This is a genomic window from Bacillus cereus group sp. MYBK108-1, from assembly GCF_051917185.1.
Classification (GTDB): Bacteria; Bacillota; Bacilli; order Bacillales; family Bacillaceae_G; genus Bacillus_A; species Bacillus_A cereus.
Genome location: NZ_JBQAHZ010000005.1, coordinates 173014 through 230320, shown reverse-complemented (window position 1 = coordinate 230320; position 57307 = coordinate 173014). Strand labels below are relative to the sequence as shown.

Sequence of the window (57307 nt, the reverse complement as noted above, 5' to 3'; positions counted from 1 at the left end):
CATATCGACTCCATTTCTATACGCTTCTTCAATAGTTTCTAACGTTAAATTTGTTGTGTAACCGATTTTGTGAAATTCATCTTTACTTATATGAGTAAAACCATATTCATCATCGCCGTATTTATGAAGATGCTCTCCAAATAGTGATGTTATATGTTCGTTAAACTTCTTTATATTCATTTTATTTCTCCTTTCATTTACTTTTATATTTCAAAAATAAGGAAATACTAAATAAAAACGTTACATACATATAGGAGGACACCATGAAACCTGAATTTTTAAAAGCTGTACATGATGCCATTGGAAACGTCGAACATATTCATATAGAAGAAAGCGGTGCTGACAGCTTACTTATCCATCATGATGATGCACAGCAATTACAACAAGTCGCTAAAACGCTAGAAAATAACAATTTTCGCTCTGCTTTAAGAACAACCGGAGATGCTTCGTATATTGAAGTGTTGAACAGATAATGAAAGTCCGGATGTATGCCGGGCTTTCTTTTTTATATTAAAACTTCAAACTCTTTCACATACACCGCTGTTCCAGCAATATCTATTTGTAACTTTTCGTTTTCTATCCCTTTCGTTACATAAACAGTGACACGGCCATCTTTATTTATTTCCTGTCCTTGCTCAACGATTAAACCCAATTCATGTTCAAAATCTTTCTCTAAATACTCCGCATAATACGCTCCCATTACACCTGAAGCTGTTCCTGTCACTGGATCTTCAATCGTCCCAGCATAAGCTGACGAGAAATGACGGCCATGCATTTGTGCTAGTTCATCATAAGTTTCTAGACAAATTGGGTGAATAGAAGCATTAGGTATTTCTTTTAATACCGATGGAAATGCAGCATTATTAGGTTTCATTCTCTCACACGCATCTAGATTTTTAATCGGCACAATTACAGTCCAGTTTCCTGTACTTCCATATACTATCGGTAAACTTACATCTAAATCATTTACTTCTAAACCAATACTATGAGCTAATTCTTCTTTTGAACCTGCAAAATCTTTAAACTGAGGTGCTGTCTGCCTCATTTTAATAAAGGTTTCTCCATTTTCATTTACACCTATTTGTATCGGTAAAATCCCTGCCTTCGTTTCAATCCTAAGGTTACTTTTCTCTTCTAATAAACCTTTTTCGCGCAAGGCATATATCGTCCCTACTGTCCCATGACCACATAAATCCATTTCAAAACCAGGTGTAAAATAGCGCATTCTTATATCTCCTACTTCTGAGGAAAGAACAAAAGTTGTTTCGTTATATCCAACTTTTTCAGCAATAATTTGCATTTCCTCTTCCGTTAATCCATCTGCTTCTAATACAATACCTGCTGGATTTCCCTTATTTGGTTTATTCGTAAATGCGTCGTAATGAAATACGTTTATAGTCTTCATTTTCTTTCCCCTTATTTGTCCATTTCTTTATTTTTATAATCAATAAGAAAATTGATCTAACCAACTTTCATAATCATCATTTTGGAACGGACGGATCATCAGTCTCTCTGTCTCTACCTGTAATAGCGGTAGCTTCATTTATATCTCTTCCCTCAATTATTTTTCGAATATTCTTTATTATCTTACACAAAATACAAAATCTAGTAAATCATTATGTTTTTGATACATAAAAACCCAGTCATGCCTTATACATAACTGGGTTCTCCATCGTTTTATAATTTTCTATTTCACAAGAACCGCATCTCGTAATTCCCTCTTCAACACTTTTCCTAAAGCGTTTTTCGGTAACTCGTCTATGAATAATACTTCTGGTATTTTATAACTTGCTAACTTCTCCTTACAATACTGAATAATACTTTCTTCTGTTAATGTTGTTTCGCCATCCTTCACAATGTAAGCTCTCGGAACCTCTCCCCAAAAGTCATCTGGAACTCCAACTACTGCAACTTCTAAAACACCATGTATTTCATGAATAACATCTTCTACTTGATCTGGATATACGTTGTCACCACCGCGTATAATAACGTCTTTATATCTTCCCATAATATGCAGGAATCCATCATCATCTATCATGCCAGCATCGCCCATGTTAAACCAGTTATCTTTTACTACCTTCTTTGTCGCCTTTTCATTATTCCAATACCCTTTAAACATGTATGGACTTTTCACATGAATCTCTCCAACTTCATTTGTTGTTAGTTCATGTCCTGTTTCCGGATGAACAATTTTCACCTCTACATTTTTCAAGGTCTTTCCTACAGAAGACATCTTTTCTTTTCCCATCATTGGATGCCATGAGGTTACAACCCAACCTTCTGTACTACCATAACCTTGCACCATATATATTCCTTTTTCCATATATTTTTGAATGAGTGTTTCTGGCACTTTTGTACCACCGCTTTGTGCTACTTTAAAGGTTGAAATATTACGTTCTTTTTTATTTAATTCATCAAGCATGTAACTATAAACAGCAGGGAACGCAAGCATCGTAGTAATTTTCTCTTCTTCAATCTTATCCCAAATAAGAGTAGGATTCGAATCAGCTAAGAAAATCATCGTAACGCCATGATAAATACAATTTAAAATAGAAAGCACGCCACTCATATGGAACAATGGATGCACAGATAAAAAGCGTTCACCTGCTGGGATTTCTCTTTGTCCCGCAATTTCAGCAAAATAGTGATGTAAGTTTTTATGTCCAATTACACATGCTTTCGCCTGTCCAGTCGTTCCTGAAGTAAATAAGTAAATGGCGTCGTCTTCTTCATGAACTTCTACGTTCGGTTCTGTCGTTGGCTGTTTTTGCAGCTCTAATTCAAATGAACCAAAACCTTCTTTTGTCGTTTGAATTACATAAGTAATTTCTTTAACAGCATCAACATTTAATAACACTTCACTAAATTCTTCATCAATAACTAACACTTTTAATTTCGCTTCTTTTACAATCGTTTCTAATTCATATACAGTAAGCTGATGATTTAGCGGAATAAATACCGCTCCAATTTTTAAACTTGCCATCATAACGCTTGGAAATGGGTGATTATTTTTGCATAGTATTCCTATACGATCTCCTCTTTGCACACCATTATGTAACAAATAATGTGCAAGCTGATTTACTCGTTCATTATATTGCTGAAACGAATATCTTTTCTTCCCTCCTACAAGCGCTTCCAAATTTGGTGACTGCATTGCTCTCTTTTGTAATAATTGTCGCATCGTTCTCAAGTAAAACTCCCCTTTATATATGTTAGGTTTTTTATTTTACCAGATTAACTATTAATTTACTAAAGATTACACTTAGTGAATATAAGAAGAATATAAAATAGCCATTTACTTCACAAGTAAATGGCTATTTTTCATTATATATTAGAATACTTCTTGTTCATTACATATTGCACATACTCAGGTGCACTTTTATCAATCTCTTCATCACTTAGTTTATATTCTGCACCATATAAATAAAAGGAAGGTATAAATTCCATACCTGTATATAGGCATGTAGCTTGGAATGGTTTCGTCAACTCATCCATTGTAATCCCACTATTTTCATAGTCTTTTTCTAATCCACCTATAGAAATAGCTACACCAAATTCTTTCCCCTTCACTTTATCTCCTTGTGATCCGTACGCAAATCCATATGTTAATACATCATCGAACCATTTTTTTAATAATGGTGGTGTGCTGTACCAGTAAAGCGGAAATTGAAATATATATCTGTCATGTTCTACTAATAACTTTTGCTCTTCTTCAATATTAAACTCCCAATTAGGTGCCACCTTATATAATTCATGCACCGTAATTTCATCTGAATGTTTCTCAAGTTCTTCTATCCATCTTTTATTAATTTTTGATTTTTCAATATGAGGGTGTGCTACAATTACAAGTGTTCTCATCATTTTCCAGCCCCTTTATAAATTAATCAATCCTTTACGTATTAGTATGAATGAGTTACATATAATTGAAAAGTACGTACTTTCAGGTACTATAGGAACCTTGAAGTACCTTTGGAGGTGTTATATGAATCAAAATGATAATTGCCCAATTGCAACAACACTCGATGTAATCGGTGGAAAATGGAAAGTTCATATTTTATGTATTTTGTCGGATGGAAAAATGCGAACAAATGAAATTAAACGAGAAATCCCAAACATTACACAAAAGGTTCTTACACAACAACTTCGGCAACTTGAAGCTGATGGGATTATCTATCGTACCGTATATCAAGAAGTACCACCAAAGGTTGAGTACACCATAAGTGAATACGGAAAATCTTTAATGCAAATAATGAATGATCTGTTTGAATGGGGAAAAGATCATCAGATTAAAAGATTACATGACTAAAAAAGCACTATATACTTTGTTTAATCCTCAACGTTCATATTTTTTATTTCTATAAAGTTTATTTTCATCATTTTTTAGCTAACTTGTTTTCTTAGATTGATGGACGTGACCCCACATCCATCAATCTAAAAAGATACAATTAGAAAAATGAGATTTCTATAAAATTTCGCATATAAACACTACTTCCGCCTCGTTAAGCGCTCGCTCTACTTTTTCTAATCTCAATTGTACGTAAGCTATAAAGAAGCACCCCTAAACCGAGAATTTTTTCATTATTAGATGCATTAGAACCTAAGGTAATAGTAGGTACATTTAAACCCATAAACCTTCCACTCCATTCTATAGGCATATAAAAAGATACTCCTTAAAAATAAAAAACGCTATTCTCTCTGTAAAATCATAGAAAAGAATAGCGTTTTTTATTTTGAAATAGAAGTCATTATTTAAACTAAACATGCTAATATTGATTTTGTACGATTGTCAGTTACCTCATAATAAATTTCTAATCCTTTCCGAGTACCTGTAACCATTTTAGCAGCTTTTAGTTTAGATAAATGTTGACTAATTGTACTTTGAGGCATTTGTAAATCCCCATACATTGTTGTTACATTAGTAGGACCTTTTGCAAGCATTATTTTTACTAAAGATAGACGAACTGGATGCGCCAATACCTTTAACACCTCAGCGATTTCTTGAAACATTTCTTTTTTTTCTTTCATCTTATTTCTCCCCTTTTATATACATATTTATGTTATCCATATATATAATTCGAAGGTATATGCGTTTTTGTGTCCGTCATTTTAAAAAAATATAAAAAAACTTTAATCCGAAACTAAAGGATTAGCTTAACATACTGTCTCACTATTCATAATGAATAGGAATCTCGTTATAGAAGGAGCAGTTTTTATGCTACAACTCTACATTCAACTAACTAAAACTAATGAAAAAAAGAGCAGATAGTCCGCTCTTTTATGATGCCTCCTTATGTTCCGTGGAATGTTTAACACTCCCCAGTCTCTTTAGCTTATTCCACCCTACCGCTACTCCTCGAAGCGATGAGAATATAGATTTAATGACAACATAAGTCATAAATTGACGATAAATAAAACGTTGTAAAATTAACCATACTAATGGTTTCGGATTTTCTTCCTCTAATTTAAATGCGAACAGAGAAGCGAAAAGATCCATTAAAAAGAATACAAAATAAAATCCTAAAACTTTTAGCGGATTACTACTAAATAGTCCTATAATCATTAATATATCTGCAAAAGGAGCAATGAATTGCAGAACATATTGGAATAACCACATGTTAGGCAGTGCAATAAACCCTAACGTTTTATGTTTTGAATTACACAACGCTTTTCGATGTTTCCAAAGACATTGAAGTGTACCATATGACCAACGATATCGCTGTTTAATGAGACTTTTCACATCCTCAGGTGATTCCGTAAAAGCATGCGCTTTTTCTTCATATACAATTCTATGCCCTTGACGTAAAAATGTAATAGTAAGATCGGTATCTTCTGCTAATGTATCTTCGCTTAAATATCCAGATTCAACTACATTCTTCTTGCGCCACGCCCCAATAGCTCCTGGAACGACTGTAATACAATTTAACTCATCAAAAGCTCTACGTTCTAAATTAAACCCTGTAATATACTCAACATGTTGCCAAGTAGTTAACAAATTCCGTCTATTCCCCACTTTGACATTACCTGAAACTGCAGCTACATTCTGATCTTCAAAGTGTCTAACCATTAAAGAAATAGCGTCTTGCGCAATAATAGTATCCGCATCTAAAGTGACAATGATTTCTCCTCGCGATTGTTGAAACCCTAGGTTCATTGCCGATGATTTCCCGCCATTTTCTTTCTGAATGAAACGAACTTTAGGGTGTTTATAAAATGTTTCTTTCATTACTTTTGACGTACCATCTGTCGATCCGTCATCCACAACAATAACTTCAAATTCTCTATAATTACTATTCAAAATTGAGTGAATCGTCTTGGCTATCACCTTTTCTTCATTATATGCCGCTATGACAACACTAACAAAAGGTTGATAAGACGAATTAATATAGCGAGATAACGTTTTTCTTTTCTGCTTCCATGCAAAATAAATTAAGAATAAAAATCGAAAAATCCCTAATCCAATAGCAATATAAAAAATAGTAGTTAATATATGCTTAAAATATCCAGCTCCTGAAAAGACAGCTTTATTGTAAAGTAAATATTGCTTCCCCTCAGAAGAAACAGGAGGCATAATTTCATCTCGTTCTTTATTCATTAAATCTGAAATTGTTACAAAACTATATCCATGCTTTTTTAGGTCTTTAATAATGATTGGGAGCGCCTCTACTGTATGTGTACGATTCCCTCCCGCATCATGGAGAAGAATAATATTTCCCTCTCCCTTATAAATGGGATTAAGAGCACGCTTTACTAATTCATTTGTTGATGGTGTTGCCCAGTCTTCGGGATCAACTTTTTCCGCTACCATTGTATAGTTCATATTTTGTGCACGTAAAATAGGCAATATTTCATTTGATGAATCTGGGTTAGCATCCGCTTCATATGGCGGTCTAAATAAAACCGTAGAATGTCCAGTTACTTCCTGAATTAAACGTTGCGTCGTATTAAGTTCTACTTTCGTTCGTAGTAAAGACGTATCAGCTATGTTAGGATGCTTGAAAGTATGATTGCCAATTTCATGCCCTTCATCGTATATTCTTTTTACAATACTAGTATTTAGTTGTGCGTTTTCACCAAGTACAAAAAAAGCAGCTTTTATTTGATTCTCTTTTAATATATCTAAAATTTCTGGCGTATATTTCGGGTCTGGTCCATCATCAAATGTTAATACTACTTGTTTCCCATTTGGTTTTCCATATCGTTGCACTTCATATGCAGATGGTAAGGATTGATATACTTCATCTGTAAGGTAACCATCTTTGCCTACTTTAAAATCTCTCAATCCATTTTTTCTTTCATTCTCAATCTGTAAAATTTCACCTTGTCCAGAATAATTTACTTCATCTAAACTATTGATTTTATGTAATACATTAGGATTTTTTTGTGCCTCAATCGGATTTTTTAAAACTTTCCATATTGTAGGGTCTTCTGCTCCTAGTCTCCATAACGCAAATCCCTTTGCATTATTGTCCATTGCGATTTTCACTTGATTATAAAGAGTTACACCGTCTAAGAACCAAGCAGTATGTTCTTTCCCTTCTGTTTTATACCTAAAATAAGGGTTTCCACTCATTTTATCCCATTGAATTTTCATATTTGAATCATGAGCCATTGCCATAACTTCTGAGAAAGTTAAAGACTTAGCAGCTTCTTTACTATTTACTTGCCAATCATATCCATAGTTACCGAAAGCAACTACAAGCTTATTAGACGGAATATTCAGTTCTTTCAATGTATGTTGGAACCACTTATTTGAAGCAATTGGTCCTGGTTCCCCGGCTCCATAGTGCTCATCGTACATCATTACAATCATTCGATCTATTATTTTTGCTAACGCACTATAATCAAAAGCCTTATCATTAGCTGGAACATCTTGTGTAACGAGCAAATCATGTTGATGAAATTCCGTAGTAAGTTCTTTCATAAAATTTGTTAAGTTTTCTCTATCACTTTCAGGTACGGCCTCAAAGTCAATATTAATTCCTGAAAAATGATTCTTTTTAACTTGGCTTACTAAATCATTAATAAACTTTGTCTTTACATCATTTGAGGAATTCAGTAACTTATGAATTAGCCCACTATCAGGACCAAAAGCTTCCTCAGTATAGTTAGTAAGCAAAGGCATAATCTTCACTTGATTTTTTTCTGCCAACTTTACTATCTCAGGTTTGATCTCACTTCTAATCGTTAAATCTGCTTTTAAATGATACCACTCTGGTACTAACGTAGTTAAGGAATCGATATTTTCTTTTAAAGAAGCGGTACTATTTTCATCCCAGTTTACATAAAAACCATACACTTCTTTAGGTTGTTTACTATCCTTCGGCGGATTCACCAAATTTTTATTATCCTTCGTTTCGGTATTTGGTTTAAATTCTTCCTTCTTTAACTGCTGATCACTAAGTTTTTGATTAATTGGTACAAGTTTAGTATCTTGTTGTACAGCGGTATTCATATTTGGAATTTCTGGTGTTGAAAAAATACTTTGAAAGAAAAAATAAAATACAACACCTACACTAACTATTGAGATACATAGAAACCAAATAAAGGCTATGTTTCTCCTTCCTTTCGGATCATAAAAAACAGGTTTTTCTTTATCTTTCTCTTGTTGAATGTTTTTCTCCATTATATTTTTCACATACTCCTTCTTAATAGAACTATAAAATAATAAAGTGCAACTCTAATCAGCCCTCACCAATTGGGCATTTACAAGCAGCCCAACTCCCACCTAACTTCTTTGCTCCAGCCAAATTTTGAGATGGGAGTTTTACTGCCCACAATAGCGAGAGAAATCCTTTTAGCTTTGAAATGAATCTCTCACTTCCATATTCTATTGATTCTTCTTTTCATTCCCTTGCTGGTGGCCTCTATTTTCTTGTTGAGACCCCCTACCATTATTCCCTTGCTCGTTTCCACCATTTTCTTTCTGGGATCCTCTTCCATTGTTCCCTTGCTGATTCCCATTATTTCCTTGTTGAGGATCTCTTCCATTGTTCTCTTGCTGATTCCCATTATTCCCTTGTTGAGACCCTCTTCCGTTGTTACCTTGCTCGTTCCCATTATTTCCCTGTTGTGATCCTCTTCCGTTGTTCCCTTGACCATTTCCATTATTCCCTTGTTGTGATCCTCTTCCGTTGTTCCCTTGCCCATTTCCATTATTCCCTTGTTGTGATCCTCTTCCGTTGTTCCCTTGCCCATTTCCATTATTTCCTTGTTGTGATTCTCTTCCGTTGTTCCCTTGCTGATTCCCATTATTTCCTTGTTGAGATTCTCTACTGTTATTCTCCTGTTGATTCCCTCTATTTTCTTGCTGAGATCCTCTTCCATTGTTTTCTTTTATTTGCTTCGATGGCTGTCCCTCTGTTTTCTTTTGTTCTTTCTGCTCTTGCTTTTCATATTTTTTTTCTTTTACAGGAGATAAATCCATTGATGCATCAGGAGATGACTCCGGCTGTGATTGCACCTCTTCTTCATTTTCCACCGGATTAGGCGGCGTGGCAGGAGGAGTAAGCGATTTGTTTTTCTCATTCTCTTGCTTTATATAGACACCTGTGCCAATTCCAGCTTTTCTAGCATTCTCTCGTACTTGCATCGTGCTACTTTGATATTCAACTGTAATATGTTTTAACTCATATTCTTTCTTCAATTCTTTCATTGCCTTTTCTAACTGTGGTTCTAGCGCCTTGTCCTTTGCAACTGCTGTTAGCATAACTTGCTTATCATTCGTTAAATACTTATCCTCTTGACTTTGCTTTATAATAGTACGTATTACTTCTTGTAATTGTTTATTTTCCCATTGCTTCAATTCTTTTAAAATACGCCTTCCATCATCATTACAAGCCTGTAAATCTATAACACGAAAATCCTTCGTTACGCTCACCTCTAAACTTGGATTTATATCAACTGAGACGTAAGCAAATACTTTTTCTTCTGGTTGGTTGTAGAAAAACAGCACTGCAAATAGAAAACAAGCAACAAGTATTAATGCAGGTTTTAAAAAGGAAGGGATCGAAAAATGCGATGCTTTTTGTTCTTGCTCATCAAATGAGATTTCCTCCCCAATCATGCAAGAATCCCCTTTTCTTTTACACGTAATAAACTCTCCATTTGGTGTTAAAACAACTACGCTATGCTTTTTTATATCCATCACAATTCCTTTATTCATCATGCTTTTCCCCTCTTATGTAATCCAGAATATATGTATAGTTGTTTGCAAAAATAATACACATTGCAATAATGTATTTTCTATGTCGTTCCAACGTTTTACGACTTACCCTAACACGCGGTTCAATATGTTTAAGCGGTAACTTTTTCTTTCGGAACAGCTCTTCCATCATTTCCTCTTCTTTTATAATAATTTTTACAATTTCTATTAAGTGCTCACGCGTATCACGATGCTTAGGAGATTCTTTAGCAAGCTCTGAGAATGTGATTTTAAACTCAGCTAGCACACTTTGAAAATGAAGAATTTCCTCCTTACGGTTACTATTTTCCATCTCTTTCATATACTCTGTAAGCGACACTTGCATTTCTAACATTTCCTCTTGCTCATCTTCTTTTAAAAAGACAAAGTTATGTTTAGACTCCTTACGTATATAGTCAATTACATCTCTTTTTATAAGAAGATCAGCAAACGCTAAAAAGGATTTTCCTTTTGTATAGGAATACTGTTCAATTGCTTCGTTAAACGCAAACAATCCAATGCTATATTCATCATCCTGTTCTGTAATATACCGGCGGCAGACAGATGAGATTGATTTTCTAATAAAAGGCTGATACTGTACGATAAACGCTTCTTTATCTTCTTCGTTGTTTTGTATGTTACATACGATATCTTCTATTTTCGGTTTTCTTAAGATCTTCATTACTAAACTCAACACTTGTAATCTCCCAGCCTCCTTCAAATAGCAAAATGGCCACTACAAAAGTGACCATTTAACCAGATTTTCTTGGTACTTTTCTTCGGTCTTGTTTTCTTGCTGTTAGTTATATTTTTCAAGCCTAACTTTTTCCAACGTTTTCTTAATGATTTTCCTTTTCTCTCGGCACTACAGTTAGGTTTGTATTTTTATCTACTTTCTTATTTTCTACCGTTCGTTTTGCTTATTCTTTTTCTATTTTATCTGCAATCCTTGAATAACTCTCCTCTATACCATTGGTAATTTCATCCTTTTATTTCGGATGCCCACCTAATCTAGTAATTTTATTAATGCTTCTATATTCTTTCATAGTCATTTTTCTTCTATTTATTTTCTTCACTATACATATTCGGAGGAATACATAGTTTTATGGGGGTCAAAAAATATTTTTATAAAAAAATACATATTTATTTCAAAAATAAAAACCACCAATTTGAAAAAGGATAATCAAATTGGTGGTTTTCTTATAATATCTATTAAATTAAGTTGGATTCTCATTATATCTAAAAAAGTACTAGCTATCCTCTGCCGCTTTTCTCCATTTTTATCTTTCTTGGTTATCATAATATGTCTTATCTGCGTATTTTCTATCATTTCCTTTTAGATAAGCTAAAATTACTTTTGGATTTTTAAGTAAAGTCCAGTCTCCATATGTATCAAATCTTCTGCATGAAGTTATCATTCCATTTTTAATAGTACCGAATTTCTTATTATTTTTCTTTCCCCACTCTTTTAAACGTTTAGCGAAATCTGCATCTTCTGCCATAAGCATGTTTTCATTAAATCCGTTGATTGCCATAAAGTCTTTTCTATAGCACCAAAAAATCCCTACAGATATAGCTCCGTACTTAAAAAGTAAGGGGATTATGATTAACATTGCGGAGAGAAATATTCCTAAAGATATTCTTTCAAACTTACCATTCACCCCACCACCAATGTATGTACCTGAAGCTAAATATTTATCCACATTAAACAACATAGACTCTGTCATTATGGTATCAGCGTCTATAGTAACGATTATTTCTCCACTAGCTATTTTAGCCCCTGCATTTCGAATTTTAGATAAGTTTTTATCGTTATTTTTCAATGTAATACAATTATAAGATTTTGCTATTTCCTCTGTTTTATCTGTACAACGATTTAAAACAACTATAACTTCCGTTTGCTCTTTATATGCCTCTGATGCCTTTGCAATTGAATCTAAACATTTTCTAATGTACTTTTCTTCATTATGCGCAGGAATTATAATAGAAAACTTCACATCTTTTTTCAAATTAACTCCTGAAGATTCGTTTGTCTCAGTCATAATATTCCCCCCTTATTTTATAAGGTAAATATCTACTATACATAAATTATATTAATATTTATTAGGTTATATTATAGAAACTGACGGTAAAGAAGCTCTTACTGTCGACGTTCAAAAGCAAGACGTACAGCAAGCCCCGTTAAAACACTTGCCATCATAAGAAATAAAACAAAGAAAGGCAGCGAGGTATAGGTCCATTTTTATCTTCATGGCTGGAATTATACCCCTTACCAAACTTCTAAATAAAATGTATAGCTAAGTAGTTACCTTATTTTTCAAAAAAATTCTGATTATTTCTTTTTCACTTCTTCTACAAATTCCCATGTCTCTCCGTTATCTTTTGATTGATAAAGTGCACTACTATCGCCATTGTAGTCTCCATCTGCCCCTTGTCCAACTAACATATTAAAAACCCCATCTTTCTCATATGGCATACTAGGTGAATCAAAAGGACTTATTGTGGACTGTGTATGATCTAATTTCACTTGATGCGGCGGATATTCTACCTTTTTAAAAGATACTCCCCCATCATCTGTGCGATATAACTCTCCTTCATTACCAGAAGGCCTAATTGCTCCTAAAAACCCAAGTTTATCATTTATAAAAGTGATTCCTGATACACTACCAATCCCCCCATTAAATGGGTCTGGATTGATAACCTCCCATGTTTTCCCTTCATCACTAGTCTTGCTTAATGAATAAAAGGCGCTCCCTAATGCTTTATCTGTCATATTTAGTTTATAACCAACTTCTTTCGATAGGAAAAACTGTTCTTTTTCATTCTTTAAATCTTGTTGTTTCTTCTCTTTAAGCATATCTTCTTTTGGAGGCGTCTTTGATTTACTCCAACTTGCGTCACTTATTAAATTATATCTAGCAGGGACTAGCTCTTGCTCTTTTCCAGGGACAAATATAGATACAGTATATCCAATGATATCAGAAGCTGCTTTTTTAAGACTCTGTCCCTTACCATCCTCAGTAATATTAATAATTCCCTCTGTATTGGATCCCCAATTTCTTTTTCCATAATAAATCAACCCATACTTACTTTCATTCCATTTTCTAACCGTTTGCTTAACTGGAATCGCCTTAACCGTTTCAATTAAAGGTTCTACTAATTTATCATCATTATAATCAGGCTTTGCGTATCCGTCTCGTATTATAGTAATATCTTCTGACTTCTTCTTATTATAAGAGATTAAATAAGTTTCTTCTTTCCCATCATCATTTTTCCCATAAACAAATGTATCAAACGCTGTGATTGTTCCATCTGAATGAAATGTAAGATCAAAATCAGTTGCCATATACAATTTCTTTGGCAAAGGATATTTTTTATTTATATCTTCAAAAATACCTTCTACTCCAGACTTATATATATTATTATGTTTAAGTTTAACTGACCTTTCATGTTTTAACTTTTCTATAAACCATGCCAATTTACCATTGTAATTTATTGCACTTTTATAAATCTGCATCCCATAAAATGATGTAATTGCAACAATAATGATAATAGAAATGGATCTCCATGCTATTGAATTTGTTAATTTTTTAGATTCATATTCTCTATTTTTTATCACCCGCATTGTAGTAAATGTAGTTATGGATATAAAAAGTACTATACATAATAACAAAATGTAAATATTATAATTCATTCTTCCGTACTTACAGTATAAGGCCAACTCATAACAAAAAATTCCGTATACAATTATTAGTATTGGATTTGTTACTAATGACAGAAGTATCCTTTTTGTATTTTCTCTAAATATAGAAACCACCCCTAATTACATGAATTACTGATATTAAGTATACTTTATTGTAAAGTAACAAAAAAGCTATTTAATCTTGCCGCAAAAAATACAATAGACATCTTTCTATTAAAGCCGTTTACAAATCTAGTTGTTTCATAGACAATGGATTTTTGAGTGAATACTAAAGTTGCTTCATTTATATGAATTACAAATCCAAGCATGATGCTCAATAAAAAAAATAAATCCTGCCATACGCCCCTACGTAATGGAATGAGAAATAAGATAAATTAAAATAGGCTCACCATAAACCTTCCTTCTTTATGTTACATAAAATTTCCTATTGTACATTTTATCCTGATTGGGGAGAGAAAAAATTAATATAAACCGATGCAACTAAGTAATATTATCGAATGTAGTGTAATCACATATTTCTCATTCTCTTAGGTAAGGACTAAAAATAACCTATCCATAGAGCTACTAAAACCACTACGAATAAAGCAAAGCAACATGTAATATTTCGAATCCACTTTTGTATATCACCAAAATACCTTTCTATAAATATAGCGTTGATAGTAAGCATAAGAAATAAAACAATGTAAGTAAAAGATCCCAATTTATCGTTAAATTTTTCATTAGTAAATGTACTTACATGAAGGAATAGAAAAACAAACGTTACTATGAATAGCTCAAATAATCTTTTTTTATTCAATCTGCCACCACCTTACAAAAATTCCCTTTTATTCCATTTTATCAGAACATACTGTGTAGCAGTATATGAATATTATATTCATTTCAAAAAGGCCAACAATACAAGATCGTTAGCCTCTACTTTCCATATTCGCACCTTTTATCACTTTACTTCCTAACAACCGGAATCCACATTTCACCAAATACTAAGCCATTTCTCTGTCCCATCTCAACCGTTGTATTCGGTCCACCAACATAGGCAAAATCCTTTGCTTCTGGTAAAGCTTGACCGAAGGCGATGCCAGTAAGCTTATTACTTAGCTCTTCAGCCGTTTTGTCTTCCCCTTTCACTACTAAGTATTCTCCCCTCGGAAACTGAATCACTCTAGATTCTTCTATTTGTGCTTCTGTCATGACACCCGCATAATACATCATTTTGTTATTCACCGCTTCGCTCACGGAAAAAATGTATTCATTTGTAGCTAAAGCTTTTAAAGTGTCCAGCCTTCCATCTTCTTTAACAGCCGACCAAAAGTCTTCCTTTTCTTTATTTATTCCAGCAAAGTCTGTGTATTCACTCTTAATTTCAGTTCCAATACCTAACACAATAAAGCTATCTTTTTCTTCTATAGTATAATTTTTCATGTTCAAAACCTGCCTCTTTTTTTATTAATCAAACGATTTATCTTTTCATCTGATACGTTTATAATACCTTTAAACCATGTCAAAAAATGATACTGTTTAGGAGACTAAAATGAAAAAAGTTGAACGGATTAATACAATGATGCGGTATATCAACAACCGCTCTCACTTTACAATTTCTGAAATTATACAAGAATTTAACATATCACGGTCGACAGCTATTAGAGACATTAGAGAAATTGAAGCTATGGGAATGCCACTTGTCACTGAAGTTGGGAGGACTGGGGGATATTTTGTTATGCACAACTCTATCCTGCCCGTTGTTCGCTTTACTGATAATGAAGTGAAAGCTCTTTTTATTGCCTTTATGGCTACGAGGAATCAACAACTTCCCTACCTAAAGAGTCGTCAATCTTTAGCCGAAAAACTACTAGGACTCATCTCAGAAACCCAGCAAGATGATCTCGTTCTTTTAAATCAACTCTTACTTTTCCAAGGGACTAACCCTCATAATCCCGATCTACTTGAGCTTTCTGATCTCCCCCATCCTATGTTAGAAAAACTCATTCAAATCCTTCTTTTGGATAACCATTTATTGATTACTATGAAAGAAGATGAAGAAATCAAGTCTTATCCAATTTATCTATTGCACCTTTATCAAGAAAAAAGCCATTGGATCATTGAAGGGTTTGACTTAAAAAAAGAAAAGAAGATGATGTTTCCTGTCGATGATCTCATTAATATCGAACCATACACGACGAACAAAAGGCTAAATAAGAAAAAGATTTTAGAAAAACTAAGTAAGAAGGACGAAATAATCAACTTGGTACTTGAACTTGGACCAAAAGCAATTGCCCAGTTCAAAAAATACCATCCTTTAAAAATTTCAATATCTTATACTAATCCTTACCAATCTACAGCCATTTTAAAAACTTTTATCAATGTTAACAATCCCGATGAAGTGACGGAAATAATAAATTGGCTGCTTTTTCTAGGGAAGGATATTAAAATCAAAGAAATACCCGATGAAGTATTAGCAGATTTACAAAAACGAGTGTGCTTATACATTCCATAAGCAGTGAGCCTCAAATATTAAGCTTTATCACTGGATAATTATCCTATTTTTAAATACCATTTCATTTACTACAATGAGAGCATGATAAATAATAAAAGCACGGAAAATCTCCCGTGCTTTTCTAAATATATATTATTCCTGAAGGTTTCGTTTATCACGTTTCTTACCCTAACTGACGTTTAAATGCTTTACTGGCGAAAAAGTAAGAGATGACCATTATACCTACGCACCAAGCGAGCGCAATCCAAATATCGTTTCCAACAGTTCCTTCATATAAAAGAGCACGAATCGCATTCACGATTGAAGTTACAGGCTGATTCTCTGCAAACGCACGAACAATTTTTGGCATCGTTTCGGTAGGCACAAAGGCCGAACTAATAAATGGAAGAAAAACTAGCGGGTACGAGTAAGCAGTCGCCCCTTCCATAGACCTCGCTTTCAATCCTGGAATGATAGCTAGCCATGTTAGCGCCAGCGTAAACATCCCAAGTATCCCAGCTACCGCGAGCCAATCTAGAATATTAGCACTGGAACGGAAACCCATTAAGAGTGCAACAAGAATAACCACCACGATAGTAAGTACATTAGCAACCAGAGAGGTTAGAACGTGAGCCCACAATATCGATGAGCGCTTAATAGGCATCGTAATGAAACGTGCCATCAGCCCACTCTTTACATCCGTAAAGAGTCGCACGGAAGTGTAAGCTACACCGGATGCGATAGCCATTAGCAAAATTCCCGGCAATAAATAATTAACGTAGTTTTCCGTTCCAGTTTTTATTGCGCCGCCAAACACGTAGACAAATAATAGCATCATCATAATCGGTGTAATCGCTACTGTAATAATTGTATCCGGACTGCGCATAATGTTACGCATTAAACGACCTAGTAATACACCTGTTTTACTTTTCATTTACATCTCCTCCTTTTTGCCAATGATCGAAAGGAATATTTCTTCCAATGTCGGTTGCTTCTCGATATACTCCACTTTTGCTGGCGGGAACATCTCTTTTAGTTCAGCAAGAGTACCTGTCGTAATAATTTTTCCGCCATGCAAAATAGCGATACGGTCTGCCAGTTGTTCTGCTTCCTCCAAGTACTGAGTCGTAAGCAAAATAGTTGTACCGCTACCAGCAAGTTCCTTGACTGTATCCCACACTTCGATTCGCGCTTCAGGATCAAGTCCAGTCGTTGGTTCGTCAAGAAAAATAACTGCTGGCGCCCCAATCAAACTCATCGCGATATCAAGCCGGCGCTTCATCCCGCCTGAATACTGATCTGCCCTTTGGTTTGCCGCATCAGTCAGGCTAAATCTTGCAAGTAGATTGTCAGCAACTTGAGCGGGATTGGAAACACCACGTAATTTGGCGATCATTATCAAGTTTTCCCTCCCAGTCAGCATACCGTCTAAAGCTGCAAACTGCCCTGTCAAACTGATACTTTGACGAACATGATCTGGTTGACTCTGTACATCAAATCCACAAATACTTACTTCACCGCTATCTTGCTTCATTAGTGTCGAAAGGATGTTGACCGTTGTCGTCTTTCCCGCTCCATTTGAGCCTAGCAGCGCGAAAATTTCTCCACGCTGCACCTCAAAATCTACCCCTTTTAAAACTTCCTTGTCTTTAAAGGATTTTTTCAAGCCTTTTACAGAAATCACTGCATGACTCATACTTTTTTCCTCCCTATAAAAATGTTTTGCGAAGACTATTTATTTACCTCTATCTATTTAGTATCACTGATATTCTGTATTACTTAGTACCGAGTTAAAAATATAACTGAATAGCTATGATGGCAATTCATATGTGTAACCAGCTAATCAGTCGGTACTACTTATTCCATTTATTTTTTTCTCAATTTCTTCATAATACTTTCATTCAAATCTTCACGATACTTGGAGACGTAAGTTTTAGCATTTGCCACTAGTTCGTCAGCAAAAGAAGCCACGTCATCCCCAGTAATGTCAAGCACTTGTCTTCCTTCCGCTGCACCCGCTTCGAACAAATCGATTAATTCATACTGTATGTGTAACATATCCATCCCGTTACCCGCTGAAAAATTCCACATGTAGTTTTGAATTTTCTTAAATACAAATTGGTAGTCCTCTGGCAGAGCCTCAACTCGTGCCATCATCATTTTGTACTCTTTTTTATCACCAATTAACTTTTTGAACATTTCTAACATCTTATTTTCCTCCTTTTTTATAAAACCGAACAAGAAATTTCCAAAGTATCGGCCGGAACATTTTATCTTATGAACCTATTTTGACTTCAAGACGTTAATTTTTGACGATACAAAATCCCATTTTTCCCAAAACAATTCAAGCTCCTGGCGGCCTTCTTCATTTAATGAATAAAACTTACGAGGCGGTCCCATATCTGATGGTTTCTTTTCAATATTCACAAGCTTTTTCTTCTCTAATCGTACGAGGATGGTATACACCGTACCTTCCACAACTTCGGTAAACCCAAGATCATTCAGGTGGCGGGTAATCTCATAGCCATACGTTTCACGGCGACTAATGATTTCCAGTACACACCCTTCCAGTGAACCTTTCAGCATTTCAGTTAAATTTTCCATGTCCTGATCCTCCTTTACCCCCTATTCTGTCTGACTTATATTCAGTATCACAGAGTACTAAGGCGAATTTTTTACTGAACAGTTTTTGTGAATCCGAACTATTCAGTATCACTTATTACATCTACATTGTATGACTAAGTAGTTATGGATGTCAACTTTATTTTCAAAAAAATTAAAAATCCGCTTTACCCTAACCGGATACAGCCTACTTTTTTTATTGTAAGGACCATCACACTAGCAAAACAGAACTGATTCAAAGTGTAATTTAAATCAGCTCTGTTTTATTGTTTTTATACCGATATATCTTGTTTTTTCACGATACAAATTGTTTCTCACTACCATTCCCATTGCATATAAAACATAAAGGCAAGTGCGGTCAGAGAAAATTTCCAGAGATTATCCGTACATGATACGAGCCCCTAAAATACAATTCTGTTAGAAATCTGTTCTCTATATTCTCTTTTATTTTATTTCTGATAGTTGATTAGCAACACTATCTAAAAATTTTTCTACCTTTTCTTTTGATGTATCCGGCGCATGATAACCGATCGTAAATGTAAGCCTTCCATTATAAGAGCTTGCTCCCATTGAAAAGAATGGTGCATACATAATAGGTGATGCCATATACCCGTCCTCAGCTTGAATTTGACCAAACTGAATAGGTTCCTCAGCAATCACTCCCAAATTTGTCAGTAATGGCAACGCCATCCCCATCTGTACAGCCTGTTCATATTGCTGATTATACATTTCCTTCACTGTAGATAGCTTCATTTCTGCCAGTAACTCCATTCCTGCTGCTGAAGAAAGACCTGGATTTTGAGACTTTATTTTATCCATTGATTGTTTAACTCGAACAAGAGTCTGCTTAAATGTTTCATCGTCTTCCATTTTAATCACTGGCATTTCCATACCGGATAAGTTGCAAATAGCACCAGTTGTATTATTAGGCAGATATCGACGTAAATCAATTGTCAAACCAATCATTTTTTCTGCAGTGCGAGGTTCTGCATACACAGTGAAATGTGATAAAACTCGGAAGTAAGCAGTCATGATTACATCATTCAAGGTAACCTGTTGTGCTTTTGTCCATTGGGTTAAACGTAGAGTTTGCTTATGGCTCAATCGCCGTACGGACATTTGGGGAAATTTATTTTTGTTAGGTTGAGATGGAAAAGACCATAACGATGCCTGTTGTTCTTGGTTAGGACGATACGCACTTTTTATGTCCGATATTCCAGCGTATTTGAATACATGTGATTGATCTCGACAACTCTCATTTCCCTCATCAAATTCCTTTATAATTTGCTTCTTAGACCGTCCCAATGAAAGGTGAGTATATATTGTTCCAAGCAATTTTATATATTCCTTGACTCCTGCACCATCTGAACATAGATGAGACAATTTCACAACTAACATATCTATTGTAGTGCCCCGTAATAATTTCGTTTGAACCATAGGCCCCTGAATACGATCACCAGGTTCCTTAATAAAATCTATTGCCATTATTTCAAGTTCTTGATTATTTCCTTCTGCAAAAAAGCAAATAGATGAGTTAGTGTCAGATGAATGTTCCTCCCAGTAAGGAATATCATTTTCTACAAACCGGCTGTTCAAAACTGGTTGCAATTGCAACGTTATCCTTACTGATTCTTCAAGTATTTCCTTGGATATACCTACAGGAAAATAAAAAACTGCATTAATTTGTTGATCTGCAGAATAAAGACCTAATACATAATTCATTCGATCTTGTGGTGTTACTAAATACTTTCTTTTCTCCATAATTCCGTCCCCCTTTAGGACTTTTTGTATAACCCTATTTTCCATATGCTTGTAATTTTTCTAGTCATTTTTCTTCAAGAGCTAATAACGCTTATTTTTCGAATTTTTAACGAAATCATCTTCTCCGTATTGGTTTCATTCTTTTTACAGGTGATATATTCATTATTTCATTGTTATCAACACTGCCTAAACTCACAATAAAACCAAACAAAAATAAATTAAGTTTACATATACATAAACATTTTATTATAACGTCTATAAATTATCAATACAGCAAATAAATCATTTTTATGTCTGTCAATAAAAAACAATATATTCAAGGTCCACTTCATAATAAAAGATTGACGGGCATGTAAATGTACCCATATCACTTTCAAAATAAGAATGAGAATTTTTTCAACAAAAATAAGATGCAGTTATTGATTTTACAGTAAAAAAAGCCCCTCCATTTTGAAAATGCGCAATCAAAATGAGTAGGGCTATTTCCAATTTAAATTTTATAAAAGAATGATTATCATAAATAATATTTTACTTTTTAGTCTACCTTATTATTTTCAATCCATTTTCCTAATAAATGAATGGATTTTATTCCTATAATTTGAGGTGGTATCGTTGGTTTTTAAAAATAGAAAGCTTATTTTCAAATCAAATGAAAAAGAGGTAAAATTATAGATATTCATGTAGAAATTTCGTTTTGGGGATACTTAAAATCTTAAGGTGATGGGCATGTGGTGTTATACTTTAAAAGCTCTATAAATTTTATAGATATAGCGATTTTCTTTATTAATAATCATTTGTATGTGCGTTTACTCACACACATACAAATGATTTATAAAGCCACAATTAAGTGAACACATCTTTTCCGTTACGATAACATCATAGCCATGTCTTCTGCTGCATTTGTAATTAGTTTTAAACCAAATGTTTCTTGTAATACATCAAGCACGCCAGGTGAAATAAATTCAGGAGCCTTTGGACCGATGCGAATATCTTGAATCCCAAGACTAAATAGCCCGAGTAAAATGGCAACCGCTTTTTGTTCAAACCATGATAGTACAATACTTACTGGCAATTCATTCACTTCACATTGAAAAGCATCAGCTAAAGCAGCCGCTATTTTCACTGTAGAAATTGAATTATTGCACTGTCCTAAATCAATGTAACGCGGAATTTCCGTACCAGGTACAACACCGTAATCCACATCATTAAAGCGGAATTTCCCGCAAGAAGTTGTTAAAATAACCGTTTCTGGCGGAAGTGACGTTGCTAATTCACGATAATATTCTCCGCCTTTTCCCGGTGCATCACAACCGGCGATAACAAAGAAACGCTTTATCTTCCCCTCTTTTACTGCATCAATAATTTCTGGAGCTAATGATAATACTGTATGATGATGAAACCCTGTCACTAACTGTTCATCCGACTCCATATGTACTTCTGGAAGTTCTAGTGCTTTTTGAATCAATGGTGTAAAATCATCATTTTCAATTTTTTGTACACCTTCTAAACCTGCAATGTCATATGAAAAGAATCGATCAGAGTACGAGCCTTTAATTGGCATAACACAGTTCGTTGTAGCTAATATGGCACCAGTAAATTTTTCAAAAAGGCGTCTTTGATCATACCATGCCTTACCGATGTTTCCTTTTAAATGTTTATATTTTTTCAGCTGCGGGTATCCGTGTGCTGGTAGCATTTCAGAATGCGTATAAATATTAATGTCTTTTCCTTCTGTTTGCTTTAATAGTTCTTCTAATGCAAATAAATTATGGCCCGTAACTACAATTGCTTTACCTTCTACACGATTTTGTGTAATTTGTACAGGCTCTGGCACACCAAAATGATTCGTATGTGCCTCATCCAATAACTCCATCACCCGTAAAGCTGATTTCCCAACTTTCATAGCCATATCAATATGCTCTTGTTCGTTAAAGTTAGAATTTGTTAATGTCATATATAAAGCTTCTTGTGTTGTAGCATCTACAAATGCATCCGTATACCCTAGCTGAGCAGCATGTGTGCGATAAGCTGCAATTCCTTTTAGCCCAAACACAATCGTATCTTGTAAACTCGCAATCGTTTCATTCTTGCCACAAACACCCATTACTTTACATCCGCCTGTTGGCGTTTGTTCACATTGATAACAAAACATATCATCCCACCCTCTCCCAATCACTCATTACACCTTAAGCATAATACCCATTGAAAAAAAGTGATGTGATATCAATCACAATAATATATAAAGATTTGTGACAGTTCATATTGTTGACATAATATTTTTATTGACATCAAAAAATATGCATTAGTGTGCACACATCTTTCGATACTTTTAAATAGCTAAATAATTAATTTGGAGAAATATATACAACAAAAAAATTTTTTTGAATCCCTTATACAAATAATTGCAATTCATCTCATATGAAAATAGCGTATTTTTTATTTTAAGGAACTATCATTTTTTTATTAAAGCCTTCATTGTAAACCTCTTTATTTACAATACATTTACACTATCTTAACATTACTTACATTATTTATATGATATATTTATATAGAAGCTACTTAAGAAATTTCATATACATTTTATCTTTATGATCTCTAATCTAATCAATAAAAAGATCATGTTATATTTTTATAACAGGGGTGAATTACGATGACTGAAACTTTAAAAACACTTATAATGCTTGATGCTACTTACGTTGTTATTGCAATTATGACAGTACTAGTATTTGTATACTTGGAATTAAAATCTCAGTAATATATGCTGACGTAATCGACAGATTCAGCATTTAAATATAGTTAGAAGAAAGAAAGGAGAAAATTATTTCTCCTTTCTTTTGTATTTCTACAATTTCTTATTTTAATAAATCCAATGTATGTAAAAGTAATCCCTTGTCTCCTACTTCTCCATGACCAGGTACTACCGAATTTATATTTCCATATCGCTTCAGCACATTCTCAATCGATGTAGACCATTCATTTACATACGCATCCGCAACATTTCCTAAATCTTTAGCTTCCGCAGATTTTACTAAACAGCCTCCAGCTAAAATTTGATATTGTGGCAACCAAATAACAATATTATCTTCTGTATGTCCTTTCCCTGGATAGAACGTTTCTACTTTTGTATTGCCAAACTTCAAACTCGTAATTATTTGTAAATCTCCAAGCGGCTCTTCATATCCACTGTTCTTTGCTAGTTCTGCGGTTAATGCTGTACTATGCGCTTTAACGCCTCTTTCTTTCAACGTTTTTATTCCGCCAATTCGATCAGCGTGCGCATGTGTAATAACGACATCTGTTACGCGCTTCTGAAATTTCTTTTCTACCATTTCTATTAGTTCCTTCGTTAATTTATCATCCCAAGAAGAATCAACAAGTACTAACCCTTTAGAAGTATTAAGAACTAGACCGTTCGAAGGAACTGCTTCTCCATTAAAATAACCTAACTCCGTATGAACCCATACATTCTTGTTTAACTGAGATATTGAAATGGTTCCCGTCTCATTTTTGATTACTGTTTGCTCTACCTTTTGTGATGCTTGTGCAGAAGAAATTGTGCTAACAAATTGAGTTGTTCCTAGTAAACTTACACATAATCCTACTTTTAACAACGTATTCTTTTTCATGTTATCAACCCTTTCTTTCAAGCTAAATAGTAATTACCTATATTAGACAATTCATCTCAAATGTTTGTTCCATCTTCATTTGCATACTTTTATGTAATTAACAAAAAAGCGTACAAAATTTTGTACGCTTTAAAACTTAATCTTCCATTCCATAATTCTCAAACTCTTCCTCATTCCCATAAAATACATTCAAATCAATATACTTTTCTTTTCCATTATAACCGCTTAATCTCCCGCGGTTCGTGTATTGCCAAAACGTCCATTTTCTCTCATCAGATAAACTCGGTTTTGTAAGAACACTACGAATCCATATATTACATTTTGGATACGCATCCTTTATATATAAATCATACGCCTCTTGCGTTGCATACAATATTACTTTCTTATCGTAATGTTTTTCTAGCATTTCAATCATGACCGCCAACTCTTTCGTAACATCTTCACGCTTAGGCGGATTATCTTTTTTGTTAGCGTAAAACTCAACATCAATCACGGGTGGCAGTGCTTGTTTATATTTTGGAACAGTTCGTATAAATTGCTTTGCTTGTGTTTCACCCTTACTATCGAAACTAAAAAAATGGTACGCTCCGATGCGCATATCTGTCTTATTCGCATTCGTCCAATTTTTTGAAAAGTACTTATCTACAAACGAGCTTCCTTCAGTAGCCTTTATAAACGCAAACTTCATATTTTGCTTTTCCAACTCTCTCCAATCTATATCTCCTTGATACGATGCGACATCTACACCTTTTATTTCATACTTATCAGCACTTATTTGATTCGGAATGAATATGCCTTGAAAAATTAAGTAAACGATAACACTTATTACACTAATTAAAGTAAAGATTCCTCCTATAATAAGCTTCTTTTTCATTCATATCACCCATCTTTACAAATTAAAATTCTACTTACCATTCGCGCTTTTTATTAATTTTCATTTTTTCTTCAAACGCCTTCTCTAAATCAATATTTAATTTATTTGCTAAATCACATACATTCCAAATTACATCAAACATTTCTAAACCGATTTCTCTTTTCGCATCTTGTATTGTATCACGCTTTAATATGACTTCCGCTAATTCACCTAATTCCGCCATCGTATATATCGTACGCTCTTCAATTGTTGTATCTTGAAATCCTTTTTCTTTACTGAAATTTGATACATACCTCTGAAACTCCACAATATTCATACTTAATCTCCCCTCATTACCAATACTCCATTTTTCTATTACACTTAAAACTAAAATTATATTTTGTTAAATTATAACATTCGGACTATAATTTATTTATAGCCCATTAACGGAGGTGTTTGCAATGACTCTCTTCGCTTCACCAACATTATTTATAGTAGCAATCATTTCATTTGCACTAGCTTATTTCATCGGAGTAAAGCAGTACACTTGGCTCTTATCAGGATTCAACGAACGCCGCGTGCCTGATAAAGTGAAACTATCAAAAATAGTAGGTCTTTATAATTTAATTGCTGGTGTCATTGCGACAATCGGTAGTGTCTTCACTACGCCTAATGTCACAATCGTTATTCCTATCACTCTAATTGGACACTTTATAATCGCGGCTTATGTAAATACACGCATGGTGCAGTAAAAAAGATCACCCAAATGGATGATCTTTTTTATAATTTATCAACATATTGCTTCGCTTCTAGTAAGGAAAAACCAAAAGCTTCTCTTACTCTCTTAACTGCTGTAATTTTTTTGCCTTCTTCTACAAGCTGGCGTAGTTCTTTATTAATTTCAGGTTCTCTTTCTATAATTCCCATTTCTTTCGTAATTAATTGTAATCTATCTTCAATTCTCTTTAAACGCGCATCATTTTTCTTTTCAATTGTAGTTAATTTTTCAGCGATATAAATGAAACCAACAGCTACTATCAGTATAACCATCCAGAATTCCATGAATGTTCCCCCTTACTAACTTTCATTTGCTTTATTCCACTAACTTATGTAAATTTTACCACAATACACATTTAATGTATAATATCACTATATCAAACTGTTAATAAAACCTATTATTTTAGGGGGACACTTTATGAAAAGATTTTTAAATACGTTACTTCAATTTGTAGTTCTTTCAATCGTGCTACATTTGTTATTTGATATAGTTGGTTGGCTTGTTTTCAATGCACCAATTAAAAACAAACAAATCATCATTTCTTTAATAACAATCTCATGGGTTATGTACATGTACCGAGACAAATTTTTTCAAAAGTTCACTTCAAACTAACTAAAAAAGAAAACACTTCATTGGTGAATGACGAAGTGTTTTCTTTTTTTTACTACTGTATAATAAAAATACTACTCTGTCTTTAAAGAAAGGAGTCACCATGAACTTAAAAAGTAGCAATATATACGAGAAAATGAACCAATATTCCGTTGCAGGTTTAAGCCTCGCTGTTATATGTAATGGCAAACTAGATGAAGCGACTGCCTTTGGAACACTTGAAGCTGGAACAACTAGAGCTGTTACTACAAATTCTCTCTTTAATTCTTGTTCTATCAGCAAATTCATCACTACAATGCTCGTACTAATGTTATCAGATCAAGAAATCTTGCATTTAGACGAAGACGTAAATGATAAACTCACATCTTGGAACATTCCTACTAATCTATTTACTTCACAAAAAAGCATCACTTTGAGAAACTTATTAAGCCATCAATCTGGACTCATTGATCCACCTAATAGTTTTGAACATTATACACCTGCAAAAGGCTTACCTAATATGTCTGAGCTCCTTTCCGGTAAAACACTATATTGCCCCGTACCTATAGAGGTAACTTATAAACCAGAAAGTGAATTTCACTACTCAGACGCAAACTTTTGTATAATCGAACTACTACTAGAAGATATTACAGGAAGATCATTTAGTCAGTTATTAGAAGAACACATCTTCCAGCCATTACAAATGAAAAATAGTACACTTTTTTCTCCAAAAGACATAGATAAAACCGATGTTTTTGCTTGCGGACATAATAAAGATAGAACTGTAACAAATGAGAAGTATCCATTTTATCCATTCGCAGCTGCTTCAGGTATTTGGACAACACCAACTGACTTATCAGCTTTAGTTATTGAAATCATTCATTCCTTACAAGGAAAGGGCAAACTAAAACTTTCTCAAAAATTAGTAATAGACATGATTTCTCCTCAAGGTTGCTCAAAATGGACTGGATTAGGTGTTTTTCTAGATAATTCTAATGAAGAATTACAGGTTTATTCACTCGGATGGGGCGTTGGATTTCAATGTATGATGGTTTGTTATCCATACTGCGGGAATGGTGCTGTTATTATGACTAATTCCGATTTAGGTGTTCATCAAATGGAAGAGATCATTGGTGAGGTTGTAAAAACGTTATCCTTATAATGAAAATAAAGAAGCTGTTCCTTCCAGCTTCTTTATCTATATAACATTTTTCGCAACAATTTTTATATGTTCTGGTGCGATAATCTCCGTTATACTTTCTTGGAAATCTTCCCGCAACATTTCTTCCAAATGTTCTAACTGCACTTCAACATGAGTGCATTCTAAATTATGTATATTTAACAGTGCATAATGATCTTTTTTCTTAATTACTAAATATTGATTTTCCTCTGTCACAAGTACAGAACCTAATCGGACTCCTAGTAAGCGTTGATCATCAAACTTCATAATTACTTCTCCTTCCCTCATATAAACAAAACTACAATGAAAATAATTACATTTATGGAAAAACACGCTTATTTAGACTATATCATAATTTACTAAAATAGAAATATCTTTTTCTGTTTTAATAAAAATCCCTATTTTTTCATATATTTCGATACAAAAAACTTTCTCAACATTAAATTTGAATTTTCAGTTTTTAATTCTATGAAAATCTATTATAATAAAGTTAATAAATGTTTGACCTCTCCTAATTCATGTACATATGGATGATCAGTAGTTATTGCTACTGATCTATTTTTTTGATTTCAGAAAGTACATACTCTGCATCCTTTCCTACACCACAAATAAGTGCGGAACCCCTTTGAGATTGCCAAGGTAAACCGATATAATACAATCCTTTTACTGGACTGATTCCCTTTATATGATTAGGAAATCCTTTCTCATTCACTGCCTGTTCAATTTCAATCCAATTATAATTTTGTACAAAACCAGTTGACCATATAACGCTTTCTGCACTATAAGTATCACCATTCTGAAACATAATGTTATTTCCTGATGCACTTACTACTTTTTCTTGCAGTTTGATTGCTCCATTACGAATAAGTTTCTTACCTTCAAAACCGAAAATAGGGTCCTTTCTCTTCTGAAACCATCTTCCCCTCTTTGTATTTATTTCAGCGTACAATAAACCCACTTTTTCTAGCAGATTAAAAATACTTTTTCCAAAAAGTTGTAACGGTAAAAACGTTAAAGGATGACTAATAGACACCGTAACTTCATGAGTCTTTGCCAGTTCTACTGCAATTTGCATTCCTGAATTCCCACCACCTACTACTAGTACTTTTCCCTTAGGAATTTGTGATGGTGATTTATATTGTGATGAATGTATTTGAAAAATATGTGATGATAGATTTGCTGAAACTGAGGGAATAAACGGTTGCTGAAAAGCACCTGATGCGATAATAACTTTTTTCGTTTGTAAAATTTCTGTAGGAGTATGTAATTCAAATATTTCTTTTTCTTTCTTTATTTGTAGAACTTCCGTTTGTAATTGTACCGGTAATTGAAAATGTCTTGCATATTCTTCTAAATAAGTTGCAATTTCATCTTTATATGGAAATTCATTTTTATATGGAAATTCATTTTTTTCACCTATTAACGCCATACCCGGCAAGCTACTGTAAGACCTTGGGGTAAAAAGCTGCAAAGAATCATATCGATTTCTCCATGAATCACCAACTCGTTTTCCTGCCTCAAGTAATAAAAAATTATACCCTTCTTGCTTCAAGTAATATCCCATTGTTAATCCAGCTTGACCCGCCCCAATAATAATTAGATCTTTCATTCTAATCCCTCCTCTTCTTAAACATATGAATACTTGTTCATATATTCATACGTTTCCATAATCATAACATTTTCTTTTTATATGATTCAATATCTACTCAAAATAAAAAAGAGCAGTTCACTGCTCTATGAACTACTCTTCATTCCATTTCTACAATTTTTCCTCGTATAGTGTAATTCTATTTGAAAACGGATCAATTACAGTTAATTCAATTGTACCCCAAGGTGTTTTTTCTATATTCGGCTTCGAATAAGCATATTCTTTACTTAATACTACAGAATGATAATCCTTTACATCATCTATTTTGATCCGAATCGCACCACCTGGTGAGGCATCACCATGATGTTCTGATAAATGTATCACAGCATCCTGTAACGAAATTTGCAAATATAATGGCATATTTTCCTCATACCGATGTTCCCAATCCAGTTTAAATCCTAAAAAACCTAAGTAAAATAGTTTTGCTTTTTCAATATCAAAAATTCTAAATATAGGTGTTATCATTTATACTCTCCTCCTATTTATAAACATCTGCTGCCAATTCTCCCAAAACTTCCACGTTTACTACTTCAAAACAACCATCATTCTTCTTTATTATCTCTTTATCACAAAAAACATTTAATGTGCGCAACAAATGCCGATAGCTCGTTCCTAACAATTCCGCTGTTTCCGTTAAATTCCCACTAAATACAATTCTATTTCCGTGTTGTACTGCCCGTTCTCCTGCTGCTAACATGTAACTCGCAAGTCTATTTTCAAGAGGATATAGTAAATTAATTGTACTATTTTTTGAAAGCCGATTTAACTTATGCGCTAACGATCCGCAAATACATCGTAAAAATTTCGCATCATTAAATATTTGATTTCTCACTTTCCCTAAAGGCAAACCAACACAATATGAATCTGCCATCACTTGTACGTTTGAAGTTGTCTTTTGAGAATGAATTAACTCCACATCTCCTAACAGCTGCAAGCTATCATAAAAGCATAATAATACAGATTTCCCGTTACTTAATGTATTAAACGCTTTCGCTTTTCCTTCAACGAAGAAAAATAAATAATCTATCTCTTCATTTTCTCTACAAATAAACTCATTCTTTTTAAAAAATATAAGTTCCATATATAGCTTCATATCATGACTAAAAAATGAATCAATATTATTTTTCTTCATATACTCTGCTAATTTAATAGAATTACATACTTTCTTCATAGTTCCCCACCTTTACAACTCATCCCCATTGTAATCAAAATTTTCTTCTTCCACTATGACATATGTCATAACAATACACAATTTCAGCATGATACAGTCATTACAAATATGAAATACAAAGGGGATATTACATTGTATAACTTTCTTTCTGTCTGTATTGGTGTGCTCATCGCCGTTATGCTTCCATTGAATGGAATTTTATCCGAGTTAATTGGGAAGTATACAGCAAGTGTTGTCATTCACCTTGTCGGTTTAATTGCAGTTATTTTCGTTTTAATCATAAACAAACATAAAATCCATTTTGATAAAAGTATTCCACTTTTTTTATATAGTGCTGGAGCGATTGGAGTATTCACTGTTCTTTTTAACAATATAAGTTTCTCCGTCCTTGGTGCCTCTATTACGATCGCATTAAGTTTACTCGGTCAATCCATTGCTTCCATCGTTATTGATCATTTCGGTTTATTAGGAATGAAAGCTGCAAAGTTTGAAAGGAAAAAACTAGTTGGATTATGTTTCATCTCTTCTGGAATTATAATCATGACAATTTATTAATGGGGGCAAGAAAATGTTATATATTACGATCGCTATTTTAGCTGGTGTTTCTATCGTCGTTGCTAGAATTATTAACGCGAATTTAGCAAAGAAAATTGGAAACTGGGAAGGCACGTTTTTCAATTATATTACTGGATTATTTTTCTCTATGTTATTTTTAATTTTCAGTTCAGATTCATTGTATATTCCTATTCATACGTTGCAATCTATTCCTATCGCCGTGTATTTAGGCGGATTAGTAGGCGTTATCATTATTTCATTATCCAACTATATTACTCCTAAAATATCAGCCTTTTATTTAACATTACTCATCTTTATCGGACAATTATTTGCGGGGACTATTATTGATTTCTTCCTGACAAATGAACTCTCAATCGGGAAAGTTATCGGTGGCATTTTCGTATTAATTGGGCTCACTTACAATTTACTCATAGATCGCCCGATAAAAACTGTGAAGCATAACCAAGTTCAACTATAATACTTTACGCTTACCTATCATATATTAATAGAAAAGCTCTTCACACGAAGTAATAGAGAGGAGAAAATCCTATTAAAAAAATTATTTTATTGCTAGGTAGCGTATTAATTATTTCTGGAATTGCATGGTTTATAAACTCGGGAAAATCTATTCAAGATCTCTATACTGCAAATAAACCGAAAAAGAAAGCTACTATTATTTCAAGCTCGCGAGATCCAAATGAGCCCCCTGTTTTTTTAGGAAAACAGGAAATAAAAGATATACATGTAGAATCAATTAAAACAAAAAAGGATATTTTTCTCACAAAAACAGATGAATTAAAAACGTTTATTAACAGTATGAATACCGCAAAAAAAGGTAAATTAACATTAGATGAAGAAGGATCAGACTTAATAGATTGTGATATGTGGATTACTTTCGAGGATGGAACTTATAAAAAATATTTCATATGGGTAGTTGATCATCACAGCAGCGAAGTGATGATTGCTCAGCAAGATACTCCTGATGATGTAAACCTTACGTACTATCAGTTAAACGAAGATAGTTCAAAAAAAGTTTATAATTTATTTAAAAAAATTATTTAAACGAAAAAGTCATGAGCACGCGAACTCATGACTTTTTGCACTATATATACTCAGGGAACACTCTACAACCCTTTTCCTGCTCTATATCATGACCAAAGAAAACAATCGATTTCTCTTTTGTCACAACTTCTTTTAAGCGTTTGATTGAAGATAAAGCTAATTCTGGATCAAATCCTGCGAACGGCACTTCATCTTCAAAGTTCTCTTTCGTGTACGATGCATCAATTGTTAATAAAATTGAACCGGATTGCTCCGTCTCAATGAATAACGACTGATGGCCTGGAGAATGACCTGGCGTATACAATAATTGAACACCTGGTACCACTTCATAATCCCCTTCAATAATTTTGTAGTTCAAATGCGGTAATATACATTCTTTCATATATTCTTCTCTATGAAGTGCTGCCTCATATTCCGTTCGCTGCACAATAATCGGTGTATTTGTAAAAGCACCGTTTCCTCCTGCATGATCAAAATGTAAGTGAGAACTAATAATATATAAAAGGTCGTCCGGCTCATACCCTACACGCTTTAATATATTCACGATTCTATCTTCTTCAGTCATTTTCGGTAAAATCTGTCCTTCAACAAATGTACCGTTAAAAAGCCCTTCATTATTAACTGCACTTTCTGGCATACCTGTGTCTACTAAAATAGGACCTTCTTCCGTCTCCAAAAGATAACACCAAACCGGCAAGTTTAATAGTTTCCCTGGAGTTAACGTACTGTTAACAGACGAATGATCCAACATACAACGACCTGCTGGGATGAAATAAAGTTTCTTTACTGTCATTATGTATCCACCTTTACATTTAGTTTGGGATAAAGTAATACAGTAAAAAATTCTTCTTTTTAGAAATAAACTCCTTCTAGACTATCAGTACAGCTTACATAAAAATGAAACATTAACACCGATTAACGCTGAAAACTAAAAGAAAGCACATGCACTACTTGAAAGCGGGCACACCATTGGGAAAATCGTATTAGAGAGATTTTAATCATGATAGTGACAGATAGTATGTGAAACTATATTAACGATTTTTCGAATATATCTATCATAACGTACAATATATCAACGATTTTTCAAATATATCTATCATAAATCAAATTATATCAACGATTCGTCAAGCTATATCGATTTATCGACAAATAGCAACAATAAGAAAAGGCTGTTCCAGATGAACAGCCTTTTCTTTATTTACTTGAAATCTCTTTATTATTTTGAACGTCTAACGGAGCTCGCTTTCCTATTCCGAAAGCATAGAAACTAATTGTAACGATAGCTAAGAAAATAATACCTACAACTAATGAAATACGAGTATCATCGTTAAACCACATTCCGATTAATACCATAATTAAAAAGGCAATCGTTAAATAGTTTGTTACAGGAGCAAATGGCATTTTGAACGGATGATCTTTCATCTCTGCTCCCTTTTCTTTTCTAAAATTAATTTGACTAATTAAAATGACAAACCATGGTACCATACCAGGAAGTACACTCGCACTATATACATATACGAATAAGTTTTTCGGTGCGATGTAACTTAAAACAACACCAACCGCCAGACCGATAATTACGCCAACTGTACCAAATAAAGGTACACCATTTCCAGAAAGTTTCGTAAAATATTTCGGTGCTTGTCCATTTACACCTAACGTATAAAGCATACGACCAGCACTATAAATACCACTATTACAACCAGACATTGCTGCTGTAATAACAACAAAGTTAATGAGTCCAGCTGCTGCCGTAATACCAACCTTCGCAAAAGTTGCTACGAACGGGCTACCAATTGTACTTAATTGATCCCACGGATACACAGTTACAATAACGAAAATAGCACCGATGTAGAAAATTAAAATACGCCAAATTGTACTTTGAATCGCTCTTGTAAGTGTCTTCTTTGGATCCTTCGCTTCACCAGCAGTAATACCGATTAATTCCACACCTTGGTATGCACCAACTACAAGTGATAATGCAAAGAAGAATCCTGAGAAACCACCTGTAAAGAAACCGCCATTTGACCAAAGATTAGATATGCCAATCGCTTCTCCGCCGTTACCAATTCCAAAGAAAATAAGGCCAAATCCTGCAATAATCATTAATAGAATCGTAACGATTTTAATCATTGCAAACCAAAATTCAAATTCACCAAATGACTTAACAGAAATTAAATTAGCTGCACCAAGAATAACCATTGCAATTATACCTGGTATCCAAGCTGGTAAATCTGGGAACCAATATTGCATATACGCTCCAACCGCGATAATTTCTGACATCCCAACGATAACCCACTGGAACCAGTTACTCCACGCTGTCATATAACCAGCTAGTGGATGAATATACTTATGACCGAATGTCGCAAATGAGCCTGTACTTGGCTCCATATACAACATTTCTCCCATGGCACGCATGATGAAGAAGATGAAAATACCTGCAATTGCATAAGCAAGCATTACTGACGGACCTGTCCATTTAATTGTACTGGCTGACCCCATAAACAAACCAACACCAATCGTTCCGCCTAAAGCAATCATTTGAATATGACGTGCTTCTAAACCTCTTTTCAATTCTTTGTTTGCCACTTCACTTCCCCCTCTTAGATGATTCATAGCTGCATTTTAACACAAGATGCTTTCCCCTAATTCCTTTCGGCCCTGAAAATGATGAAGCAAACGTCATTTTACACTAGCTTTAAAGCTATCCTAAAATCGTTTTGCGCTCCTAATAAAATTCTCAAAACCTTTCATCTTCCAATATTCTATAAATCTTAAAATTACTTACCTTATATTAATTCATTAATCTGAAAAATTCAATTATTTTTTCAATAAATTATTATACATAAGTCTGATTAATTTTTAACTAAATTAACAATAAAATACATCTATTCAATATGATTCCGGCATGTATATTATTACAATATAAATAACCGAGGAGAGTATTTCTTCCTCGGTTTCATATCTCAAATACTTCAACCTTTATAGTTAATAACGTAATTCCCCACACATTCGATTTATATACCAATGAGAAATTTAATATATTAATAAACTACTAACTTCTTTACCCCAGCCAAAATATAAAAGAGTCTCATTAAAAAATGAGACTCTTTTACAATTTCATATTTAAATCGATTTCGAAGTTTGCTTACCAAAGATAAATACCCTAGTAAACACTACCATTATAACTACAATAACCAGAAAATAAAGTGGCATCACTAGTAACGAGCCTGTATGCAGCTGACTCATTCCCAAAATTGTCATCGTTACAATTACATAGTACCCTAAACTAAACAATGCACCTGCTGTACCAATGACATCTTGAAAATCTACTAACGCTAAACTTAAACAGTTAGGTAGCGCTACTCCAATCCCTAATAACAATATAAACATTGCTATTAAAAATACAACCATATATATTACATTCGGATTTAATCCAATAAACGTAATAACAGATAAAAGGATAGCTCCCCCTGTCATTACGAGACAACCGATATATATAATTTTCTCTGGTTTATAAGTAGCAAGTAAACGTTTTGAAATTTTCGCTCCAACAATAGAAGCAGATGCAACAACAATTCCTAGAAATCCATACATACTAGGCGATAATTGAAAATATTCAATAAAGATAAACGGCGCTTCTGCATAATAGCTAAATAAAACACCATTTGCTCCTCCAATTAACAGCCCATATGTTACCACTTTCGGATTTGTAATTAACCTCTTCAAGACTGAAAATACATTTATTTTATTCGTTACTGAGCCCGTTTTTGTTTCAGGAAGAGAAACAAACGTATACAGAAAAATACCGATACTCATAACTACTAAACTTAAAAATACTATTTTAAATCCAAACATTTGATCAAGAAAGCCACCAATTAACGGTCCTATCGCTGGTGTAAAAGCAATGACTGCCGAGATTTGAGCAAACATAACATGCCTCTTATGCCCTTCTACACTTTCACGAAGAATCGTTTGCGTCACAACTGATCCTGCACTTGCTCCAAACGCTTGAATAAAACGACTTACCAATAAAACTTCAATGGAATTTGCAATATAGCATAAGAAACTCCCAGCGCCATATACGACAATTCCAAGTAACATCGCCTGGCGACGACCAATTATATCTGATAACCACCCAATAAAAAATACACCTAACGCAAAACCAGCAAAATACACACTAAGTGTTAACTGCACCTCATTATTACTTACATGTAACGCCTTTGAAATGTCTGGTAAAGACGGTGTGTAAATCGTTTCACTAATTTGCGGAAATGCGACAAGAACAATCATTAACAAAAGTGATGGTACTGAGACTTTTTTCATTTTTCATACCCTCCTATAACTTTGAAAATCTCAGAAATAAAAAGACTTTCCTTAGCTACGGAACAGGAGGGGCCATTATAGAAATCCGGTCATAAAACAACAAAGAAAACACCTCAATTACGTATGTTAATACTTATAGGAGGGTAATATTAACATCGATTTTTAAATATACTTTTTCAATTATATTACATTCTGCGTTTCTTTTACTAGTGCTCGGCCTTGGAGGATTGTTAAAAAGATAACTTGATGCATTCACCTTTTTATGGAATAATTAGAAATAGTTTGAATTCGTAAGTTTAATTATTAAACGATAGACTAGCATATTTTAATGTCACAAGCTTACAAACTGGAGGCCTTTCGTAATGATTGAAATTTTAAGGACAGTAGTAAACTTTCTACTTTCTCTATTCTCAGGAGAATTACCATTTGTATATTATGTATGGATTATTACCCTATTCCTAATTCAAATAACCCAATCTACTCTAAACTATAAACTCTTTAACAAGAAAGGCAATTTCAGCACTTATATATCGGAAGGATTACTTGCTTTTATTATTTTATTGTTTGGAGGAATATTAGTATCTAAGTTACTTGCTTACATAATAGACGATCCTACTATTAGTATGACGAATTTAACACATTATTTTGTTTCTCTTATCATATTAACTATATTTGTCGTAATAACCTGTGTTAAAGACTTTATAGAGACATCTATAAAGAATAAAAATATATCTCTTTTGAGCTTTTTAGTAATTTCCTTAATAACAAGCATACTTTCATTCAAGTTTTTATCACCCTTAATTGAAGGTTCTTTTTCTCTTTCTAAATCTTTTATAACTACTTTAATCATTCTTGTAACTATATCAATCCCTCTATTAATTTCCTTAGAGGATAAGTATGCAGATGAAAAGGAAACGGAAAATTTATAGCTTCTCATTTACATAAAAGAAAGAGGGAGCTCCCCTCTTTCTTTTATATCTTTCTATTTCGCAAGACTAAATCATTCCTTTTAATATTAATCCTAAAACTGACATTATTATCGCACTAATAATAATTCGCAAAATCCAAGTAGTGTTTGTACTTATTTTTTCTAATTGCTTATTGATTGTTGCTATATCTTTCTCATTAATAGTAGTACGCGTTTCTAAAGCACGAATGTCTCTCATAATTTCTTTTTGCTCCGCCTTGAGACTGTCAATTTTAGCGTAAACATCTTCCATATATTCACACCCTCTGTTCATCTTAATAGAAAAATCTATATATATTATGAGACAACCCTCTTACCTGTGAATACATTGCGTACATCCGCGTACCAAATTATTTGTACAATCTAATTGAATTATTCATATGTTTCCTATCTTCTATATAAATCAGCGTTAAGATAAATTAAAAAAGGAATCCCTTGTTTATTTAACAACAAACAAGGTGCAATCCAACATTCGGGAGCACCTACGATAATTTCTATTGTTTTCATATTTACAACTCCATATAATCAGTATGATTTTCTGAAGAAGCCACTTTTTGAACTGCTTAAAGTATACTAATATGAATACGAAATAGCTGTATTGATAAACTCTCTAGAACAATAAATATACTGGCTGAAACGGATCTATATCCAATATTTTTTCCAGTAACATGAATGGTTATTTCTGATAAATACGTTTGTATATCATTGTTTTCAAAAATTTCATCCTCAACCTTTACAATATCTGCTTCACAATCTACTTCTTTAAAAGTTTTCAATAATTTTGTTTCCAATAAACTACAATCAAAATTCTCATCTTTTATTACGGCAAATTTAACCTTCATATCGATTTCCCCATTTTTAACAAACTAAAATCATTAAATCAATATAAATATATATTATTCTATTAAATAATTCAAAATATACGCTTCTCATATACATTATTAAAAATCAGTTCTAAAGAATTAAATGCAAAAAGAAATTACATATACAAATCCCCTATTTCAACTTAACTTTGTGTAATAATGCATATTTCAAATACATTATTTCCTTTCACTCATACTTTTATCATTGAGTTTTTATTCACAAATTCGTAACACATATATATGAGTTATTATGCTAAAATTAGTTTATTCACAAGAAGAAGTTATTCTTAATAAATCAATCATTTTTAATACCCTGTTTAAAGCCTTGCCCCCCTGCAAGGCTTTTTCCTATTTAACTAGAGTAGTAGTTTTCGTTATGCATCTCTCCCCTTTGTTCCTTACCCTACAAATAATACTGAATGTTTATTTTACTTTTTCAACATCCTTACTCGCTCTGTTCGAGAGCTCTTTACCAAATATTCAATCTAATGATAAAATTGACCAAATTAATATTTTCGTCCATAACTGTATCAAAAAGTACACTAAAGAAAAAATAGCACTCTCACGATTAAGTAAACGCGAGCTTTTTTCTTCTATCTACTTACTATTTAAGGTTAATAGTTTAGTAACAAGATTTAAAAATTCGACTTAAATTCATTAATGAATGGAGAGGTTTATATGAAATTAAAAGACAAAGTAGCAATCATAACTGGTGGTGCAAGTGGAATTGGCGAATCTACTGTTCGTCTTTTTATCGAAGAAGGTGCAAAAGTAGTTATTGCTGACTTTTCTGAACGTGGAAAAGAACTATCAGATGAATTGAATGCACATGGATATAATACGTTATTTATTAAAACCGATGTAACAAAAGAGGCAGATATTAAACAGCTAATTCATGAGACAGTAAGTACATACGGTAAATTAGATATTATGTATGCCAATGCCGGCGTTGCTGATGATGCACCGGCAAACGAATTATCCTATGAAAAATGGAAAAGAACTATTGATATTAATTTGTCTGGGGTATTCCTTTCTGATAAATATTCGATTGAACAATTTCTTAAACAAGGTACAGGTGGTGTCATCGTTAACGCTGGTTCGATTCATAGTTTTGTTTCATTACCTACACCAACAGCATACTCCTCTGCAAAAGGTGGTGTGAAACTATTAACTCAAAATTTATGTACTGCCTACGCTAAATATGGAATACGTATTAATGCGGTGTGCCCTGGTTATATTGACACCCCTTTACTAGGTAGTGTTAATCCTCAACAGAAAGAATATTTAGCTTCACTTCATCCGCAAGGCAGACTTGGAACACCAGAAGAAGTCGCTAAAGCTGTCTTATTTTTAGCAAGTGATGATGCTAGTTTTGTTAACGGCACAACACTTCTTGTTGATGGAGGCTATACTGCACGTTAATTTAAAAATTTTGAAGCACCCTAAAAAATATATAGTCTTCAACAAGAAAAAGCGCCATCACAAGTGACAGCGCTTTTTCTATGTAAGAGCAACTAGAAGATATCCTTCTAGCCTACTCCCATTTATAAGTCCAAAACTGTTCAAGTTGCAGCCATTTTAATGTTGCTGCATCTTTGTTTTTTATTTTTGCATGCGTGTCTTCAAGCATTGCTTCTGTTTGTGAACGGTGCGCACCTAATGCAGTTAATTTATGATCAAATACTTCACTAATGTTATTTACAACATCCGGTTCTCCTAATACTGCTTCACGATTTTTCGTAATCGCAACAGCATGAATAACTGGGCGCTCTTCTTTTGGCATACGTGATACAGCGCGAACGACAGCGCGGCCAAATGCATTATGATCTGGATGTACACCGTGCTCTGGATAAAATGTAATAATTCGAGATGGATTTACTTCTTGAATGATTGCTTCAATTTTGTCAGCAACGAAATCAACATCTTCAAATTCTAACGTTTTATCATGGAAGCCAAGCATTCTTAAATCTTTAATACCCATCGCTTCACAAGCATCTTTCAATTCTTTCTTACGGATATGTGGAATCGTTTCACGGTTAGCGAATACGTTCTTACCCATGTTACGTCCCATTTGTCCTAGAGTACCACATGCATATGTTACAGGTACTCCTTGATCTGTTAATAAGCGAATTGTTCCTCCCGCAGCATATGCTTCATCATCTGGATGCGGAAATACAACAAGTACATGTCTCTCCATAAGTTTCCCTCCTTCTTACTTAAATGGTGTTAAGCTTAACTCAAGTGCAACTGCTAGACGACCTAAATTATCATGTCCAGCTAATAATAAACGCTCTTGATCGTCTACTTCCCAATGCGTAATACCTTCAGCATATACCCAACCGTGATCCATTTTCAGACCAACTCGGTATGGATTTGTTCCAGTTATCTTCCCGCGTTCAAAACGGATAATCGCATTTCGAATGAAAGCACCAACTGTCATCATCTTTTCATTTATGTGTGATGCATACGCTCCGTTTGTCGTTTCTAAATGAATATATACATCTTTATTTACAAAACGTTCAATTTCATTTTGAATAAGAGAACTATCTTTTACTATTTCCATCGGAATTCACCTCTTTAAACCATTTTACGCAAAAATAATGTAAATTGCTATCTCTATATTAGAGGACAACGCTCACTTTTCCTAATAATTTGCACTGTGTTTTTTATATTTTTTATATGATATGTAAAAAATACATTTTTTCCTTCACTTTGTTAAATAGTTTTCTTTCTTTTTTGAATTTGCTACAATATATTTTATCCCGTATTATTGCAGCGAGATACATTTCGACAATTGAATACATAATTTAAAGAAGGTGACATGATTGGAACAGTCAGCACATGAAGTAGCAAATTGGCAATATTATTTTGCAATTGCCGTATTTTTAATCACGTACGGATTTATTATTTCTGAGAAATTGAATCGTGCTGTAATCGCACTATTCGGTGCTGCTATTATGATTATTTTTGGAGTTGTAGATTTACATACTGCTTTCACATCACATATTCAATGGGAAACGATTACCCTTTTAATTGGGATGATGATTCTCGTACATATTACGAGTCAATCAGGCGTCTTTGAATTTGTGGCCATTAAAGCGGCAAAAGCAGCTGGCGGAAAACCGATTCGCATTTTATTATTACTATCCCTATTAACTGCTGTCGGATCAGCATTTTTGGACAATGTAACGACTGTTTTATTAATCGTTCCTGTTACATTATCCATTACACGTATTTTAAAAGTAAATCCTGTGCCTTATTTGATTTCAGAAGTGCTGTTTTCAAATATAGGCGGAACAGCAACATTAATCGGTGATCCACCTAATATTATGATTGGATCAGCAAACAAGCATTTAGACTTTAACGCCTTTTTACTTAACTTAGCTCCAATCGTAATTATTATTTCTATTGTGACACTTGGCATTATTTACTTCATGTATCGTAACAAACTAAAAACAACACCTGAACAAATCGAAAAACTAATGGCATTAAACGAAAAAGATTACATTAAAGATCAAAGCCTCCTTTTAAAATCTATTTCGATTTTAGGACTAACTATTTTAGGCTTCGTACTTCATTCGATTATTCATGTAGACGCTGCTGTTATCGCGATGACAGGCGCTACACTTCTTATGTTAATCGGCGTGAAAGAACATGATATTGAAGATGTATTTGCCCACGTTGAATGGGTAACCATTTTCTTCTTCGCCGGACTATTCGTTCTCGTTGGCGGGTTAATTGATATCGGACTTATCTCTTCACTTGCAAAAGAAGTAATCGGCGTAACAAACGGTGACATCGGATTCGCAGCTATACTTATTTTATGGGTATCTGGCATCGCATCTGCGACAATCGACAACATCCCTTTTGTCGCTACAATGATTCCTCTTATTCAAGACTTAGCTACAGGACTCGGACTATCTGTCGATTCTCCGCAAATCGAAGTACTATGGTGGGCGTTATCTCTTGGAGCTTGCTTAGGAGGAAATGGAACGCTAATCGGAGCATCTGCAAACGTAGTCGTTGCTGGTATTGCAAAACGTGAAGGACATGCTTTCTCTTATATGGACTTCTTAAAAATTGGTTTACCATTAACTATTGTTGCACTCTTGTTATCACATGCTTATATATATTTACGTTATTTAATGTAAAAGTTGTATTGCATGAAATTATATCGTCAAATCCAAAAGGTTTGCAGCATCGTGCTGCAAACCTTTTTTCATCACCAAAATATACCGATAATTGCTAACCCACCTAAAATCATACCACCAATTTGTCCGACAATTGTTGGTGATAATTGAACACCTTTTCTCACTTCAACAACTGGTCTTTCGTGCCTTAGTTGCTGCACTTCGCTTTGCAGTTGATGTACACTTCCGTGTAACTCTTTAATTAGTTCCTTTAATTCAGCGACCTCTTCATTTACTGGTTTTGCTTTTTCTAAATTCATTTTACATAACTCCTTATAAATTCAATCAGTTCACTGTAAATTTTCGCCAATTATCATTATATCTCCTGCATACTACATATATAATATTGAATGTATTCGCTAATCTTGCAACCCTATCCATTCATCCCGCAATATCCCCATAATGATACGATCAAAACACTTCCCATCTCTTTGAACCGCTTCTCTCATACACCCTTCCATCTGAAAACCTATCTTTTTATACAACGCAATGGCTGCTTTATTATAAGAAATCACATCCAGACCGACGCGGTGTAAATTCAATTCATAGAAAGCATACTTTAAAATAAGATGTATTGCTTCTTTCCCATATCCTTTTCCTCTATCATTCGCATCTCCTATACCAATGGCTAATAAACCTGTTCTGTTATTCCACTCTATACCATGAATCGCCACAAAACCAATTAAGCGATCTTCTTGAACTGTCCTTACCATGAAAGAAACACTATTCGATCTTCGTCCTTTTAATAACCCATCACTTGCTATTTCATTTAAAGATTGCGGGAATGCTACATCTGTATCAACATTTCTTAAATACTCACTATCTTCTTGCCACATAGCCATTACTTCAGCATCTGTTTCTCTCATAGCTGATAATTTAATCGTTTTATTTCGAAAAAGATTCATTGTCATTTCAAACTCCCCCTTTATTAAATAACGGGGATAATTATTCAAGCCTATTTACCCCCTCGTTTCATAAACTGTTTCATAAACGGGATACTTACAATAAGCGCTGACATTGGCACATCTCCTCTACACGAAATTAACTTCATTGTATAATTTTCCGTTTATTCTAACAATAATAAAAAGCCCTCCAAATTTAGAGGGCCTTTCCTAATAACAAAACTATATTATTTCGTAAACATTTTCTCCGCTTCATCCATTGCCATTTTGTTTCCTAAAGCAGAATAGTCAAGCCATGGTTGATCATTGATAATGTATACATGCTTACCTTTAACTGCTTTTAAGTCTTTCCAAATTGGTGTTTCTTGAAGTTGTTTAAATGCTGCTTTTGCTTTGTCATCTCTATTTACAACAACGAAAATCGCATCTGCATCAAAGTCAGGTAATACTTCTTGTGAAATGACTTCGAAAGGACGGTTTCCATCAATTTTCTCTACACCATTTGCAGGTTGTAACCCTAGGTCTTGGAATAAAATTGGTCCCATAGGTCTTTTCGTACTAAATACACGCAATTCTTTTGCAGTAACGCGAATTGCCATTACTTTTTCGTTATTACCTAGCTCTTTATCTATTAAACCTTTTACTCGTTTTGATTGCTCTTCGTAATCTTGAATATATTTATCTGCTTCTTTCTCACGGTTTACAAGTTTACCAACTTGTTTTAAATGCTCTCTCCACGTACCTTCATCTAAATTGAAAGAATGTGTTTTTGCAATTTTTTCGTATTTCGCTACATCTTTACCAGCATATTTTTCATCAACATAAATGTCAGTTGGCTTTAATTGAAGTAACGCTTCCATATTCGGATCTGTTACAACACCAAGCTTCTTCGTATCTTTCAACTTCTCTTTAGCGTGCGGTAAGAAATCTTTTAAATCTCCACCAATAACAGAACCTACTGGTGTAATTCCTAATGCAAGTAAATCATTCGTTAAATGAATAGACATTGAAGCAATTTTTGGGTCATTACTTTTTTCCGTTTTTTTCGTTGCCTCTTCATTAGCTTTCGTTTGACCACATGCTGCTAATACTAAAATACACATCATGCTAAATAAAATAGTAAGTTTCTTTTTCATATGTTCTCCTCTTTGAAGTATTTATTTTGTTTTTGTAAGTAAATAAACAAAATACGGTGCTCCTAATGCGGCCACTACTACACCAGCTGGAATAGAATTTGGCTCAAATATAGAACGACCTATCGTATCTGCTAGCACTAAAATAATCATTCCGATAATGCCAGCTAAAGGAAGAAAGTGTTGATATGTAGTACCTACCAACTTCCTTGCGATATGCGGAGCAACTAAACCGATAAAACCAATTCCTCCTGCCATCGATACACTTGTGCAAGATAATCCAACCGCTGTAGCTAAAAGTAATAACCGTTCTTTTTGAACAGAAACACCAAGTCCTGCTGCTACACTATCACCTAGTGACAATGCATTTAACGTTTTAGATTTTAGCCACGCATAAGGGGTTAGTATGAAAATCCATGGTAATAATGCAAGGACATGAATCCAATCCCTTCCCCACACGTTACCAACTAGCCATCTAGAAGCGAATGTATACGTCTCATCATTTAACTTGAGAGAGAAAAATAGCGAAATTGCACTAAAGCCAGCTGAAACTGCAATACCAACGAGAATAAGTCTAATGGGAAGTAAACCTTTTGACCGATCACTCGCAAGTAAAATAATAAGAAATGCAGCTAATACTCCTCCGCCAAATGTAAATAACGGTATTAAAATGGATGCACTCTCATTAATAGAATGAAAGAGAGTAACAAATACGATAAGACCGAAAGATGCACCTGAATGCAACCCTAAAATACCAGGATCTGCAAGTGCATTACGTGATAACCCTTGCAAAATCGCACCGGAAATACCAAGACCAATGCCGGCTAACATCGTGATTATTATTCTTGGCATACGATAATCATATAGCACGGTTGCACTCTCAAAATCACCATAACCCAAAAGTGTTTCAATTACTCTAAGTGGTGCTATACTCAGCGTCCCTGTATTTAAACTAATTAAAATTACAGCGATACTTATACATCCGAAGATTGTAGTTACAGTAATAGCTCTCTTTTTATCCGTGTTAAAAAGATCTTTCACTTATAACTCCCTCCCAACTTTACGTGCTATATAGAGGAAGAACGGAACTCCAACAAGAGCTACCATAATCCCTATCGCAAGTTCCTTAGGAGGATTTACTGTTCTTGCCCCTAAATCAGCTACAACTAATAACATAGCTCCTAATAATGCTGACATAGGAATAATGAGTCTATAATTCACACCAACTAATTTTCTAGCAATGTGTGGGATAACTAGTCCCACAAATCCAATAGAACCAACAGCTGAAACAGAAACACCTGCCAGAATAACTACTATAATCATCCCTAGTATTCTCGTTCGGTTCGTTTTCACTCCTAAATTTGTAGCAACATCATCCCCCATTGATATGAGTGAAATAGATTTCCCTAGCATTGTCGCGAAAATAATCGTTATAAGAATAATAGGAACTAAAAATTTCAAGTGTTCCCACTTAACCCCTGCAACACCACCAGCATACCAAAACGCTAAATCCTGGCTTAAATCATAATAAATCGCAACACCTGAACTTAATGAATGTAAAAGCGCTGCCATAACCGCTCCAGCAATCGTTAACCTCATTGGTGTTAACCCGCCTGATGTTGCTGATCCAATAACAAAAATAAGTACTGTACTTAAGACTGCTCCAATAAAGGAAACAATCATTAAATAGGAATACGGCATATGCGGAAAAAAAGCAAAACTAAGTGCTACTACAAACATCGCACCTGCATTTATTCCGAGTACACCTGCATCAGCTAAAGGATTTCGTGTTATACCTTGCATAACAGCACCAGCAACCGCAAAAGCTGCCCCTACAACTGCTGCACCAATTACTCTCGGGAGCCTTAATTCATAAATAATTTGGTGCTGCGTTAATTTCGGATCGTAATTCAAAATCGCTGCCCACACCGTTTGTAAATGAATATCTTTTGCACCAAATGAAATGGCTAAAAATATAGATCCAATTAAACATAAAATTGTTAAGCTCATGAAACATATGAACTTAATATGTATCCAGCGGTTATTACCAGCATGTACAGTAGACTTATGTAACATGTTTCATTTCATCCTTTATATTCAGTTGTTTTTTATAATTATTTTTTATTTATAATTATTATTGATAATAATTATCATTTTCATTTAGATATTATATCCCCACTTTTTTTAAATAGCAAACTATTTTTTCACTTCGCTAAATATTAAAATACTTATTACAATTCCCTTCCAAAACTTACAAATACACGCAAAATAGAATACTAGCTTATTTTTAAAAGTGTAGTATACTTAATCATTATTTTGAGTTTTCAAATAAAAATACCGAAGGTGACACAATGTTCTATATAAAACAACTACTACACTTCACTTACGAGCAAGCATTATCTTGCTTATTCCCAGTCGTTATTTTCTTAACACTAGCCCTTTCAAAAATCGTTTCTATTCCAGGGTTATATCGCTATGATTTCATACTCATCGCATGTCTTCTTATGCAGTGGATTATGTGCAAGACTGGACTTGAGACGAAAGACGAATTAAAAGTAATTACTGCCTTTCACCTCATCGGCCTTTTACTAGAAATATATAAAGTTCATTTCGGTTCATGGAGTTATCCTGAAGAGGCGTATTCAAAGATTTTTGGAGTTCCGCTTTACAGCGGCTTTATGTACGCAAGTGTCGCAAGTTACATATGCCAAGCGTGGAGAAGGTTGCATTTACAAATGCATTATTGGCCGAAAGCTATTTTTACCGTGCCATTAGGAGTAATGATTTACTTCAATTTTTTCACGCATCATTTTCTATACGATTTTAGATGGTTCTTAACTTTACTTCTATTCATCGGTTTCTTTCGGACATTTGTGGAATTTTCATTACGAGGCGTTACATATAAAATACCACTCGTTCTCTCCTTTTTCCTTATCGGTTTCTTCATTTGGATTGCAGAGAACATCGCAACATTTTTCGGAGCATGGCAATATCCAAATCAACGGGAAGCATGGAATCTCGTTCACTTAAGCAAAATTAGTTCATGGTTTTTACTCGTTGTTATTAGCATTATGATTGTCACGCAGCTCAAACATTTGAAGGAATCAAAAAGATAATGCTGATTATGTAAAAACAGTTAGCCCATCACTCATTAGAGAGTGATGAGCTAACTGTTTTTAGTAATATTTTTTAAACCGTCCTTATCAAGGGAGTTATAATTTACAAGAGTATAAGCAATTACACATTATGAACTGCTACTAGCAGAAGATGTTGCTACAGATGAAGCGGCAATCGTTGCCATCATGGCTGCCTGTTGTGCTTGTATGAGGACTTCTATCATTGTTTGTAAACCTGTGTTAGTAGCTTTACTTTCCTCACCTTTCTGACTTACGAACAGTTGAATAGCAATAAGAATAGTTGTATCTGTATGCCAACGGAACAATTTATCCCCCTGCAATTTTTCAATAAATGCTCGAATAGAATGAATCTCTTTTTCTCCGTCCTCGAGTAACGCTAGTAGCCCGATAGCTGGGTAATGCATCTGTTTTACTTTTACCTTTTCTTGCTTTAACAAATTCCATATATTTGTACATTTTGCAACTAATAGTTCTTCCCTGACATCCTTCTTTAGTGAAAGAATATGACTCAAAAATTGAAGATCATTCCCTTTACGCAAACCAGCTGTCGCTAGTTTCTGATAAAGACGTTCCACTCGGTCCATAAGTGTTTCTACATGCTCTGATTGTCCTGCTAATAAAACTGCGAGCGGATAATCATTTGTACTTGTAAGAAAGAGGTGATCCTTTTTCATGCGTTTATATACTTGCATCGAACGCTGAATGTGCGCGCCATGCTGTTCATTTTCTTCTGTTAAAAGCACAGCTGCTGCGAGATAAGTAAATATACTCCGGCTAAAGCCACCAGTGACCAATTGTTCATATAAATCTAAAAACTTCCGAAAAGCTTCCTTGTAATCTGTAAAGTGAATATCTAATGTTGCGGCCACTACAAAACGATGATAAGACTTTAAGTATGAAAACATCCCTACCTGATTCTTAATATAACTACTAATTTCTAAAAAACGTCCGAGATCAAACAATTTATCACTACCTGCATACATAGCAGCAATCATCATTCCTGTTCGAGAATCACTCGTTTTCCATTTTAGTTCTCCCTTTAACTGTACATATGTATGTTTATATTGCTCCAACTTTTGCTCTAATGTACTCATAGTATTCACCCCTATTTCTAGTTCTTCTCTATTATTATACGTATATTCCATATTTAGGAATACTATAATTAATAATCACAACATAAAAAATTATAAAATTCTCTAATCCTTCAAGAAGTTATACAAAAAAGGTAGATAATAATTTATCTACCTTTTTTGTATATATTATTTAACATTACAACTGTATTGCTTGTTATATGCAATTAAGACTAAAGAGCTTTAATAATACGTTCCATCGCCTTCATTTGCCCAATATGATCAGCTTCATGATAAAGCATCATACCGTAAAGCTCCCCTACTGTTTCCAATCCTAGGAATGGCTCTGGCAGTTTATTTTCAAATGCTTCTGCTGGAATTTCGTTAATACGTTTTGCTTGTTCTTTTAATTGAACCGTTAACACTTCTAACGATGGTCCTGCTGTTGTCCATTTAGATGGTCTTGATCCATATCCAAACATACCTGGATATTCCGTTGGTAATTGTTTGAATTCTTTTCCAAACATGAAAACTTCTGCTGCCGTTAACACATGACCGATATGCCAGCGAATTGTATTGTTAAAACCCTCTGGCTGCGTATCTGCAGTTTTATCATCTAGCGTCTCCATAAATGTAAGTAATGCACCGCGCGTTATTTCAAATTGTTTTAAGCCAACTAGTCTATTCATTTTATCGTTCCCCTTCTTCATGTACAATTTATTATGAACTAAGAATGTTCAACTTATTAAAGTTTCACCTTGTTTAATCTATCAGAAACAAATAAGAAATACATCTAATATGCTTATTAAAAATAATAAAAAGGTTCACTCCTCGTAAATATAGAATTACTTACTATGTTAATAAAAGAGGAGTGTACTTGCATGTTGCATATTTTAAAACAACAATATAATCTTATTAGCTCTACAAGAGAAACTCTATTTTCGTTTTTGGAAGAAATCCCAGTAGAAAAATTACATAGCACAGTTTCTAATTTCGGAAGCGGTAGCATTATAAAGACTCATATTCATGTAGCCGATTGCTATCGATACTGGCTTGGATCATTCGCATTCAAGCAAAAAAGAGCAGATTTTTCATTTGCTAGCGATTACGAAATTGAGCATGCAGATGTGGAAAAAGTTCGCGCTAGATTTAAGTTAGTAGATGAGACTGTACAACGTTTTTTAGATGAATACAATGACCGTTGGCTCGAAAATATAGCAAATGAAGTGAAATGGCAAAAAGAACCTTGGAGCACAACTCCGCTATGGCTTTTAACTCATACGGAGACGCATGAATTTCACCATAAAGGACAAATTGTATCTATGGCTCGTCACCTTGGATATACTCCTCCTGATACAGACCTTAGTTAATACATTCGTGTTCATTTAAAAGCGGAATGAGCAGCAAGAATAATAGTATGATCAAAAAACTCGTTGATACATTTTGTTGTGTATAAAACATTTATTATTTGTTTTAGGTATACCATGCCATTATAAAATTCATGTAACATCGAATTAAGATTCATATTTTTTATGTAACTCATTGAAGAAAGTTAAGTATTTATACATTCAATTACTAACTAAAGGAGAAAATTATAATGAGATTAGAGAGCGAGAGAATTTATTTAAGGCCTCTTTGTCAGCTAGATGCTCCTATTATATTACAAAGTACAATGGATGATGAAATAAGATATATGACTGGAACTAAGTCCACTTTTTCATTGGAGCAAATTACGAAACATATAGATCATATAAATAATGATTCAAGTCGCTATGATTTCGCTATTTGTTTACAAAGTACTGACAAGATGATTGGAGAGTTGTCGATTTTAGATATCGATGAGGAGAACAAAAGAACAGGATTCAGAATATCAATGCTTTCAATAGCATTAACAGGACAAGGCTATGGAACGGAAGCTATTAAAATAGTTTTAAGATTTGTTTTTGAACAACTATCATTAAATCGTTTACAGTTAGAAGTATTTAGCCATAATTTACGCGGAATTAAAGCTTATAAAAAAGTTGGTTTTGTAAAAGAAGGAACCTTACGTCAATCTTTATTTTATAACGATACATACTCAGATGAAATTATTATGGCCATACTTAAAAGCGATTATATAGAGAGACCTTTGTAAATGGATGCAGTTAATCTATTAAACAAATTTAAAGAACCTTACCACAATAAAATGCAGTAAGGCTCTTTCATTTTTATATCAAATAACAGCTCTTAAAACATGTATAATCGTATTAATACCAAATAGTCTCCGCATAATTATATGCATCACTATTCGGAATTGCATGTTTCCCTTGTGCTTGTGCCTTTCTTGGATCTAAATCATATACCATTGGTGTATAGCATGATGTTTGCCCTTTATTTACAACACCATTTCCTCCAGCACTTCCGCAAGTGTATGCCTTTCCATCTGTTTTTCTAACAATCCTTGCATCAGCTTCATTATTATAAACTGCCAGGCGAGTTACAGTAACTTTTGCCCACGCTGTTTTACACGTCGTGCTAAATTTTAATTCCACATAAGAATTTGAATCAATCCACTTCTTTTCTTTCGTTACTGCAGATTGATCACAGCTGTTATAATAAGGACTTTTCCCATCATATGAATGGTCTTCTGCGTATGCTTTATCGCTATTAGTCGTGCTAAACATACTAGTTACAACGAGTAAAGATAGCAATAAACATGCACTCGTCTTTTTTAAAAGTTTCATATCATTTCACTCCTTTATTAATAACGTGCTGTTTTCCCGTAACCGTTATTAAACGTAACTGCTTCAGCATCTGCTGTGTATCCGAAATCAGCAGTCAAATCAAATACCATTCCTGTATAAGTGCTCGTTTGACCTGTTTTTATTGTGCCGTTCCCCTGATTAGAAGTAACTGATTTTTGGAATACACCATTTTTGTATTTATTCACAACAGCGTACGCGTACACTCCTCCCGAAACAGCTGGTGCTGGTTGATCTAAAACAAACTTAGCCCATGCTGCATGACATTTATTACTGTAACGTAAATACACTGTCCCTACTTTTTTACTACCTTCATATACAGCTGTAGATTTTGCATTAAATCCATCTGCATCACACGTCGTACTTCCCCCGTATACTTTCGTTGTTGCTGGATTTTTCCCGTCATAATAACTGCTTAAATCAGTAGCTGCAAATGTACTTCCTTGGAAACTAAATAATACCCCTACACTCGCTGCACTTAACACACATACTTTCATTAGCTTTTTAAACATTGTAAATCTCCTCCCTCAAAATAAGTACGTTTATCTATCCCCTATGTACGCCCCTCCTTTCATGCTGCCTAGAGGCATCTTACAGAAACGAATAAAAGTTGTAAATTCCCTTACGATTATTGGAATATACAAAGAAATTTACTTATCCTTTTAAGAAAAAAAGTTGAGAAATACACATTTGAAGACATCCTTTATTTCAAACATAAAAGAACCGATACTTGTTACATGCAAGCATCAGTTCTTTATAAAAAATTGCCATTTTTTCTTTTTATAAAATAAATATTTCTCCACTTAATCCGTTGTAAAGAACTCCCTCGTTACATCAATAAATTGCTGCAGTGGCACTGTCATCCATTTGTCTTTATGCCAAGCGATTTGCGTATAAATCGGAGAGATTGTATTTTCTAAATGTAACTCTTTTATCGTCCCCTCTCGTATATCTTTTTCTACTACTATTGCTGGTAAAACGGCTATGCCTAAATCTGCAATAACACATTGTTTAATTGCTTCAACACTAACAAACTCAATTTTATTTGCTGGATATACATCTTCCCAGCGAAATAGCTCTTCAAATAAAGTCCGATACGAGCAGCCTAATTCTGTTAGTAACAGTGTTTCACTCTCTAAATCTTTTATAGAAGCAGTAGTCTGTTCAAGTAAACGATGTGTAGGAGCAGCTACTACTTTTAATTCTTCTTTCATAAGCGGTTCCACATGTAAAACATCTTCTGTTTTACACTCATCCAAAATAAATGCAAGATCTACTTTTCCCTCCATCAATTGTTCCTTCGCATCTTTATTGGAATGTGCTGGTTTAAATATAAGTTTTATTTTTGGGAATTGTATTTTAAACCTCTTTAATATAGAAGGCAGTCTGTATGTACATTGACTTTCTTGTGCACCAATTATTAACGTACCTGCTATTTCTTCATCATCTTTCACAGCCATTTTCGCTTCGTTACTGAGTGCAATCATCTTGTCGGCATATAGTTGAAACTTCCTACCTGCTTCAGTTAAGAAAAGACGTTTTCCTAATCTTTCAAATAAAGGTGTACCAAGCTCAGCTTCTAACGTTTTAATTTGCGCTGTCACGCTCGATTGAGCAAAGTTTAATTTCTTCGCAGTTTGTGTAAAGTTCAAAGTATGTGCCGCTACTTTAAATGTAATTAACTGTTTTATTTCCATTTATCATCCCTCTTTTCAATCGATATTTCCGATTGATTCCATCGAAATAATCCTCTTTGTCTATTGATAGTTGTATTGTATGATAAAGAACATCTATAAACAATATAAATGGAGGTATTCCATATGAAAGCACTTTGTTTCGAAACATTCGGAGACGCTAATGTTCTACACTATAAAGAAATACACGATCCAATCATAAGTCCAAATGAAATTCTTGTCCGCACGAAAGCAATCGGATTAAACTTCGCTGATATTTATAGACGCCGCGGCGATTATCATCTTGCTGGCAATCCGCCTTATGTATTAGGTTATGAAGGAGCTGGAATTGTTGAAAAAGTAGGAGCTGACGTTACTACTATCAACCTAGGAGACCGTATTGCATTTGCGGACGTCCCATTTGCAAATGCAGAACTAGTTGCCGTTCCATCTGAAAAAGTAATCCCACTTCCAGATTCTATTTCTTTTGAAACAGCCGCTTCTGTCTTATTACAAGGATTAACTGCACATTATTTAACGCACGATAGCTATCAACTAAAACAAGGTGATATAGCTTTAGTACACGCTGCAGCTGGTGGCGTCGGTCAACTTCTTATTCAAATGATTAAACTACAGGGCGGAACAGTAATTGGTCTTACATCATCAAAAGAAAAAGCAAAGATAGCTACATTAGCTGGTGCCGATCACGTATTTTTATATACCGAAGCATGGCATATGAAAGTACTTGAAATGACTAATGGAACTGGAGTAAATGTTGTGTATGAATCAGTAGGTTCTACATTAGGGGAAAGTTTTAACGCTACTAAAATTGGCGGTACTGTCGTATTTTACGGAATGGCTGGTGGTAATCCTGCGCCAGTTGATCCGCGTATGCTTATGGATACTTCAAAAACTTTAACTGGTGGAGACCTTTGGAACGTGCTTACTACTTTTGAAGAACGTAAAAAACGATCTACTCAATTATTCGATTGGATCGCAACTGGAAAATTAAACATTTCAAATCCTACTACATTCTCTTTACAAGACGGTGCTCTTGCTCATGAATTATTAGAGAGCCGTAAAAGCACAGGGAAGATTTTATTAATCCCATAATTCACAAAATGAAAAGGAAGCTAGATTTCTCTACCTTCCTTTTCTTATTTCTATTTGAGATTTAATTATATTTCCACACTTTCTTTCCCTTTTGCAACATAACTCATATCTCCAACCGACTCGACTGTATATGTTCCATCTTGGTATACAATCTTCGTCACACTAGCATTTTCCACCCCAAGTTTTGTTTTGCTACTGTCTAACATTTCTATTAAGGTAGTAATCAAAAGCCCATGAACGACAACTAAAACGTTACCGCCACCATTTCCAGCAGCTTCTTCACTAATTTTATCTATCTCAGCTTTTATGCGAGTAGAAAATAATTCCCAATCTTCCGCCTGTTTTGTAGGATCTGCTACTCTAATAAGATTAATCACTTCTTGAATAGAAAACTTCATAAGTTCTTCTGGTGATGCAACGCCTGCAGCTTTTCCAACCACATCCCACATATTCTCAAGTTTTTCACCTTCAAAAATACCGAAATTTAATTCTCGCAAATCTTTTCTTTGCTCAAGTTTTAATTTTGATTGCTCACTATATTTTAATACTAAATTAGCAGTTTCAATTGCGCGGCCGCTATCACTACTATATGCATTCATAAAATGAATATCTTTTAATCCTGTTCCTAAATTTGTGGCAACTTCAACACCTTTTTCTACTAATGGAGAATCAGCCCAACCTTGCGCGCGATGATTCGTATTTAATATTGTTTTACCGTGTCTTGTAACATATAACGTAACTGCATTCTCATTGCTATCTGTTTCTCGCTTATTCATTTCATTCTCTCCCTTTACGTTTCTATATCAATTTTACCACCTCAATTATTCATTGAGCAAAATATACGTCAGTAGATCCGCTTAATAAAAAAAGCTATCTTTCTGTATATCCATACAAAAAGATAGCATCTTTTATGATTACATTTCTTAACCGGTACTCCTACTCAGCAAAAGCACTCGAATATTGTACAATTCCTTCTACACCTCGAAGAGCATTTTCTGTTAATTCCATTATCATAAATACCTCTTCAGGCACTTCAAACGGTGCTTTTACATTCCACTCACTTGCTTTCTTAAAACCAAATTTCGGGTAGTACTCTGGATGTCCTAATACTACAACTGATCCGTATCCAAGTTCTTTCGCTTTTTCTAAAGCAGCCGTGATCAGTTTTCCGCCAATGCCTTTCTTCTGATGGCCCCTAGCAACTGAAACTGGTGCAAGCGCTAACGATTCTACAGAAGTTCCATCTTGTTCTATTGTAATTTTCGATAACATAATGTGACCAACTATATCTTCATCTACCGCAACAATTGATAACTCCGGAACAAACGCGTCACATTCTCTAATACGTTTTACAAGTTCATGTTCTGTTTTATCACTAAATTCTTCCTTTAAAAATGCTTCTTTTATGACTTCTTCTGTTTTTCTATAATCATTTTTTTGTTCTTGTCTAATCGTTACCATTTTAACTTATCCTCTATTCTTTCTTATTTCTTTTTGAATTTTACGCAGTGCTTTTTTCGATCCGCGCTCAATATCGTGTTGCATTTTTCTTTCTTTATAATCAACAAATAGTGTATTTAAATCGTATCCTTCTGGATATAACTCCTTCGCTGCTACTTCTAAAGTAATACGTTTTACATTTACTTCAATGAATTCACCGTTATAATATACAACAACGTTATAAAAATTATCTTTTTCCTTATAGATGATACCAAAATCATCATGATCCAATAAATTAACACGATCGCCGATTTTGTACTCATAATGAGATTCTCTTTTTTCTTGTACAAATTTCGGTTTTCTAATTTTACTTTCATTCACTTTTTCTAAAGCGTACTCTTTATTTCCCATATACTCTTTCGCTCTTTTCAGTACATGTTCTTTTACGCTCATTTTATTCGCAATCCAAAGTGCATTACTTTCTCCTGATTTTCCGATAACTAATTTATAAAGCGGCTCTAGCGTTTCACTATTAAACTGCATCGCTGCATTCATAAAGTCATCATGCATTTCTGAGAATCGTTTAATTTCTCCGTAATGCGTACTCGCAACGGTAATACATCCCGCAAAGTACAACTCTTCTAAAATAGAAATTGCAAGTGCTGCACCTTCATTTGGTTCTGTACCGCTCCCTATTTCATCAAATAAAAGTAACGTATTATTATTTGACATCCTCATAATCTCAGAAAGATTTTTCATATGAGACGAAAATGTACTTAGTGCATTTTCAATACTTTGATTATCACCAATATCTACGAATACATTTTCGAAAATAGCGATTTCTGTACCTTTATCTCCTGCAATATGAAGACCTGACATTGTAGCTAATGTTAACAATCCAATCGTTTTTAACACAATTGTCTTTCCGCCCGCATTCGGCCCTGTAATAATTAAACTACGATACTCTTGACCAATTTTAAAATGTAACGGTACAACTTGCCCTGTTAAAAGCGGATGCTTACAATTCACTAAATGAATGTAGCCATGATCGTTTAACTTCGGTTCTATTCCATCAATCGATTTACTAAACTTCGCTTTCGCAAATACCATATCATACTGACTAATTAGCTCCATGTTAATCTTTATACTATAAATGTTTTCTAACACCATTCCTGATAAAGTCGCTAAAATCTGATACTCTTCAACCGCTTCATCTGCTTTCAAACCTGCTAATTCTGCATTCAATTTCGTAACCGTATGCGGTTCTATAAATACAGTAGAACCTTTTGCCGAGGCTTCAATAATACTTCCAGCAACTTGATTTTTATAGGAAGATTTAATTGGAATCGTATAACGGTCATCCTTTTTACTAATAAAGAATTCCTGAATGAATTTCTTATTTGCACTACTATTTAAAAACTTCGTTAAACGTTCTTTTATTTTCCCATCTACAGAATCGATATTATTTCGAATTCGTTTTAACTCTTTACTTGCAGCTACATCAATACTATTTCCTTTAATTGAAAAGTTAATTTCCTCTTCAATACTTTTATATTCA

General features: G+C 34.0%; 63 protein-coding genes and 1 pseudogene (2 of these 64 running past the window's edge). 16 read left to right on the top strand and 48 right to left on the bottom strand.

Going from position 1 to position 57307, the window contains the following annotated elements; all coding sequences use genetic code 11:
- On the bottom strand, window positions 1–180 hold the beginning of the coding sequence (locus ACTFSL_RS11000; RefSeq protein WP_440041723.1) for a Nif3-like dinuclear metal center hexameric protein. It extends 570 nt beyond the left edge of the window; only the first 180 of its 750 coding nucleotides appear in the window; the start codon lies at window positions 178–180; the stop codon falls past the left edge of the window.
- Window positions 181–263: 83 nt separating this feature from the next.
- Here ACTFSL_RS11000 and ACTFSL_RS10995 point away from each other — a divergent pair, with 83 nt between their 5' ends.
- Window positions 264–473 carry a hypothetical protein gene (locus ACTFSL_RS10995; RefSeq protein ID WP_000801653.1) on the top strand — a complete coding sequence of 70 codons (210 nt, stop codon included), beginning with the start codon at window positions 264–266 and terminating at the stop codon, window positions 471–473.
- Window positions 474–505: 32 nt separating this feature from the next.
- On the opposite strand, the gene ACTFSL_RS10990 is transcribed toward ACTFSL_RS10995, so the two are convergent.
- The 4 genes and pseudogenes from ACTFSL_RS10990 to ACTFSL_RS10975 form a co-directional block, all read right to left on the bottom strand.
- Window positions 506–1405 carry a PhzF family phenazine biosynthesis isomerase gene (locus ACTFSL_RS10990; RefSeq protein WP_440041722.1) on the bottom strand — a complete coding sequence of 300 codons (900 nt, stop codon included), beginning with the start codon at window positions 1403–1405 and terminating at the stop codon, window positions 506–508.
- A 45-nt stretch (window positions 1406–1450) separates the two neighbouring features.
- Window positions 1451–1543 (bottom strand): annotated as a pseudogene (locus ACTFSL_RS10985) (GNAT family N-acetyltransferase); the annotation flags it as partial.
- Between the two features lie 144 nt (window positions 1544–1687).
- Window positions 1688–3181, bottom strand: coding sequence for a class I adenylate-forming enzyme family protein (locus tag ACTFSL_RS10980; RefSeq protein ID WP_440041730.1), 1494 nt, complete (start codon window positions 3179–3181; stop codon window positions 1688–1690).
- A gap of 143 nt (window positions 3182–3324) precedes the next feature.
- Complete coding sequence (locus tag ACTFSL_RS10975; protein ID WP_025921899.1) at window positions 3325–3858, bottom strand: NAD(P)H-dependent oxidoreductase; 534 nt, start codon at window positions 3856–3858, stop codon at window positions 3325–3327.
- Between the two features lie 124 nt (window positions 3859–3982).
- Here ACTFSL_RS10975 and ACTFSL_RS10970 point away from each other — a divergent pair, with 124 nt between their 5' ends.
- Complete coding sequence (locus tag ACTFSL_RS10970; protein WP_001072980.1) at window positions 3983–4306, top strand: winged helix-turn-helix transcriptional regulator; 324 nt, start codon at window positions 3983–3985, stop codon at window positions 4304–4306.
- A gap of 193 nt (window positions 4307–4499) precedes the next feature.
- On the opposite strand, the gene ACTFSL_RS10965 is transcribed toward ACTFSL_RS10970, so the two are convergent.
- From ACTFSL_RS10965 to ACTFSL_RS10925, 9 genes are all read right to left on the bottom strand, one after another.
- The gene (locus tag ACTFSL_RS10965) at window positions 4500–4655 is read right to left on the bottom strand and encodes a hypothetical protein (protein WP_440041720.1); all 156 of its coding nucleotides are present in this window, start codon (window positions 4653–4655) and stop codon (window positions 4500–4502) included.
- 94 nt (window positions 4656–4749) lie between these two features.
- Window positions 4750–5025, bottom strand: a complete 276-nt coding sequence (locus ACTFSL_RS10960; protein WP_000660066.1) for an ArsR/SmtB family transcription factor — start codon at window positions 5023–5025, stop codon at window positions 4750–4752.
- A gap of 250 nt (window positions 5026–5275) precedes the next feature.
- Window positions 5276–8623 carry a glycosyltransferase gene (locus ACTFSL_RS10955; protein ID WP_440041727.1) on the bottom strand — a complete coding sequence of 1116 codons (3348 nt, stop codon included), beginning with the start codon at window positions 8621–8623 and terminating at the stop codon, window positions 5276–5278.
- A 204-nt stretch (window positions 8624–8827) separates the two neighbouring features.
- The gene (locus ACTFSL_RS10950) at window positions 8828–10165 is read right to left on the bottom strand and encodes an anti-sigma factor domain-containing protein (protein ID WP_431819155.1); all 1338 of its coding nucleotides are present in this window, start codon (window positions 10163–10165) and stop codon (window positions 8828–8830) included.
- Window positions 10155–10877 carry an RNA polymerase sigma factor SigI gene (sigI, locus tag ACTFSL_RS10945; protein WP_002082432.1) on the bottom strand — a complete coding sequence of 241 codons (723 nt, stop codon included), beginning with the start codon at window positions 10875–10877 and terminating at the stop codon, window positions 10155–10157. The genes ACTFSL_RS10950 and sigI overlap by 11 nt, the downstream gene beginning before the upstream one ends.
- Before the next feature lie 583 nt (window positions 10878–11460).
- Window positions 11461–12222 (bottom strand): glycosyltransferase, encoded by a 762-nt coding sequence (locus tag ACTFSL_RS10940; protein ID WP_086692925.1) that lies wholly within the window; start codon window positions 12220–12222, stop codon window positions 11461–11463.
- Window positions 12223–12512: 290 nt separating this feature from the next.
- The gene (locus tag ACTFSL_RS10935) at window positions 12513–13997 is read right to left on the bottom strand and encodes a WD40/YVTN/BNR-like repeat-containing protein (protein WP_400155229.1); all 1485 of its coding nucleotides are present in this window, start codon (window positions 13995–13997) and stop codon (window positions 12513–12515) included.
- 424 nt (window positions 13998–14421) lie between these two features.
- Entirely contained in the window at window positions 14422–14679 is a 258-nt protein-coding gene (locus tag ACTFSL_RS10930) for a DUF3963 domain-containing protein (protein ID WP_001036214.1), read from the bottom strand.
- 146 nt (window positions 14680–14825) lie between these two features.
- Entirely contained in the window at window positions 14826–15302 is a 477-nt protein-coding gene (locus ACTFSL_RS10925; protein WP_440041718.1) for a GyrI-like domain-containing protein, read from the bottom strand.
- 109 nt (window positions 15303–15411) lie between these two features.
- Between ACTFSL_RS10925 and ACTFSL_RS10920 the strand changes: the two genes are divergently transcribed.
- Window positions 15412–16374: a helix-turn-helix transcriptional regulator gene (locus tag ACTFSL_RS10920; RefSeq protein WP_440041717.1), complete on the top strand. Its 963-nt coding sequence runs from the start codon at window positions 15412–15414 to the stop codon at window positions 16372–16374.
- Between the two features lie 163 nt (window positions 16375–16537).
- Here the strand turns inward: ACTFSL_RS10920 and ACTFSL_RS10915 are convergent, their stop codons facing one another.
- The 9 genes from ACTFSL_RS10915 to ACTFSL_RS10875 all read right to left on the bottom strand — a co-directional run bounded on the left by ACTFSL_RS10915 (window position 16538) and on the right by ACTFSL_RS10875 (window position 25552).
- On the bottom strand, window positions 16538–17287 hold the full coding sequence (locus tag ACTFSL_RS10915) for an ABC transporter permease (RefSeq protein ID WP_000837816.1): 750 nt from the start codon (window positions 17285–17287) through the stop codon (window positions 16538–16540).
- Complete coding sequence (locus ACTFSL_RS10910) at window positions 17288–18049, bottom strand: ABC transporter ATP-binding protein (protein WP_000017567.1); 762 nt, start codon at window positions 18047–18049, stop codon at window positions 17288–17290.
- Window positions 18050–18219: 170 nt separating this feature from the next.
- Entirely contained in the window at window positions 18220–18561 is a 342-nt protein-coding gene (locus ACTFSL_RS10905; RefSeq protein WP_000891986.1) for a DUF1048 domain-containing protein, read from the bottom strand.
- A 75-nt stretch (window positions 18562–18636) separates the two neighbouring features.
- Window positions 18637–18957, bottom strand: coding sequence for a PadR family transcriptional regulator (locus ACTFSL_RS10900; RefSeq protein ID WP_000429487.1), 321 nt, complete (start codon window positions 18955–18957; stop codon window positions 18637–18639).
- 462 nt (window positions 18958–19419) lie between these two features.
- A complete protein-coding gene (locus tag ACTFSL_RS10895) occupies window positions 19420–20736 on the bottom strand; it encodes a condensation domain-containing protein (protein WP_440041715.1) in 1317 nt (438 codons plus the stop codon).
- An 865-nt stretch (window positions 20737–21601) separates the two neighbouring features.
- Window positions 21602–22888 (bottom strand): hydroxylamine reductase, encoded by a 1287-nt coding sequence (gene hcp / locus ACTFSL_RS10890; RefSeq protein WP_400155233.1) that lies wholly within the window; start codon window positions 22886–22888, stop codon window positions 21602–21604.
- A 700-nt stretch (window positions 22889–23588) separates the two neighbouring features.
- Complete coding sequence (gene bla2 / locus ACTFSL_RS10885; protein ID WP_440041714.1) at window positions 23589–24362, bottom strand: BcII family subclass B1 metallo-beta-lactamase; 774 nt, start codon at window positions 24360–24362, stop codon at window positions 23589–23591.
- A 136-nt stretch (window positions 24363–24498) separates the two neighbouring features.
- Window positions 24499–25236, bottom strand: coding sequence for a glycoside hydrolase family 25 protein (locus ACTFSL_RS10880; protein WP_423097050.1), 738 nt, complete (start codon window positions 25234–25236; stop codon window positions 24499–24501).
- A 34-nt stretch (window positions 25237–25270) separates the two neighbouring features.
- Window positions 25271–25552, bottom strand: coding sequence for a MazG nucleotide pyrophosphohydrolase domain-containing protein (locus ACTFSL_RS10875; RefSeq protein WP_071731223.1), 282 nt, complete (start codon window positions 25550–25552; stop codon window positions 25271–25273).
- A gap of 124 nt (window positions 25553–25676) precedes the next feature.
- Between ACTFSL_RS10875 and ACTFSL_RS10870 the strand changes: the two genes are divergently transcribed.
- Entirely contained in the window at window positions 25677–25967 is a 291-nt protein-coding gene (locus tag ACTFSL_RS10870; protein WP_000171773.1) for a DUF3784 domain-containing protein, read from the top strand.
- Window positions 25968–25995: 28 nt separating this feature from the next.
- On the opposite strand, the gene ACTFSL_RS10865 is transcribed toward ACTFSL_RS10870, so the two are convergent.
- The gene (locus ACTFSL_RS10865; RefSeq protein WP_000397724.1) at window positions 25996–26277 is read right to left on the bottom strand and encodes a hypothetical protein; all 282 of its coding nucleotides are present in this window, start codon (window positions 26275–26277) and stop codon (window positions 25996–25998) included.
- Window positions 26278–26410: 133 nt separating this feature from the next.
- Here ACTFSL_RS10865 and ACTFSL_RS10860 point away from each other — a divergent pair, with 133 nt between their 5' ends.
- Together ACTFSL_RS10860 and ACTFSL_RS10855 are read left to right on the top strand one after the other, a co-directional pair.
- Window positions 26411–26605, top strand: coding sequence for a hypothetical protein (locus ACTFSL_RS10860; protein WP_000819660.1), 195 nt, complete (start codon window positions 26411–26413; stop codon window positions 26603–26605).
- A gap of 100 nt (window positions 26606–26705) precedes the next feature.
- Window positions 26706–27743, top strand: a complete 1038-nt coding sequence (locus ACTFSL_RS10855) for a serine hydrolase domain-containing protein (protein ID WP_440041713.1) — start codon at window positions 26706–26708, stop codon at window positions 27741–27743.
- A gap of 36 nt (window positions 27744–27779) precedes the next feature.
- Here the strand turns inward: ACTFSL_RS10855 and ACTFSL_RS10850 are convergent, their stop codons facing one another.
- The 4 genes from ACTFSL_RS10850 to ACTFSL_RS10835 all read right to left on the bottom strand — a co-directional run bounded on the left by ACTFSL_RS10850 (window position 27780) and on the right by ACTFSL_RS10835 (window position 30580).
- Window positions 27780–28028 carry a hypothetical protein gene (locus ACTFSL_RS10850; RefSeq protein WP_000666948.1) on the bottom strand — a complete coding sequence of 83 codons (249 nt, stop codon included), beginning with the start codon at window positions 28026–28028 and terminating at the stop codon, window positions 27780–27782.
- Between the two features lie 280 nt (window positions 28029–28308).
- The gene (locus tag ACTFSL_RS10845; protein WP_400155237.1) at window positions 28309–29370 is read right to left on the bottom strand and encodes a flavin-containing monooxygenase; all 1062 of its coding nucleotides are present in this window, start codon (window positions 29368–29370) and stop codon (window positions 28309–28311) included.
- Window positions 29371–29520: 150 nt separating this feature from the next.
- On the bottom strand, window positions 29521–29874 hold the full coding sequence (locus ACTFSL_RS10840; RefSeq protein WP_000632406.1) for a glyoxalase superfamily protein: 354 nt from the start codon (window positions 29872–29874) through the stop codon (window positions 29521–29523).
- Window positions 29875–29887: 13 nt separating this feature from the next.
- Window positions 29888–30580 carry a cyclic nucleotide-binding domain-containing protein gene (locus ACTFSL_RS10835; protein WP_440041712.1) on the bottom strand — a complete coding sequence of 231 codons (693 nt, stop codon included), beginning with the start codon at window positions 30578–30580 and terminating at the stop codon, window positions 29888–29890.
- A gap of 108 nt (window positions 30581–30688) precedes the next feature.
- Between ACTFSL_RS10835 and ACTFSL_RS10830 the strand changes: the two genes are divergently transcribed.
- The 3 genes from ACTFSL_RS10830 (at window position 30689) to ACTFSL_RS10820 (ending at window position 32197) form a co-directional block, all read left to right on the top strand.
- Entirely contained in the window at window positions 30689–31135 is a 447-nt protein-coding gene (locus tag ACTFSL_RS10830) for a DMT family transporter (protein ID WP_440041711.1), read from the top strand.
- Window positions 31136–31148: 13 nt separating this feature from the next.
- Entirely contained in the window at window positions 31149–31613 is a 465-nt protein-coding gene (locus ACTFSL_RS10825; RefSeq protein ID WP_440041710.1) for a DMT family transporter, read from the top strand.
- Between the two features lie 89 nt (window positions 31614–31702).
- Window positions 31703–32197, top strand: coding sequence for a hypothetical protein (locus tag ACTFSL_RS10820; protein WP_000901699.1), 495 nt, complete (start codon window positions 31703–31705; stop codon window positions 32195–32197).
- Between the two features lie 40 nt (window positions 32198–32237).
- On the opposite strand, the gene aiiA is transcribed toward ACTFSL_RS10820, so the two are convergent.
- The 3 genes from aiiA to ACTFSL_RS10805 form a co-directional block, all read right to left on the bottom strand.
- A complete protein-coding gene (gene aiiA, locus ACTFSL_RS10815) occupies window positions 32238–32990 on the bottom strand; it encodes a quorum-quenching N-acyl homoserine lactonase AiiA (RefSeq protein WP_440041708.1) in 753 nt (250 codons plus the stop codon).
- Window positions 32991–33391: 401 nt separating this feature from the next.
- Window positions 33392–34783, bottom strand: a complete 1392-nt coding sequence (locus tag ACTFSL_RS10810; RefSeq protein WP_001284404.1) for an amino acid permease — start codon at window positions 34781–34783, stop codon at window positions 33392–33394.
- Window positions 34784–35320: 537 nt separating this feature from the next.
- Window positions 35321–36520, bottom strand: a complete 1200-nt coding sequence (locus ACTFSL_RS10805; protein ID WP_440041707.1) for a multidrug effflux MFS transporter — start codon at window positions 36518–36520, stop codon at window positions 35321–35323.
- 362 nt (window positions 36521–36882) lie between these two features.
- Between ACTFSL_RS10805 and ACTFSL_RS10800 the strand changes: the two genes are divergently transcribed.
- Window positions 36883–37449: a DUF5823 family protein gene (locus ACTFSL_RS10800; RefSeq protein WP_000570052.1), complete on the top strand. Its 567-nt coding sequence runs from the start codon at window positions 36883–36885 to the stop codon at window positions 37447–37449.
- Window positions 37450–37515: 66 nt separating this feature from the next.
- Here ACTFSL_RS10800 and ACTFSL_RS10795 read toward each other — a convergent pair whose 3' ends face one another.
- Window positions 37516–37740, bottom strand: a complete 225-nt coding sequence (locus tag ACTFSL_RS10795; protein ID WP_000390461.1) for a hemolysin XhlA family protein — start codon at window positions 37738–37740, stop codon at window positions 37516–37518.
- 310 nt (window positions 37741–38050) lie between these two features.
- The gene (locus tag ACTFSL_RS10790; protein ID WP_000865005.1) at window positions 38051–38329 is read right to left on the bottom strand and encodes a hypothetical protein; all 279 of its coding nucleotides are present in this window, start codon (window positions 38327–38329) and stop codon (window positions 38051–38053) included.
- A gap of 699 nt (window positions 38330–39028) precedes the next feature.
- Here ACTFSL_RS10790 and ACTFSL_RS10785 point away from each other — a divergent pair.
- A complete protein-coding gene (locus ACTFSL_RS10785; protein ID WP_000768018.1) occupies window positions 39029–39772 on the top strand; it encodes an SDR family NAD(P)-dependent oxidoreductase in 744 nt (247 codons plus the stop codon).
- 112 nt (window positions 39773–39884) lie between these two features.
- Here the strand turns inward: ACTFSL_RS10785 and bshB2 are convergent, their stop codons facing one another.
- Both bshB2 and ACTFSL_RS10775 read right to left on the bottom strand, forming a co-directional pair.
- A complete protein-coding gene (bshB2, locus tag ACTFSL_RS10780) occupies window positions 39885–40547 on the bottom strand; it encodes a bacillithiol biosynthesis deacetylase BshB2 (RefSeq protein ID WP_000439483.1) in 663 nt (220 codons plus the stop codon).
- Window positions 40548–40562: 15 nt separating this feature from the next.
- Window positions 40563–40913: a YojF family protein gene (locus tag ACTFSL_RS10775; protein ID WP_000407045.1), complete on the bottom strand. Its 351-nt coding sequence runs from the start codon at window positions 40911–40913 to the stop codon at window positions 40563–40565.
- Between the two features lie 262 nt (window positions 40914–41175).
- Here ACTFSL_RS10775 and ACTFSL_RS10770 point away from each other — a divergent pair, with 262 nt between their 5' ends.
- Entirely contained in the window at window positions 41176–42501 is a 1326-nt protein-coding gene (locus ACTFSL_RS10770; RefSeq protein ID WP_000437988.1) for an ArsB/NhaD family transporter, read from the top strand.
- A 71-nt stretch (window positions 42502–42572) separates the two neighbouring features.
- Here the strand turns inward: ACTFSL_RS10770 and ACTFSL_RS10765 are convergent, their stop codons facing one another.
- The 5 genes from ACTFSL_RS10765 to ACTFSL_RS10745 all read right to left on the bottom strand — a co-directional run bounded on the left by ACTFSL_RS10765 (window position 42573) and on the right by ACTFSL_RS10745 (window position 46651).
- Window positions 42573–42800 (bottom strand): hypothetical protein, encoded by a 228-nt coding sequence (locus ACTFSL_RS10765; protein WP_001047304.1) that lies wholly within the window; start codon window positions 42798–42800, stop codon window positions 42573–42575.
- A gap of 99 nt (window positions 42801–42899) precedes the next feature.
- The gene (locus tag ACTFSL_RS10760) at window positions 42900–43451 is read right to left on the bottom strand and encodes a GNAT family N-acetyltransferase (RefSeq protein WP_000178509.1); all 552 of its coding nucleotides are present in this window, start codon (window positions 43449–43451) and stop codon (window positions 42900–42902) included.
- Between the two features lie 218 nt (window positions 43452–43669).
- A complete protein-coding gene (locus ACTFSL_RS10755) occupies window positions 43670–44578 on the bottom strand; it encodes an iron-hydroxamate ABC transporter substrate-binding protein (RefSeq protein WP_000728218.1) in 909 nt (302 codons plus the stop codon).
- Between the two features lie 21 nt (window positions 44579–44599).
- Window positions 44600–45616 carry a FecCD family ABC transporter permease gene (locus tag ACTFSL_RS10750; RefSeq protein ID WP_440041705.1) on the bottom strand — a complete coding sequence of 339 codons (1017 nt, stop codon included), beginning with the start codon at window positions 45614–45616 and terminating at the stop codon, window positions 44600–44602.
- Window positions 45617–46651 carry a FecCD family ABC transporter permease gene (locus tag ACTFSL_RS10745; RefSeq protein ID WP_259591624.1) on the bottom strand — a complete coding sequence of 345 codons (1035 nt, stop codon included), beginning with the start codon at window positions 46649–46651 and terminating at the stop codon, window positions 45617–45619. It abuts the gene before it with no gap.
- Between the two features lie 275 nt (window positions 46652–46926).
- On the opposite strand from ACTFSL_RS10745, the gene ACTFSL_RS10740 reads away from it, so the two are divergent.
- Window positions 46927–47691: a DUF817 domain-containing protein gene (locus ACTFSL_RS10740; RefSeq protein WP_440041703.1), complete on the top strand. Its 765-nt coding sequence runs from the start codon at window positions 46927–46929 to the stop codon at window positions 47689–47691.
- 128 nt (window positions 47692–47819) lie between these two features.
- On the opposite strand, the gene ACTFSL_RS10735 is transcribed toward ACTFSL_RS10740, so the two are convergent.
- On the bottom strand, window positions 47820–48857 hold the full coding sequence (locus ACTFSL_RS10735) for a DUF4003 domain-containing protein (RefSeq protein WP_440041702.1): 1038 nt from the start codon (window positions 48855–48857) through the stop codon (window positions 47820–47822).
- A 158-nt stretch (window positions 48858–49015) separates the two neighbouring features.
- Window positions 49016–49492 carry a DinB family protein gene (locus tag ACTFSL_RS10730; protein WP_440041700.1) on the bottom strand — a complete coding sequence of 159 codons (477 nt, stop codon included), beginning with the start codon at window positions 49490–49492 and terminating at the stop codon, window positions 49016–49018.
- A gap of 171 nt (window positions 49493–49663) precedes the next feature.
- Here ACTFSL_RS10730 and ACTFSL_RS10725 point away from each other — a divergent pair, with 171 nt between their 5' ends.
- The gene (locus tag ACTFSL_RS10725) at window positions 49664–50152 is read left to right on the top strand and encodes a DinB family protein (RefSeq protein ID WP_000902408.1); all 489 of its coding nucleotides are present in this window, start codon (window positions 49664–49666) and stop codon (window positions 50150–50152) included.
- Between the two features lie 227 nt (window positions 50153–50379).
- Window positions 50380–50916, top strand: coding sequence for a GNAT family N-acetyltransferase (locus ACTFSL_RS10720; RefSeq protein WP_440041698.1), 537 nt, complete (start codon window positions 50380–50382; stop codon window positions 50914–50916).
- Between the two features lie 112 nt (window positions 50917–51028).
- Here ACTFSL_RS10720 and ACTFSL_RS10715 read toward each other — a convergent pair whose 3' ends face one another.
- The 3 genes from ACTFSL_RS10715 to ACTFSL_RS10705 all read right to left on the bottom strand — a co-directional run bounded on the left by ACTFSL_RS10715 (window position 51029) and on the right by ACTFSL_RS10705 (window position 53220).
- A complete protein-coding gene (locus ACTFSL_RS10715) occupies window positions 51029–51505 on the bottom strand; it encodes a DUF2690 domain-containing protein (protein ID WP_000771162.1) in 477 nt (158 codons plus the stop codon).
- 17 nt (window positions 51506–51522) lie between these two features.
- On the bottom strand, window positions 51523–52035 hold the full coding sequence (locus tag ACTFSL_RS10710; protein WP_000473741.1) for a YjfA family protein: 513 nt from the start codon (window positions 52033–52035) through the stop codon (window positions 51523–51525).
- Window positions 52036–52326: 291 nt separating this feature from the next.
- A complete protein-coding gene (locus tag ACTFSL_RS10705; RefSeq protein ID WP_000403897.1) occupies window positions 52327–53220 on the bottom strand; it encodes a LysR family transcriptional regulator in 894 nt (297 codons plus the stop codon).
- A gap of 123 nt (window positions 53221–53343) precedes the next feature.
- On the opposite strand from ACTFSL_RS10705, the gene ACTFSL_RS10700 reads away from it, so the two are divergent.
- On the top strand, window positions 53344–54309 hold the full coding sequence (locus ACTFSL_RS10700; RefSeq protein WP_000645267.1) for a quinone oxidoreductase family protein: 966 nt from the start codon (window positions 53344–53346) through the stop codon (window positions 54307–54309).
- A 65-nt stretch (window positions 54310–54374) separates the two neighbouring features.
- Here ACTFSL_RS10700 and ACTFSL_RS10695 read toward each other — a convergent pair whose 3' ends face one another.
- The 3 genes from ACTFSL_RS10695 to ACTFSL_RS10685 form a co-directional block, all read right to left on the bottom strand.
- Complete coding sequence (locus tag ACTFSL_RS10695; protein ID WP_001042044.1) at window positions 54375–55085, bottom strand: histidine phosphatase family protein; 711 nt, start codon at window positions 55083–55085, stop codon at window positions 54375–54377.
- Window positions 55086–55245: 160 nt separating this feature from the next.
- Entirely contained in the window at window positions 55246–55770 is a 525-nt protein-coding gene (locus ACTFSL_RS10690; protein ID WP_440041696.1) for a GNAT family N-acetyltransferase, read from the bottom strand.
- A gap of 6 nt (window positions 55771–55776) precedes the next feature.
- Window positions 55777–57307: the 3' portion of an endonuclease MutS2 gene (locus ACTFSL_RS10685; RefSeq protein WP_440041695.1), read on the bottom strand. It continues 371 nt past the right edge of the window; the window shows 1531 of its 1902 coding nt (coding positions 372–1902); its start codon lies beyond the right edge, outside the window; its stop codon occupies window positions 55777–55779.

What these genes read in the sequence shown, in the direction of transcription:
- ACTFSL_RS10970 (WP_001072980.1), top strand. Translation starts at nt 3,983, where the DNA reads ATGAATCAAAATGATAATTGCCCAATTGCAACAACACTCGATGTAATC.
- aiiA (WP_440041708.1), bottom strand. Translation starts at nt 32,990, where the DNA reads ATGACAGTAAAGAAACTTTATTTCATCCCAGCAGGTCGTTGTATGTTG.
- ACTFSL_RS10995 (WP_000801653.1), top strand. Translation starts at nt 264, where the DNA reads ATGAAACCTGAATTTTTAAAAGCTGTACATGATGCCATTGGAAACGTC.
- ACTFSL_RS10730 (WP_440041700.1), bottom strand. Translation starts at nt 49,492, where the DNA reads ATGAAGAAGGGGAACGATAAAATGAATAGACTAGTTGGCTTAAAACAA.
- ACTFSL_RS10765 (WP_001047304.1), bottom strand. Translation starts at nt 42,800, where the DNA reads ATGAATTTAGAAAAAGCAAAACCAGTAAATGAAGAGGTCGCTGAATTA.
- ACTFSL_RS10720 (WP_440041698.1), top strand. Translation starts at nt 50,380, where the DNA reads ATGAGATTAGAGAGCGAGAGAATTTATTTAAGGCCTCTTTGTCAGCTA.
- ACTFSL_RS10955 (WP_440041727.1), bottom strand. Translation starts at nt 8,623, where the DNA reads ATGGAGAAAAACATTCAACAAGAGAAAGATAAAGAAAAACCTGTTTTT.
- hcp (WP_400155233.1), bottom strand. Translation starts at nt 22,888, where the DNA reads ATGTTTTGTTATCAATGTGAACAAACGCCAACAGGCGGATGTAAAGTA.
- ACTFSL_RS10740 (WP_440041703.1), top strand. Translation starts at nt 46,927, where the DNA reads ATGTTCTATATAAAACAACTACTACACTTCACTTACGAGCAAGCATTA.
- ACTFSL_RS10725 (WP_000902408.1), top strand. Translation starts at nt 49,664, where the DNA reads ATGTTGCATATTTTAAAACAACAATATAATCTTATTAGCTCTACAAGA.
- ACTFSL_RS10910 (WP_000017567.1), bottom strand. Translation starts at nt 18,049, where the DNA reads ATGAGTCATGCAGTGATTTCTGTAAAAGGCTTGAAAAAATCCTTTAAA.
- ACTFSL_RS10760 (WP_000178509.1), bottom strand. Translation starts at nt 43,451, where the DNA reads ATGACAATGAATCTTTTTCGAAATAAAACGATTAAATTATCAGCTATG.
- ACTFSL_RS10980 (WP_440041730.1), bottom strand. Translation starts at nt 3,181, where the DNA reads ATGCGACAATTATTACAAAAGAGAGCAATGCAGTCACCAAATTTGGAA.
- ACTFSL_RS10875 (WP_071731223.1), bottom strand. Translation starts at nt 25,552, where the DNA reads ATGAATATTGTGGAGTTTCAGAGGTATGTATCAAATTTCAGTAAAGAA.
- ACTFSL_RS10705 (WP_000403897.1), bottom strand. Translation starts at nt 53,220, where the DNA reads ATGGAAATAAAACAGTTAATTACATTTAAAGTAGCGGCACATACTTTG.
- ACTFSL_RS10735 (WP_440041702.1), bottom strand. Translation starts at nt 48,857, where the DNA reads ATGGAATATACGTATAATAATAGAGAAGAACTAGAAATAGGGGTGAAT.
- ACTFSL_RS10895 (WP_440041715.1), bottom strand. Translation starts at nt 20,736, where the DNA reads ATGGAGAAAAGAAAGTATTTAGTAACACCACAAGATCGAATGAATTAT.
- ACTFSL_RS10860 (WP_000819660.1), top strand. Translation starts at nt 26,411, where the DNA reads ATGAAAAGATTTTTAAATACGTTACTTCAATTTGTAGTTCTTTCAATC.
- ACTFSL_RS10855 (WP_440041713.1), top strand. Translation starts at nt 26,706, where the DNA reads ATGAACTTAAAAAGTAGCAATATATACGAGAAAATGAACCAATATTCC.
- ACTFSL_RS10880 (WP_423097050.1), bottom strand. Translation starts at nt 25,236, where the DNA reads ATGAAAAAGAAGCTTATTATAGGAGGAATCTTTACTTTAATTAGTGTA.
- ACTFSL_RS10950 (WP_431819155.1), bottom strand. Translation starts at nt 10,165, where the DNA reads ATGATGAATAAAGGAATTGTGATGGATATAAAAAAGCATAGCGTAGTT.
- ACTFSL_RS10710 (WP_000473741.1), bottom strand. Translation starts at nt 52,035, where the DNA reads ATGTTTAAAAAGCTAATGAAAGTATGTGTGTTAAGTGCAGCGAGTGTA.
- ACTFSL_RS10900 (WP_000429487.1), bottom strand. Translation starts at nt 18,957, where the DNA reads ATGGAAAATTTAACTGAAATGCTGAAAGGTTCACTGGAAGGGTGTGTA.
- ACTFSL_RS10965 (WP_440041720.1), bottom strand. Translation starts at nt 4,655, where the DNA reads ATGCCTATAGAATGGAGTGGAAGGTTTATGGGTTTAAATGTACCTACT.
- ACTFSL_RS10990 (WP_440041722.1), bottom strand. Translation starts at nt 1,405, where the DNA reads ATGAAGACTATAAACGTATTTCATTACGACGCATTTACGAATAAACCA.
- ACTFSL_RS10960 (WP_000660066.1), bottom strand. Translation starts at nt 5,025, where the DNA reads ATGAAAGAAAAAAAAGAAATGTTTCAAGAAATCGCTGAGGTGTTAAAG.
- ACTFSL_RS10690 (WP_440041696.1), bottom strand. Translation starts at nt 55,770, where the DNA reads ATGGTAACGATTAGACAAGAACAAAAAAATGATTATAGAAAAACAGAA.
- ACTFSL_RS10755 (WP_000728218.1), bottom strand. Translation starts at nt 44,578, where the DNA reads ATGAAAAAGAAACTTACTATTTTATTTAGCATGATGTGTATTTTAGTA.
- bshB2 (WP_000439483.1), bottom strand. Translation starts at nt 40,547, where the DNA reads ATGGAGAGACATGTACTTGTTGTATTTCCGCATCCAGATGATGAAGCA.
- ACTFSL_RS10795 (WP_000390461.1), bottom strand. Translation starts at nt 37,740, where the DNA reads ATGGAAGATGTTTACGCTAAAATTGACAGTCTCAAGGCGGAGCAAAAA.
- ACTFSL_RS10790 (WP_000865005.1), bottom strand. Translation starts at nt 38,329, where the DNA reads ATGAAGGTTAAATTTGCCGTAATAAAAGATGAGAATTTTGATTGTAGT.
- ACTFSL_RS10800 (WP_000570052.1), top strand. Translation starts at nt 36,883, where the DNA reads ATGATTGAAATTTTAAGGACAGTAGTAAACTTTCTACTTTCTCTATTC.
- ACTFSL_RS10805 (WP_440041707.1), bottom strand. Translation starts at nt 36,520, where the DNA reads ATGAAAAAAGTCTCAGTACCATCACTTTTGTTAATGATTGTTCTTGTC.
- ACTFSL_RS10920 (WP_440041717.1), top strand. Translation starts at nt 15,412, where the DNA reads ATGAAAAAAGTTGAACGGATTAATACAATGATGCGGTATATCAACAAC.
- ACTFSL_RS10785 (WP_000768018.1), top strand. Translation starts at nt 39,029, where the DNA reads ATGAAATTAAAAGACAAAGTAGCAATCATAACTGGTGGTGCAAGTGGA.
- bla2 (WP_440041714.1), bottom strand. Translation starts at nt 24,362, where the DNA reads ATGAAAAAGAATACGTTGTTAAAAGTAGGATTATGTGTAAGTTTACTA.
- ACTFSL_RS10825 (WP_440041710.1), top strand. Translation starts at nt 31,149, where the DNA reads ATGTTATATATTACGATCGCTATTTTAGCTGGTGTTTCTATCGTCGTT.
- ACTFSL_RS10700 (WP_000645267.1), top strand. Translation starts at nt 53,344, where the DNA reads ATGAAAGCACTTTGTTTCGAAACATTCGGAGACGCTAATGTTCTACAC.
- ACTFSL_RS10870 (WP_000171773.1), top strand. Translation starts at nt 25,677, where the DNA reads ATGACTCTCTTCGCTTCACCAACATTATTTATAGTAGCAATCATTTCA.
- ACTFSL_RS10775 (WP_000407045.1), bottom strand. Translation starts at nt 40,913, where the DNA reads ATGGAAATAGTAAAAGATAGTTCTCTTATTCAAAATGAAATTGAACGT.
- ACTFSL_RS10830 (WP_440041711.1), top strand. Translation starts at nt 30,689, where the DNA reads ATGAAATACAAAGGGGATATTACATTGTATAACTTTCTTTCTGTCTGT.
- ACTFSL_RS10850 (WP_000666948.1), bottom strand. Translation starts at nt 28,028, where the DNA reads ATGAAGTTTGATGATCAACGCTTACTAGGAGTCCGATTAGGTTCTGTA.
- ACTFSL_RS10865 (WP_000397724.1), bottom strand. Translation starts at nt 26,277, where the DNA reads ATGGAATTCTGGATGGTTATACTGATAGTAGCTGTTGGTTTCATTTAT.
- ACTFSL_RS10905 (WP_000891986.1), bottom strand. Translation starts at nt 18,561, where the DNA reads ATGTTAGAAATGTTCAAAAAGTTAATTGGTGATAAAAAAGAGTACAAA.
- ACTFSL_RS10840 (WP_000632406.1), bottom strand. Translation starts at nt 29,874, where the DNA reads ATGATAACACCTATATTTAGAATTTTTGATATTGAAAAAGCAAAACTA.
- ACTFSL_RS10745 (WP_259591624.1), bottom strand. Translation starts at nt 46,651, where the DNA reads ATGTTACATAAGTCTACTGTACATGCTGGTAATAACCGCTGGATACAT.
- ACTFSL_RS10695 (WP_001042044.1), bottom strand. Translation starts at nt 55,085, where the DNA reads ATGAATAAGCGAGAAACAGATAGCAATGAGAATGCAGTTACGTTATAT.
- ACTFSL_RS10925 (WP_440041718.1), bottom strand. Translation starts at nt 15,302, where the DNA reads ATGAAAAATTATACTATAGAAGAAAAAGATAGCTTTATTGTGTTAGGT.
- ACTFSL_RS10715 (WP_000771162.1), bottom strand. Translation starts at nt 51,505, where the DNA reads ATGAAACTTTTAAAAAAGACGAGTGCATGTTTATTGCTATCTTTACTC.
- ACTFSL_RS10975 (WP_025921899.1), bottom strand. Translation starts at nt 3,858, where the DNA reads ATGAGAACACTTGTAATTGTAGCACACCCTCATATTGAAAAATCAAAA.
- ACTFSL_RS10940 (WP_086692925.1), bottom strand. Translation starts at nt 12,222, where the DNA reads ATGACTGAGACAAACGAATCTTCAGGAGTTAATTTGAAAAAAGATGTG.
- ACTFSL_RS10835 (WP_440041712.1), bottom strand. Translation starts at nt 30,580, where the DNA reads ATGAAGAAAGTATGTAATTCTATTAAATTAGCAGAGTATATGAAGAAA.
- ACTFSL_RS10915 (WP_000837816.1), bottom strand. Translation starts at nt 17,287, where the DNA reads ATGAAAAGTAAAACAGGTGTATTACTAGGTCGTTTAATGCGTAACATT.
- ACTFSL_RS10845 (WP_400155237.1), bottom strand. Translation starts at nt 29,370, where the DNA reads ATGAAAGATCTAATTATTATTGGGGCGGGTCAAGCTGGATTAACAATG.